This window comes from Tractidigestivibacter sp. (genome assembly GCF_057241865.1).
Window position 1 is genome coordinate 57,330 of sequence record NZ_DBHHPX010000005.1, and the last position, 48,164, is coordinate 105,493.

The 48,164-nt window shown below is 62.0% G+C and carries 46 protein-coding genes (1 of these 46 only partly in view); 28 read left to right on the forward strand and 18 right to left on the reverse strand.

Going from position 1 to position 48,164, the window contains the following annotated elements; all coding sequences use genetic code 11:
• The 15 genes from ACO59D_RS02795 to hflX form a co-directional block, all read left to right on the forward strand.
• A protein-coding gene (locus ACO59D_RS02795; protein WP_485125669.1) for a ribonuclease J crosses the window boundary here: on the forward strand, positions 1-218 show its 3' end. Its footprint begins 1,447 nt before the window's first position; only the last 218 of its 1,665 coding nucleotides appear in the window; the start codon falls outside the window, past its left edge; its stop codon occupies positions 216-218.
• A gap of 5 nt (positions 219-223) precedes the next feature.
• On the forward strand, positions 224-2,719 hold the full coding sequence (locus tag ACO59D_RS02800; RefSeq protein ID WP_485125670.1) for a DNA translocase FtsK: 2,496 nt from the start codon (positions 224-226) through the stop codon (positions 2,717-2,719).
• 6 nt (positions 2,720-2,725) lie between these two features.
• Positions 2,726-4,387 carry a RodZ domain-containing protein gene (locus tag ACO59D_RS02805; RefSeq protein ID WP_485125671.1) on the forward strand — a complete coding sequence of 554 codons (1,662 nt, stop codon included), beginning with the start codon at positions 2,726-2,728 and terminating at the stop codon, positions 4,385-4,387.
• Positions 4,388-4,473: 86 nt separating this feature from the next.
• A complete protein-coding gene (locus ACO59D_RS02810; RefSeq protein WP_130812035.1) occupies positions 4,474-4,971 on the forward strand; it encodes a YajQ family cyclic di-GMP-binding protein in 498 nt (165 codons plus the stop codon).
• Positions 4,972-4,980: 9 nt separating this feature from the next.
• Positions 4,981-6,309 carry a 30S ribosomal protein S12 methylthiotransferase RimO gene (gene rimO, locus ACO59D_RS02815; protein ID WP_485125672.1) on the forward strand — a complete coding sequence of 443 codons (1,329 nt, stop codon included), beginning with the start codon at positions 4,981-4,983 and terminating at the stop codon, positions 6,307-6,309.
• The gene (gene pgsA / locus ACO59D_RS02820) at positions 6,309-6,926 is read left to right on the forward strand and encodes a CDP-diacylglycerol--glycerol-3-phosphate 3-phosphatidyltransferase (RefSeq protein WP_130812037.1); all 618 of its coding nucleotides are present in this window, start codon (positions 6,309-6,311) and stop codon (positions 6,924-6,926) included. Before rimO ends, pgsA begins: the two co-directional genes overlap by 1 nt.
• Positions 6,899-7,453, forward strand: coding sequence for a CinA family protein (locus ACO59D_RS02825; RefSeq protein ID WP_485125673.1), 555 nt, complete (start codon positions 6,899-6,901; stop codon positions 7,451-7,453). Before pgsA ends, ACO59D_RS02825 begins: the two co-directional genes overlap by 28 nt.
• Positions 7,454-7,680: 227 nt before the next feature.
• The gene (gene recA, locus ACO59D_RS02830) at positions 7,681-8,781 is read left to right on the forward strand and encodes a recombinase RecA (protein ID WP_130812039.1); all 1,101 of its coding nucleotides are present in this window, start codon (positions 7,681-7,683) and stop codon (positions 8,779-8,781) included.
• Between the two features lie 233 nt (positions 8,782-9,014).
• Complete coding sequence (locus tag ACO59D_RS02835; RefSeq protein ID WP_485125674.1) at positions 9,015-9,485, forward strand: regulatory protein RecX; 471 nt, start codon at positions 9,015-9,017, stop codon at positions 9,483-9,485.
• A gap of 334 nt (positions 9,486-9,819) precedes the next feature.
• Positions 9,820-11,370, forward strand: a complete 1,551-nt coding sequence (rny, locus tag ACO59D_RS02840) for a ribonuclease Y (RefSeq protein WP_485125675.1) — start codon at positions 9,820-9,822, stop codon at positions 11,368-11,370.
• Positions 11,371-11,382: 12 nt separating this feature from the next.
• Complete coding sequence (locus tag ACO59D_RS02845) at positions 11,383-12,483, forward strand: ATP-binding protein (RefSeq protein WP_485125676.1); 1,101 nt, start codon at positions 11,383-11,385, stop codon at positions 12,481-12,483.
• Positions 12,484-12,627: 144 nt separating this feature from the next.
• Entirely contained in the window at positions 12,628-12,945 is a 318-nt protein-coding gene (locus ACO59D_RS02850) for a stage V sporulation protein S (RefSeq protein WP_130812043.1), read from the forward strand.
• Complete coding sequence (gene miaB, locus ACO59D_RS02855) at positions 12,946-14,319, forward strand: tRNA (N6-isopentenyl adenosine(37)-C2)-methylthiotransferase MiaB (RefSeq protein WP_485125677.1); 1,374 nt, start codon at positions 12,946-12,948, stop codon at positions 14,317-14,319. It begins immediately after the preceding gene.
• 26 nt (positions 14,320-14,345) lie between these two features.
• Complete coding sequence (gene miaA, locus ACO59D_RS02860) at positions 14,346-15,308, forward strand: tRNA (adenosine(37)-N6)-dimethylallyltransferase MiaA (RefSeq protein ID WP_485125678.1); 963 nt, start codon at positions 14,346-14,348, stop codon at positions 15,306-15,308.
• Positions 15,295-16,635: a GTPase HflX gene (hflX, locus tag ACO59D_RS02865; protein ID WP_485125679.1), complete on the forward strand. Its 1,341-nt coding sequence runs from the start codon at positions 15,295-15,297 to the stop codon at positions 16,633-16,635. The genes miaA and hflX overlap by 14 nt, the downstream gene beginning before the upstream one ends.
• On the opposite strand, the gene ACO59D_RS02870 is transcribed toward hflX, so the two are convergent.
• Positions 16,619-17,404 (reverse strand): heparan-alpha-glucosaminide N-acetyltransferase, encoded by a 786-nt coding sequence (locus tag ACO59D_RS02870; RefSeq protein ID WP_485125680.1) that lies wholly within the window; start codon positions 17,402-17,404, stop codon positions 16,619-16,621. The two genes, hflX and ACO59D_RS02870, sit on opposite strands and share 17 nt — an antisense overlap.
• A gap of 2 nt (positions 17,405-17,406) precedes the next feature.
• Complete coding sequence (gene lexA, locus ACO59D_RS02875) at positions 17,407-18,069, reverse strand: transcriptional repressor LexA (RefSeq protein WP_130812048.1); 663 nt, start codon at positions 18,067-18,069, stop codon at positions 17,407-17,409.
• A gap of 335 nt (positions 18,070-18,404) precedes the next feature.
• On the opposite strand from lexA, the gene ACO59D_RS02880 reads away from it, so the two are divergent.
• The 6 genes from ACO59D_RS02880 to ACO59D_RS02905 all read left to right on the forward strand — a co-directional run bounded on the left by ACO59D_RS02880 (position 18,405) and on the right by ACO59D_RS02905 (position 23,790).
• Positions 18,405-18,704: a LysM peptidoglycan-binding domain-containing protein gene (locus ACO59D_RS02880; RefSeq protein ID WP_485125681.1), complete on the forward strand. Its 300-nt coding sequence runs from the start codon at positions 18,405-18,407 to the stop codon at positions 18,702-18,704.
• A gap of 151 nt (positions 18,705-18,855) precedes the next feature.
• Positions 18,856-19,305, forward strand: coding sequence for a transcriptional regulator NrdR (nrdR, locus tag ACO59D_RS02885; protein ID WP_485125682.1), 450 nt, complete (start codon positions 18,856-18,858; stop codon positions 19,303-19,305).
• Positions 19,302-19,748 (forward strand): dUTP diphosphatase, encoded by a 447-nt coding sequence (gene dut, locus ACO59D_RS02890; protein WP_130812051.1) that lies wholly within the window; start codon positions 19,302-19,304, stop codon positions 19,746-19,748. Before nrdR ends, dut begins: the two co-directional genes overlap by 4 nt.
• 99 nt (positions 19,749-19,847) lie before the next feature.
• Positions 19,848-21,161, forward strand: coding sequence for an NCS2 family permease (locus ACO59D_RS02895; protein ID WP_485125708.1), 1,314 nt, complete (start codon positions 19,848-19,850; stop codon positions 21,159-21,161).
• 158 nt (positions 21,162-21,319) lie between these two features.
• The gene (locus ACO59D_RS02900; protein ID WP_485125683.1) at positions 21,320-22,636 is read left to right on the forward strand and encodes a solute carrier family 23 protein; all 1,317 of its coding nucleotides are present in this window, start codon (positions 21,320-21,322) and stop codon (positions 22,634-22,636) included.
• Positions 22,637-22,833: 197 nt separating this feature from the next.
• Positions 22,834-23,790 (forward strand): NAD(P)/FAD-dependent oxidoreductase, encoded by a 957-nt coding sequence (locus tag ACO59D_RS02905; RefSeq protein WP_485125684.1) that lies wholly within the window; start codon positions 22,834-22,836, stop codon positions 23,788-23,790.
• 223 nt (positions 23,791-24,013) lie between these two features.
• On the opposite strand, the gene ACO59D_RS02910 is transcribed toward ACO59D_RS02905, so the two are convergent.
• From ACO59D_RS02910 to ACO59D_RS02955, 10 genes are all read right to left on the reverse strand, one after another.
• On the reverse strand, positions 24,014-25,627 hold the full coding sequence (locus ACO59D_RS02910; protein ID WP_485125685.1) for a ClC family H(+)/Cl(-) exchange transporter: 1,614 nt from the start codon (positions 25,625-25,627) through the stop codon (positions 24,014-24,016).
• 151 nt (positions 25,628-25,778) lie between these two features.
• Complete coding sequence (locus tag ACO59D_RS02915; protein ID WP_485125686.1) at positions 25,779-26,978, reverse strand: C40 family peptidase; 1,200 nt, start codon at positions 26,976-26,978, stop codon at positions 25,779-25,781.
• Between the two features lie 173 nt (positions 26,979-27,151).
• The gene (locus tag ACO59D_RS02920) at positions 27,152-27,688 is read right to left on the reverse strand and encodes an adenine phosphoribosyltransferase (protein ID WP_485125687.1); all 537 of its coding nucleotides are present in this window, start codon (positions 27,686-27,688) and stop codon (positions 27,152-27,154) included.
• Between the two features lie 64 nt (positions 27,689-27,752).
• Positions 27,753-28,487, reverse strand: a complete 735-nt coding sequence (gene ftsR / locus ACO59D_RS02925) for a transcriptional regulator FtsR (protein WP_485125688.1) — start codon at positions 28,485-28,487, stop codon at positions 27,753-27,755.
• A gap of 3 nt (positions 28,488-28,490) precedes the next feature.
• Complete coding sequence (locus ACO59D_RS02930) at positions 28,491-28,925, reverse strand: FHA domain-containing protein (RefSeq protein ID WP_130812059.1); 435 nt, start codon at positions 28,923-28,925, stop codon at positions 28,491-28,493.
• 42 nt (positions 28,926-28,967) lie between these two features.
• Positions 28,968-29,345, reverse strand: a complete 378-nt coding sequence (locus ACO59D_RS02935; RefSeq protein ID WP_485125689.1) for a RidA family protein — start codon at positions 29,343-29,345, stop codon at positions 28,968-28,970.
• Positions 29,342-30,244, reverse strand: a complete 903-nt coding sequence (locus tag ACO59D_RS02940) for a hypothetical protein (RefSeq protein WP_485125690.1) — start codon at positions 30,242-30,244, stop codon at positions 29,342-29,344. Before ACO59D_RS02940 ends, ACO59D_RS02935 begins: the two co-directional genes overlap by 4 nt.
• A 49-nt stretch (positions 30,245-30,293) precedes the next feature.
• Positions 30,294-31,436: a D-alanyl-D-alanine carboxypeptidase family protein gene (locus ACO59D_RS02945; protein ID WP_485125691.1), complete on the reverse strand. Its 1,143-nt coding sequence runs from the start codon at positions 31,434-31,436 to the stop codon at positions 30,294-30,296.
• Positions 31,436-32,167, reverse strand: a complete 732-nt coding sequence (locus ACO59D_RS02950; RefSeq protein WP_485125692.1) for a CDP-alcohol phosphatidyltransferase family protein — start codon at positions 32,165-32,167, stop codon at positions 31,436-31,438. Before ACO59D_RS02950 ends, ACO59D_RS02945 begins: the two co-directional genes overlap by 1 nt.
• A 154-nt stretch (positions 32,168-32,321) precedes the next feature.
• Complete coding sequence (locus ACO59D_RS02955) at positions 32,322-33,716, reverse strand: M20/M25/M40 family metallo-hydrolase (RefSeq protein ID WP_485125693.1); 1,395 nt, start codon at positions 33,714-33,716, stop codon at positions 32,322-32,324.
• A gap of 167 nt (positions 33,717-33,883) precedes the next feature.
• Here ACO59D_RS02955 and ACO59D_RS02960 point away from each other — a divergent pair, with 167 nt between their 5' ends.
• Positions 33,884-34,222, forward strand: a complete 339-nt coding sequence (locus ACO59D_RS02960; protein ID WP_485125694.1) for a DUF1292 domain-containing protein — start codon at positions 33,884-33,886, stop codon at positions 34,220-34,222.
• 124 nt (positions 34,223-34,346) lie between these two features.
• Here ACO59D_RS02960 and ACO59D_RS02965 read toward each other — a convergent pair whose 3' ends face one another.
• Together ACO59D_RS02965 and serC are read right to left on the reverse strand one after the other, a co-directional pair.
• A complete protein-coding gene (locus ACO59D_RS02965; protein WP_485125695.1) occupies positions 34,347-35,516 on the reverse strand; it encodes a phosphoglycerate dehydrogenase in 1,170 nt (389 codons plus the stop codon).
• Positions 35,517-35,564: 48 nt separating this feature from the next.
• Entirely contained in the window at positions 35,565-36,677 is a 1,113-nt protein-coding gene (gene serC / locus ACO59D_RS02970) for a 3-phosphoserine/phosphohydroxythreonine transaminase (protein WP_485125696.1), read from the reverse strand.
• A gap of 201 nt (positions 36,678-36,878) precedes the next feature.
• On the opposite strand from serC, the gene ACO59D_RS02975 reads away from it, so the two are divergent.
• From ACO59D_RS02975 to ACO59D_RS02990, 4 genes are read left to right on the forward strand one after another with little or no spacing between them, the layout of a single operon-like run.
• On the forward strand, positions 36,879-37,655 hold the full coding sequence (locus ACO59D_RS02975) for an HAD family hydrolase (RefSeq protein ID WP_485125697.1): 777 nt from the start codon (positions 36,879-36,881) through the stop codon (positions 37,653-37,655).
• A 49-nt stretch (positions 37,656-37,704) separates the two neighbouring features.
• The gene (locus tag ACO59D_RS02980; protein ID WP_485125698.1) at positions 37,705-39,759 is read left to right on the forward strand and encodes an oxidoreductase; all 2,055 of its coding nucleotides are present in this window, start codon (positions 37,705-37,707) and stop codon (positions 39,757-39,759) included.
• 45 nt (positions 39,760-39,804) lie between these two features.
• Positions 39,805-41,076: an aconitase X gene (locus ACO59D_RS02985; RefSeq protein WP_485125699.1), complete on the forward strand. Its 1,272-nt coding sequence runs from the start codon at positions 39,805-39,807 to the stop codon at positions 41,074-41,076.
• A complete protein-coding gene (locus tag ACO59D_RS02990) occupies positions 41,076-41,525 on the forward strand; it encodes an aconitase X swivel domain-containing protein (protein WP_485125700.1) in 450 nt (149 codons plus the stop codon). Before ACO59D_RS02985 ends, ACO59D_RS02990 begins: the two co-directional genes overlap by 1 nt.
• A 133-nt stretch (positions 41,526-41,658) precedes the next feature.
• Here ACO59D_RS02990 and ACO59D_RS02995 read toward each other — a convergent pair whose 3' ends face one another.
• Entirely contained in the window at positions 41,659-43,278 is a 1,620-nt protein-coding gene (locus tag ACO59D_RS02995) for a RecQ family ATP-dependent DNA helicase (protein WP_485125701.1), read from the reverse strand.
• Between the two features lie 134 nt (positions 43,279-43,412).
• Here ACO59D_RS02995 and ACO59D_RS03000 point away from each other — a divergent pair, with 134 nt between their 5' ends.
• The gene (locus tag ACO59D_RS03000; protein WP_485125702.1) at positions 43,413-44,771 is read left to right on the forward strand and encodes an MATE family efflux transporter; all 1,359 of its coding nucleotides are present in this window, start codon (positions 43,413-43,415) and stop codon (positions 44,769-44,771) included.
• Between the two features lie 46 nt (positions 44,772-44,817).
• On the opposite strand, the gene ACO59D_RS03005 is transcribed toward ACO59D_RS03000, so the two are convergent.
• From ACO59D_RS03005 to ACO59D_RS03015, 3 genes are all read right to left on the reverse strand, one after another.
• Positions 44,818-45,987, reverse strand: coding sequence for a hypothetical protein (locus ACO59D_RS03005; protein ID WP_485125703.1), 1,170 nt, complete (start codon positions 45,985-45,987; stop codon positions 44,818-44,820).
• Positions 45,988-46,039: 52 nt separating this feature from the next.
• Positions 46,040-46,756 (reverse strand): PTS sugar transporter subunit IIC, encoded by a 717-nt coding sequence (locus ACO59D_RS03010; protein WP_485125704.1) that lies wholly within the window; start codon positions 46,754-46,756, stop codon positions 46,040-46,042.
• Between the two features lie 570 nt (positions 46,757-47,326).
• A complete protein-coding gene (locus ACO59D_RS03015) occupies positions 47,327-47,800 on the reverse strand; it encodes an ATP-binding protein (protein ID WP_485125709.1) in 474 nt (157 codons plus the stop codon).
• On the opposite strand from ACO59D_RS03015, the gene ACO59D_RS03020 reads away from it, so the two are divergent.
• On the forward strand, positions 47,759-48,103 hold the full coding sequence (locus tag ACO59D_RS03020) for an ATP-binding protein (RefSeq protein ID WP_485125705.1): 345 nt from the start codon (positions 47,759-47,761) through the stop codon (positions 48,101-48,103). The two genes, ACO59D_RS03015 and ACO59D_RS03020, sit on opposite strands and share 42 nt — an antisense overlap.
• The last annotated feature ends 61 nt before the right edge of the window (positions 48,104-48,164 follow it).

Here is a 48,164-nt window from a genome sequence, read left to right on the forward strand (position 1 = left end):
CCATTGATCTCTCCGGTCGTGGCGTCTCGTTTGCCTCGGATGAAGCCCTCATGGACGATGCCCGCGCTCTTGTCCGCTCCCAGGTGGAGCGCCTCGAGAAGGGCAATGGGGCGAGCATTGACACCGTCCGGAAGGGTGTGAGAAACTCACTCTCCAACTTCCTCTGGAGCAAGACGCACACGCGACCGATGGTGATACCGGTCGTGATGGAGGTCTAAGGTACATGCCCTCGAATCGCAGATCAAACGCAGCAGGCAAGGCAGCAAGGAATGGCTCGAAGGCACGGGGTGCAGCCCCGCGCCAGGCGGGTCGTGGTCGCGGTGCCGCCGATAAGGACCAACAGGGCCTCTCGTCCACGCAAAACGACATAGTCGGCGTGGTCTTGGCCGTTATTGCCGTTGCCATGTTTGTCTCGCTGGTCGTCCCGACGTCGGCCATCGTGACGAGCATGGTAGGGCACGCACTCTCGCAGCTCTTTGGTGCAGGTGCGATTCTCGCCCCCATAGCCCTCTTCATCTTCGCGTGCACGTTCTTCATGGATGAGGATGGGCCAATCTCCGGGCGCGTGGCCGGCGGTCTTGTGCTCATCGTGCTCTCCGTCTTGGCACTGCTCTCGCTCAACCACCCGGGCGTCGCGGATACCCCGTCGATCGCGCTCTCGGCGCTCACGGTTGAATCTGCTGGCGGTTACGTGGGCGGCTTTTTCTCCTACGTCCTCGTTCGCTTTGTTGGGGCGATTGTGGGAAACGTCATCCTGGTGGGCGTCATCGTCGTTGGAGCCGTCATCTGTGGCTTCTCTGTTTCTGGCGCTGTTGCCAAGATTCACCTGCGTGCCCAAGAGGCATCCGAGAACCGCCGGCTTGCGCGGGAGCAGCGCGACGCCGAGCTTGCGGCGGCTCGCGAGCTTGCGCCATCCGCCCCCGCTCCCGCAGCTACCGTGGCACACACCCAGGGCTCGCTCTTCGACGAGACGGGCGAGGGTGAGACGTCCTTCATTGGCGCGCGCAAGACGAGCGTGCTGCGCCGTGGCAGGCCCAAGAAGGCAGACGCCGTTGCCGCTGCTGAGGAAAACGCATCAGAGGCAGGTGCAACAACGCTTTTGGACGATGCGGCAGCCACCACGCTTCTCGACCCATCCGCAAGGGCCAAGAAGTCTCGCGGCTCCAAGGAGAAGGCAGACGCACCCGCCTCTCTCCCTGCCCGGTCCGCCGCGTCAAGGGCTGGCCAGCCCTCTGTCTCGGCAACGACCGATGACGGACGAGAGCTACCACCGCCTGACATGCTCAAGGTAAATCCCAACTCCGGCGTAAGCGCAGAGTCGGACGAGGAGCTCTCTGCGGTCGCGGCCAAGCTCCAGGGAACGCTTGAGGAGTTTGGCCTCACCTCGCGCGTCGTGGGCTGGGTGGCCGGCCCCTCGGTCACCACGTTCAAGATCGAGATGGGCGAGGGCGAGCGCGTTAGCAAGATAACCAACCTCCAGGATGACATCGCGCTGTCGCTCGCCTCGCGCTCGGTGCGCATCTTTGCCCCCATCCCGGGCACCTCTCTCGTGGGCATCGAGATTCCCAACAAGACCACGCAGCCAGTCTATCTGGGAGACGTTCTTCCCTACGTCAAGGGTGGCCCGCTCGAGGCTGCGTTTGGCCGTGACTCCGAGGGCAAGACCGTCGTGGTGGACATCGCGGGGCTTCCGCACCTTCTCGTTGCGGGCACTACGGGTTCGGGCAAGTCTGTCCTGCTCAACAGCATCGTCATGACCATCCTCATGCGGGCCACGCCCGAGGAGGTCCGCCTCATCATGGTGGACCCCAAGCGCGTCGAGTTTACCTACTACGCGGGGCTGCCCCACCTTTACGTACCCGTGGTCACCGAGCCCAACAAGGCGGCAAGCGCGCTTTCATGGGGTGTGACCGAGATGGAGCGCCGCCTCAAGGTCTTCGAGCACTACAAGGTCCGCGACATCAAGTCATACAACCATGCCATCAACAGCGGCAAGTACGCCGACATGGAGAACCCGCCCAAGCACATGCCGTACTTTGTCATCGTGATCGACGAGCTCTCGGACCTCATGATGGTTGCTGGCAAGGACGTCGAGGCGTCCATCGTACGCATCGCACAGCTTGGCCGTGCAGCCGGCATCCACCTCATCGTGGCCACGCAGCGCCCCTCGGCCGACGTCGTGACCGGCCTCATCAAGGCAAACATCGACAACCGCGTGGCGCTCTCCGTCGACAACGGCATGAACTCGCGAATCATCCTCGACCAGACCGGCGCCGAGCGCCTCCTGGGGCATGGTGACATGCTCTATAAGCTCCGTGGCCTGCGCCCCAGGCGCGCACAGGGCTGCTTCGTCTCCGAGGGGGAGGTGGAGCGCGTCGTATCCTTCATCAAGGAGCACCACGATACGGACTACCACGACGACATCCTCACGGCCGTCTCGCCCATGACGCCTGGCGGCCCATCCGAGCCATCCGCCCCCGTGGATGACCCGCTGCTCTGGGAGGCAGCCGACATCGTTGTGAACTCTCAGCTTGGTTCTACGTCCAGCCTCCAGCGAGCGCTCTCGGTGGGGTACGCTAGGGCGGGGAGAATCATGGACATGCTCGAGAACAAAGGTATCGTGGGGCCCGCGAACGGGTCCAAGCCCCGCGATGTGCTTCTCGACAAGGAGGGGCTTGAGGACCTCAAGGCCGCCGAGCAGGATTTCGAGGAGGTGTAGCCCACAATGCCGTCGCGCCCGCGCTTTAGCGAGATGCTCCTTGGCCGCCGCCGCCAGCTCGGCCTTACGGTGGGCCAAGCCTCGCAGGTCTTAAAGCTCAAGGAGCAGGTCCTCATAGCTTTTGAGGAGGGGGATTTCGAGAATATCCCCCAGAGTGGCTATGCCCAAGGCATGCTCTCGTCGTATGCCCGCTACCTGGGGCTCAACCCTCGGGAGGTCGTCGACCTCTTCCAGGAGGAACTCTACGAGCACGTGCACGGGACCTCCTCGCATGAGCTTCGCCGCCGCACGCGTGACACGCAGTCGGGTCGAGGTGTTGTTCAGGGCTACGACGTGGTTAACGAGGCCGAGTCTCGCCCCAAGGCCTACGTGCAGTATCGTGGCCTTCTGCCCACGTCGGGCGGCCCCGCCGGTGACATGGGCGCCTTTGCCACCACGTCGGGACCCCGACCGCGCACGCCGTCATCGGTTCCCCTTGCTGGCTCGAGCTATTCCGCGGGTACGAGAGGCCAGTCGCCCTCGTACTCGCATGCCGAGTACGTCTACGGCAGGCCGTACAACTCAACCTCAGATCGCGTTCGCAACGAGAGCCGCAGCCGTGAGCCAGACCGTTACACCACTCGCCAGCGAAGCAGGTACGTCCAGCAGCAGCGACATCGCGTGGACGACCCCGCAAACCGCCTTCTCCGCGAGGGACAAAATGGCGTTGAGGAGCGCCGCGAGACCGCGCGTGTCTATCGGCGTGACTCGTCACACGCCCAGCGTCTCTACGAGCGCGATGACGTGAGCACGAGAAGCGTGCGGGCAGGCGAGTACACCGACGACCTTCGATACGACGATGGCGCAAGGCCCTACGACCGTGCGTCCACCATCTCGGGCAGGCGCTCGTCGAGAAACATCGCCAGCGTCGACCGGCCTAACGTGCGCCGGCGCTCTGACAGCCAGCGAGGCCGCCTCTCGGGGCGCTCCCGCGGTCGCGTGCCACAGGACAACCGCCGCACGATCCTTCTGGTCATCGTGGCGCTTGCGCTTGTGCTTACCGTCATCTTGGTCCTCTCGGTTCGCTCGTGCGTGAACAGCAGGTCAACGTCGCAGGAGACAAAGACAACCGTTCCCGTGAGCACCACCTCGACGGACTCTTCGGACACCACGTCGACGGGATCCCCTTCCACGCCAACAACCACGACCACGACGACCACCACGACGACGGACGGCACGAATACCCAGGACAGCTCATCCACAACAGCTGCCCCCCAACAGACCGTGGTCAACGTCTCCGTCGCCAGCGGCGAGACCTCATGGCTCGAGATCACGAACGACGGTACGAGTGAGGTTGCGAGCACGGTTACGGGCCCCTGGGAGCAGAGCTACACCGTCACCGAATCGATTACCATCCGTGCCGGCAACCCGGGTGCGGTCACCGTTACCGAGAACGGCACGCAAAAGAGCTTCGAGTCCAAGGCGTCCGGCATAGGCTCGCTTACTATCCAGGGGACACCTGCCGCAACGTCGGAGGATTCCGCCTCGGAGACTTCAACGAGTTCGGATGACTTGACGAGCACCTCTGGAACCTCAGGCACTTCGAGCACCGCCGGCTCGCAGAGTTCCACCACCGCAACGACGTCCAACAAGACCTCTGGGTCAACGAATATGACGAAGGGCAACTAGAAAGGGCTCGTAAGGGCCCCAAGCGTAGACAGATAGTCCCCACCACGGGGAGCAACTGCCGCCGCACAGCCAAAGAAAGGATGAGCATGGCTAAGGATTCGAGCTTCGACGTCGTCTCCGTCGTCGATATGCAGGAGGTCGACAACGCCTATCAGCAGGCGACCCGCGAGATCTCTCAGCGCTACGACCTCAAGGGTACGGGTGCCTCGCTTGCGCTTGCCAAGGGTGAGGGCGCGTTCACGGTGGAGGCCCCGTCGGACTTTGTTGCGGGGCAGGTGCGTGACATTCTCGGCTCCAAGCTCGTGAAGCGCGGCGTGGACCTTACTGCCCTGCGCTGGGATAAGCCGCAGGCGGCTTCCGGCATGAGCGTTCGCCAGCAGGGACACCTCGTCCAGGGCATTGACGCCGAGGTGGCCAAGAGGATCTCCAAGGACATTCGAGACTCGAAGTTCAAGGTCAAGGCCATCATCGAGGGTGACAAGCTCCGTGTGAGCTCGGCTTCGAAGGATGCCCTGCAACAGGTCATAGCCCTTCTCCGCGGCAACGATTACGGCCAGCCCCTCCAGTTCGTCAACTACCGATAAGGCCATTACATGCCAAGCATTCTCTTCATTACCCGTGGATGCGCAAAAAATGAAGTCGACACCGACCGCATGCGCGCCTTGCTTCTGGGTTCCGGCTACGACGAGACGGATGACCCCGACAAGGCGGATCTTGCGCTGATCAACACATGTTCCTTTCTCGTCAGCGCCACACAGGAGTCCCTCGACACCACGCTCGAGCTTGCGCAGCAGGGGGAGGGCTGCGCCCTTCCCATTGTGATGTGCGGATGCGTCCCCTCTCGTTACGGCGCATCTCTCGCAGAGGAGCTTCCGGAGGTCTCGGCCTTTGTGGACGCAGACGACGAAGACGGAATCGTTGGGGTAGTCGATGGCGTCTTGGGCCTTGAGCGCGACGTTACGCGGGGTGTCCCCCAGGGAGTGCTGCGCACCGTTGACGGGGCAAGCGCCTACGTGAAGATCTCCGAGGGCTGCGACAGGTTCTGCGCATTCTGCGCCATTCCCTACATCCGCGGCCGCTACCACTCGCGTGACGCCGCGGAGATATGCGACGAGGTCCGCTCGCTCATGGAGGGTGGCGTGCGCGAGGTCGCCCTCATCGGCCAGGACACAGGTATCTGGGGCTCGGATTTCGAGGAGCCCCGCACGCTTGCCTCGCTTTTGCGCCAGGTTGCTGAGGTCGTTCGTCCCTTTGGTGGTTGGGTCCGCGTGCTGTACCTTCAGCCCGAAGGGATGACCGAGGAGCTCGTCTCGACCATTCGCGACGTCGACGAGGTGCTGCCCTACATCGATATTCCCATCCAGCACTGCTCGGCGCCTGTGCTCAAGCGCATGGGCAGGACTGGCTCTGCCGAGGAGTTCTCGAGGCTCTTCGCGCACCTTCGCCAAGAGATTCCCGGCATGGTGCTGCGCACCACAGCCATGGCGGGCTTTCCTGGTGAGACGGACGAGGAGGCTCAGGAGCTGCTCGACTTCCTGCAGGGCGAGGAGTTCGACTACTGTTCCGTCTTCACCTACTCGCCTGAGGACGGAACGCATGCCGCCGCGATGCCCGACCAGGTGCCTGAGGAGGCTAAGCTCGAGCGCACGCAGCAGCTCATCGACCTCACTGAGCAGCTTGGCTTTGCCGCTGCCGAGAGGCACGTTGGCGAGCGCGTCCGCGTCATCATCGACGGCGTCGAGGAGGGGGGCGATGGTCCGGAGCTCGTCGGCCATGCATGGTTCCAGGCCCCCGATTCCGATGGCGTCGTGCACATCGAGAGCGGCGGGCACGCCGTGGGGGACGTTGTGACCTGCGACCTTGTCGACTCCTTCACCTACGACCTCGTGGGCGAGGTCGTCGACGATGGGGAGGGTGCGTGATGGGCACGCCTGCCCCTGCCGAGAACGGTGGCGGTAAGTCCAGCCTCTGGACGCCCGCCAACGTCGTCACCTGCGTACGCGTTGTGGCCGTCCCCCTGTGGCTGCTCGTTGCGGAGCTGTCTTCTGTGGCTGGCGCGGGTTCCGCATGGTCAATTGGCGTCTTTGTCTTCTTCGTGGCGCTCTCGCTTACCGATAAGCTCGATGGATATCTCGCACGAAGCAGGGACGAGGTTACGACCTTTGGCAAGTTTCTCGATCCCATTGCCGATAAGCTCGTCGTGGTTGTCGCCCTGTGCTTCCTTCTCGAGCGTGGCGAGGTCTCCTCGTGGGTGCTGCTTGTGATTGTCGCGCGCGAGTTTCTTGTGTCTGGTCTGCGTATGGTTGTGGCCTCGGCCGGAACCGTTATTGCGGCCTCTCCTTTGGGCAAGGGCAAGACGGCGGTCACGATGGTGGCAATTTCGGCGCTCCTTCTCGTTATGGCGCTTCCGGCTGGTGGAGCCTCAGATGCGCTATGGCTCCTGGGACAGGGGCTCATGCTTGCCGCGGTGATTCTCACCGCCTGGTCCGGCATCGACTACTTCGTGAAGGCATGGTCGTACGTGGTGGGGAAGCGATAGCCTTGGTACCCTCGGTGACCTTCGATGGCGAGACGCTTGATGCGTGTGAGGCGCTGGTCGCCGCGTGCCGCTCGCTCGGCGTCACGGTGGGCACGGCGGAGTCATGCACGGGCGGCCTCGTTGCCTCTGCAATTACGTCAATTCCCGGCTCCTCCCAGGCCATTCGCGGTGGGATCGTAAGCTACGCCATTCCCGTCAAGCATGAGGTGCTCGGTGTCCCCAACGGCATCCTTGATGCTCCGGGGGTGGGTGCCGTCTCAAGCGAATGTGCTGCCGCCATGGCCGAGGGCGCGCGTCGCTTGCTCGCCTGCGACGTTGCCGTCTCTGTAACTGGCATTGCGGGGCCTGGTGGAGAAGAGCCGGGAAAGCCTGTGGGCACCGTTTGGATGGGGCTTGCCACGCCGGTCACCACGCGCACGTTTCCCAACCTCTTCGAGGGCGACCGTGCTCAGGTGCGCGCATATGCGGTGAGGCGCGCGCTCGATCTTCTCTTATGGGGCGTGAGGACGACTGCCGAGAAGGATTAGTTTTTTCTTCTCGCTACAGGTTTTTGCATGCGAGTCCCTCCTTTGAGCAGTATGGTTTTTGCAGGTAGATAGCCCTGTCTGTCAGATTGGTGACGGCTGCGTGCAAGCGAGCGGTCCGTGCTGCGTCAGAAACCTGATAGCACTCCCCGATAAGCTATCCTTAGCGATGTTGACTACGAACGGATGTTCGTATAGTATCGATGACAGCCAACAGATGAGGAGCAAGCATGGCCAAGAGCAAGGGTACCGCCAAAGAGGTTAACCACCCTGGGACTACGGAGGAGCGCGACAAGGCGCTCGAGGTTACTACCCAGGAGATAGAGAAGAAGTTCGGCAAGGGTGCCATTATGCGTTACGGCGACGATAGTGCCAGCCTCGAGGTCGAGGCTGTCCCAACGGGGTCTCTGGCGCTTGATGCCGCATTGGGTATAGGTGGCGTGCCACGCGGTCGCATCGTCGAGATCTACGGTCCCGAGTCCTCCGGCAAGACCACGCTCTCGCTTGAGATCCTTGCCGAGGCCCAGGCGATGGGTGGGGTCGTTGCGTTCATCGACGCAGAGCACGCGCTCGACCCCGGGTACGCCGCGCGTATCGGCGTGGACATCGACGAGGTTCTCATCTCGCAGCCGGATACGGGCGAGCAGGCGTTGGAGATCTGCGACATGCTGGTTCGCTCTGGTGCCATTGACGTGGTGGTCATTGACTCCGTGGCGGCACTGGTCCCTCGTGCCGAGATCGAGGGCGAGATAGGAGACACCACAGTTGGTCTCCAGGCTCGCCTTATGAGCCAGGCGCTTCGTAAGCTTGCGGGCTCCCTCTCGAAGTCGAATACCACCTGCATCTTCATCAACCAGCTTCGCGAGAAGATTGGCATCATGTTCGGCAACCCCGAGACCACGCCTGGCGGCCGGGCACTCAAGTTCTTCTCGTCCGTACGCATGGACATCAGGCGCGTTGACGGCATCAAAGTCAACGGGGAGGTTGTGGGCAACCGTGTGAGGGTCAAGGTCGTCAAGAACAAGGTCGCCCCGCCCTTCAAGCAGGCGGAGTTCGACATCATGTATGGCACGGGCATCTCCAAGGAAGGCTCGATCCTCGACATGGCTGTCGAGTACAACATCGTGGACAAGTCTGGTTCTTGGTTCACGTACGAGGGCGAGCGTCTTGGACAGGGTCGCGAGGCTGCTAAGGCATTCCTTGCCTCTAACCCAGACCTCATGGACGAGATTGACCACAAGGTACGCGTTGCCTGTGGTCTTGCCTTGGGTGATGAGCGCGTGGGCGAGCCTATCGAAAATGCCGACTCCGTTGAGGATTCCCAACGGTGATGCGAGCTGCAAAGGGCGAATGGCCCAAGACGCCTCTCGATTGGGGGGTCTGTCTGCCCCAGCGTGGATCTCGCGGCTTAGGGCAGGCGGTTTCTCGCGGCGAGGTTGTGGTAAGAACCCCGCAACACGGAGAAGAGCGCATCAGCGTGCCCGTTGCCGTCGCTCGTGCACTCGATTCCAAGGCGAGGTGCCGTGAGCTTCTGCCTTCCTCAAGGACAGAACTCTTGCATGCGATGGGTGAGGTCTCTCGTGCGTGCGCCATGGAGCGGACGGCATCCCTCCTCGACCGAAGGGATTACTCCGAGGGAGAGCTCTCTGCACGGCTGCTCAGAGACGGCTACACAACCCAGACAGTTGAATACACGTGTCGAAGGTCTGTCGAGTGCGGACTTGTCGATAACGCACGCTTCGCCGACGCCTTTATCCGCTCGAAGCTCTCCCAGGGCTGGGGGAGAGTCCGCATCGAGCGTGACCTCTCGCGTCGTGGCATCGACATGGCTGATGTGCCCGGGTGGCCTGAGTTCTACCTTACCCAGGAGTCCGAGGAAGAGTCAGCCTACGCGCTTGCTTCACGTCGACGCCTCACGGGAAAGAACGACTACGAAAAGACGGTGCGTTTCCTCGTGACGCGCGGGTTTCCCCTGGGGCTTGCTACGCGCATGGCCAGACGCGTCCTTGACGAGAGGGGGGAGTCCGACGAGTGATGAGCCCCTTGGCCCGTCGCTTGGAGCGGGCCCAAACGCTTGGATGCAGCCGTTGCGGGGCATCTCGGATATTTCCGTGAAGCGGGCCTTCTTTGGGTGCGGGCGGTACCCTGACAATTTGACAGGTACCAAATGCGAACATAAGATTAAGAGGCCTGAGAGCGTATCTTCCGCTGGTTAACCAGCTGTGCATTGCTTTTTAGTTTCACCGCGTCAGCATCATGGAACGTCATGCCTATGGCATCTGCGGCCGGATACCCCGATGGCGGGTTCCCTGCGCTTTGCGTTGGGGTCTCCTGAACAATCATGTGAATTCGTCATCTGAGGAGCTGCCATGGAATTTGTCATAGGAGTTATCTGTCTGGTAGTCGGTGCGGGCTTGGCGTACTTCTTCCTTGCCGGAAAGAGCAACTCCAAGCTCAGGACGGCCAATGACCAGATCGAGCAGGCGCACGGGGAGGCCGAGCGCATTACATCCGAGGCGCGTCGCCAGGCGGATACCGCCAAGAAGGAGGCCGTGCTCGAGGCTAAGGAGGAGATTCTCCAGCTCAAGCAGAACTCTGAGGCTGAGGAGAAGAAGCGCAAGGGCGAGCTGCAGTCCATGGAGGGTCGCATCATGCAGCGCGAGGAGTCCCTTGACCGCCGCAATGACGCCCTGGACAAGCGCGAGCGCCAGCTCTCTGGCATGCAGAGCCAGCTCGACCGCCGCAAGAACGACCTCGATGCCCTTGAGGGCAAGCAGACCACCGAGCTCGAGCGCATTGCCGGTCTTTCGAGGGAGGGCGCCCACGACGAGCTCATCGCTCGCGTGCGTGCCGAGAGCGTTCGCGACGAGGCGCAGGTTCTCCGCGAAGCCGAGCAAAACGTACGTGCCAAGGCCGACAAGACCGCCCGCGAAATCATCTCCACGGCCATCCAGCGCTGCGCAGCCGATCAGGCTGGCGAGATAACCGTCACCACGGTTCACATCCCCTCCGACGACCTCAAAGGCCGCATCATCGGCCGCGAGGGCCGTAACATACGCACCTTCGAGCAGGTCTCCGGCGTCTCCCTCGTTATCGATGACACCCCCGAGACCGTTGTGCTCTCGAGCTTTGACCCTGTCCGCCGCGAGACTGCCCGCGTGGCACTCGAGAACCTCATCGCCGACGGGCGCATTCACCCCGCTCGCATCGAGGAGCTCTACAAGAAGGCGGAAGACCTCGTCAACGAGCGCGTCCGCGAGGCCGGCGAGCAGGCCGCCTTCGACGCCGGCATCCACGACCTCCACCCGGAGATCGTGAAGACCCTGGGTGCTCTCAAGTATCGCACCTCCTTCGGGCAGAACGTCCTCTCTCACTCCATCCAGGTCTCTGCGCTCTGCGGGATCATGGCCTCCGAACTTGGCATGGACCCTGCGTCCGCCAAGCGTGCCGGCCTTCTCCACGACATCGGCAAGGCAATCGACCACGAGGTCGAAGGCCCTCACGCCGTCATTGGTGCCGACCTCGCCCGTCGCTATGGCGAGCGCCCTGAGATCGTGCACGCCATTGAGGCCCACCACGCAGACGTCGACCCCGACACCGTCCTCGACGTTCTCGTCCAGGCGGGAGATGCCATCTCTGCCGCGCGCCCCGGTGCTCGCCGCGAGTCTGCCGAGACCTACATCAAGCGTCTCGAGAAGCTCGAGGAGATCTCTAACGCGCATGAGGGCGTCGAGCGTACCTATGCCATGCAGGCAGGTCGAGAGCTTCATGTCATGGTCGAGCCCGAGAAGATCTCTGACGCGCAGGCAACCGTCCTCGCCCATGACATTGCCAAGCAGATCGAGGACGAGATGGAGTACCCCGGTCAGGTTCGCGTTGTGGTCATCCGCGAGTCCCGCGCCGTCGGCGTCGCCAAGTAAGCGGGAGATGGCATGGTGGCAGAGGAGCGGGGCTCTGATGCGGCGGGGCTGGCCGATTTCGTCGCGCGCATGGGTGGTGAACGGTCACTTCGTGTCGAGGAGAACCTCGGCGAGGGCTATGTCCGCCTCCGCGTTGCGGAGGCGGAGCGCCGCCAGGCAAAGCATGACATCCGCTGCGTCGAGGACATGGTCATCGAGCTTCTTCGCAACTCGCGCGATGCCGGCGCAAAGCGCATCTACCTTGCCACCTCGCATGAGGGTGACCTTCGCACCACCACCATCCTTGACGATGGGTCGGGCATCCCGCAGGACATGCAGGAGCGCATCTTCGAGGCGCGCGTGACCTCCAAGCTCGAAAGCATCCACGTTGACCGCTGGGGTGTCCATGGGCGAGGCATGGCCCTATACTCCGTGCGCGAGAATGCCGAGTCGGCGCGTGTCGCCTCCTCTGCCCCTGGCAAAGGGACGTCCATCTCGGTGGTGACAAATGCTACAAGGCTTGCCGAGAGAACAGACCAGTCTACCTGGCCTGTCTTGGGGGAGGACGAGGACGGCAGGCGTACGTGTACGCGAGGGCCGCACAACATCGTTCGCACCTGCTGCGAGTTTGCGCTCGAGGAGTATGGGGCCTGCGAGGTCTACGTTGGCTCTCCCGCAGAGATCGCCGCAACCGCACGCGCCCGCATCCCGCCCTCGGTAGACTCGTCAGAGCTCCTCTTTATGGATGACCTCTCTGCGTTACCGGTGCTCGAGCGTCTTCGCGCCGCCGCCGATGCTCGCGAACTCCTTTCGATCTGCAAGGGCCTGGGTCTCGAGATGAGCGAACGGACGGCGCACCGCGTGGTGTCAGGCCAGATCCGCCCCCTGAGAAGCGTCGCCTCCCGCATGCTCCGTAAGTCCGATGCCCCGGCGGGCCCCAAACCCGTCGATCTCTACCGTGACCGACGCGGACTCAAGCTCTCCAAGCCCGACGCCGAGGAGTTCTCGCGCGTGCTCGCCAAGGACTTCTCGTTCATCGAGGATCGCTATTACGTCTCGCTCGTGCATGATCCAAAGGTGAGGGTTGGGAAGGGTCGCATCGTCGTAACCTTCGACCTTGAGGACGCGGACTAGGGATTTGGCATCTGTTGCTCGGTTTGCTGCACCCTGCGATTGCAATGCACATCCGGGACATTACAATCGTTCCTATGCATGGCTACAGCAAGAAAGACAAACGCACCACCCTGACAACCACCGCACTATTGGAGTATTAGCAGCATGGATTTCCTGAAGGTCTCGAGCAAGTCGTCCCCGGCATCGGTTGCCGGGGCCATTGCCGGCATGGTCAAAGACGGCGTTCCCGTCAACATGCAGTGTGTCGGAGCCGGTGCGGTCAACCAGGCCGTGAAGGCCCTTGCCATCGCGCGCGGCTTTCTCATTCCCACGGGTGTCGACATCTCCTGTGCCCCCACCTTCTCCGATATCGACATAGCTGGCGAGAAGCGCACTGCCATCCGATTTGCCGTCTATGTCCATAGGCTCACCCCGCATAGCGTTTCGGCGAACGCAGTGGACGACGGGGGAGTGGTTGCGTAGATGGCATCACCCGATACTCAGGTGCTTGTCGGCAAGACCTACAGCATCAAAACCTTCGGCTGTCAGATGAACATGCACGATTCCGAGAGGGTCTCCGGCCTTCTCGATTCGTGTGGCTGCATTGAGGTCGAAAGCCCCGATGACGCAGACATCGTTGTATACATGACCTGCTGCGTCCGAGAGAACGCTGACCAGCGCCTTTACGGACAGGCCTCTTCGATGGTGTCAGCCCCTACGCCGCCTTCTGGCAGGCGCATTGTCGCCGTTGGCGGCTGCATTGCCCAGCGAGACGGTGAGCGCCTGCGCGCTCACATCCCCAATGTCGACGTGGTCTTTGGCACAAGTGCTCTTGCCAGCCTGCCGAGGCTCCTCTCTGAGGCCTTTGGTGACCAGGCTGGAGCCATTGAGGTCGACACCGGTGAGCCGGGAACGGGCTTCTCAACCGACCTCCCAAGCCATCGAGCCGAGCGTCATCACGCGTGGGTGCCCATCATGAGCGGCTGCAACAACTTCTGCACCTACTGCATCGTTCCCTATGTCCGCGGACGCGAGCGCAGCCGGACCATCGAGAGCGTGGTGGCAGAATGCAAGCTGCTCGTTGCCGATGGCGTACGGGAGATATGCCTGCTCGGGCAGAATGTCAACTCTTATGGCAGGAACGTCTACGATGAGCCTCGCTTTGCAGAGCTTCTGCGTGCGGTGGGCGAGACGGGCGTAGAGCGCATTCGCTTTACGTCGAGCAACCCAAAGGACCTCTCCGATGAGACCATTGCAGCCATGGCAGAGGTCCCCGCAGTGATGCCGCACCTCCATCTTGCGGTCCAGTCTGGTTCCACACGCGTCCTCAAGGCAATGAATCGCAGCTACACGCGCGAGGAGTACCTGGCACTCGTGTCGAGGCTGCGTGCGGCCATCCCCGACATCGCCCTGTCTACCGACATCATCGTCGGTTTCCCTGGCGAGACCGAGGAGGACTTCCACGACACGCTCTCGCTTGTCCGTGAGGCCGGGTTCTCATCCGCCTTCACCTTCATCTATTCACCTCGCCCGGGCACGCCGGCAGCAAAGATGGTCGATGACACTCCGCATGAGGTGATTCAGGGTCGCTTCGACCGTCTTGCCGAACAGGTCGCCCAGCAGGCCCATGATGCCAACCAGGAGGACCTGGGACGGCTCGTCGGCGTATTAGTCGAGGGGCCGTCCAAGCGGGACGACACCGTGATGGTGGGGCACAGCGAGAAGAACCGTACGGTCCACTTCCGGCTGCCCGATGGCACAAGTGCGCAGGACGCAGTGGGAAAGGTTGCCCGTGTGCGCGTCGAGGAGGCCCGGACCTGGTATCTGCGCGGCTCCGTTGAGGGTGAGCTCTTGTGAGCGATTGCCCCACAGGCGGACGGGTCGTGTGCATCGCAGGGCCTACCGCCTCGGGCAAGAGCACGCTCGCGGAGCTTGTCGCAGAGCGATTGGGGTCACCCGTTGTCTCGGTAGATGCCATGCAGATCTATCGTGGGATGGATATCGGTACGGCAAAGACGCCAGTAGCCGAGAGACGCGTCCCGCTCCTCATGGTCGATGTGGCCACCGTGGGTGAGGACTACTCGGTTCAGAGATTTCAGGATGACGCCCGCGTCTGTGTGGATGGGCTGCTGCGGCGCGGCCTGGTTCCCGTCCTTTGCGGCGGCACGGGACTTTACCTCGACGCGGTCATCGACGAGATGGACTTTCCCAAGGGCATCAAGGGTGACCGGCGTCGTCAAGGATATGAGCGTATCGCTGCGGAGCAGGGCGGCCAGGCGCTTCATGACCTTCTGCGCGAACGCGATCCCAAGAGCGCCGCCCTCATTCATCCCAATAACGTTCGACGCTGCGTGCGTGCGCTTGAGATGCTGGACGAGGGTGTGAGCTACTCTCAAGAAAACGCCAGCCTCAGGCATCGTGAGCCTCACTATGATGATGCGCGCATCTGGGCCCTCTCCGTGCCACGAGAACGCCTTTACCAGCGCATAAACGAGCGCGTAGACAGGATGTTCGGAGAGGGCCTCGTCGAAGAGGTGCAGGGTCTTGTTGCATGCGGGCTTGACCGTTCGACTACGGCCGGACAGGCGATTGGCTACAAGGAAGTCTTGGCTGCGCTTGCAGGCGAGTGCACGCTCGACGAGGCCAGAGACGAGGTCAAGCGCCGTACGCGACACTATGCCAAGCGTCAGCTCTCGTGGCTGAGAAGAGATGGCCGTGCACAATGGATCGATGTCGATAAGCTGGGCGTTGGAGAAGCCTGCGAGCTGATCGTGCGGGATGCGCGTGGGAAGACGTTCCCAGTGGCGTCGAGCCTGCGGGAGGGGAGTAGCCGTGTCGCGCTTTGAGCCCAGACCGACTGCGCCAGCGCGCGAGAGGGCCATCCTCGTGGGTGTCGACTTGGGCAGGAATGCCGACTGGACGCTTGACGAATCCATGGCCGAGCTGGCGCGGCTTGCCGAAACCGACGGCGCAGATGTGGTCTTCACGCTCACCCAACGCCTTGATGCCCCCGTGTCGCGCACCTTCATCGGCAAAGGCAAGGCGGAAGAGCTCGTCTCCCATGTGCGCAACCTCGACGCCGACATCGTGATATTTGATGACGAACTCACGCCTTCGCAGCAGTCTAACCTCGAGAAGATTGTGGGCGAGCCGGTCAAGATCATCGACCGCACCGCGCTCATTCTCGACATCTTTGGTGTGCATGCAACCACACGTGAGGGGCGCCTACAGGTACAGCTTGCCCAACTCCAGTATGTGCTCCCACGGCTCCGTGGCATGTGGGGTCACCTTGTGGGGGAGCAGACGCGCGGCGGCATCGGCTCTCGTTTTGGACAGGGCGAAAGCCAGCTCGAGGTAGACCGGCGCCTCGTGCGCAAGCGCATCTCGACGCTTCGCGACGAGCTTGCACGGCTTGAGACAAGGCGTGAGGTGCAGTCGAAGACGCGGTGGGACTCCGGTGTCTATCGCGTGGCCCTGGCCGGCTACACCAATGCCGGCAAGTCCACCTTGCTCAATGTCCTCACGGGCGCTGACGTGTACGTGCGCGACGAGCTCTTTGCCACGCTCGACCCCACGACGCGCTCGGTTGAACTTGAGGAGGGGCGCAAGATCACCGTCACCGATACCGTTGGGTTCATCCAGAAGCTCCCCACCACACTTGTTGAGGCGTTTAAGTCGACGTTGGCAGAAGTCCGGGCTGCCAATCTTGTCCTGCTTGTGGCCGATGCGTCTGACCCAGGCGCAGAGCGGCACCTATGCGCAGTTCGGTCGGTTCTGGACGAGATCGGGGCAAGCCAGATACCTTCTGTCCTCGTCCTCAACAAGTGCGACCTTCTCTCATCCGAGGATCTTGCCGAGCTGCAGTCCCGCTATCCTGACGCCGTTACCATCTCCGCGCGCGAGGGTACGGGTCTTTCTGGCTTGCTCTATCGGATCGCGCGCGAGGCATCGCGCGGTGACGCCACCGTCACCGTCCTCGTGCCCTTCGAGAAAGGCATCCTCATGAAGATGGTGCACGAGCGTTGCCAGGTCATCAGGGAGGTCTACACCGAGAACGGCCTTCTCGCTACGATACGCGCCTCCGAGAGGATGCGCGCCACCCTCGCGCCTTATACCGTCTCCGATGACGCTCTCGAGTTGGAAGAGCTGCCTACTCCTACACAACACCAGTGAGCAGCAGCAACACAGGCTGATGAACTACATAGACGAGGAGAGCATGACGTCCCGCCAAGTTCAATACGGGAACGTGTGCGCGGCATGCCCACCTGGGGTAGCCTCGCTCCTCGAACCATGCGCCCATTGACGCTCCGGCAAGGTACATGAACACAAAGGGCACGAGGGGGTAATAGTCACCCGAGGAGAAGCCCGGACCGGGAATGCCCAGCCACGCAAGCCCAGGCGCCTCATAAAGTGCATGTGGCAGCGCGAGCGAGAGTGGGCCGATCCCAATGGTTCCCGAGGAGAAGCCAAGAAGCAGAACGAAGAGGATAAACAGGACCGCTGCCGCAATCGGACCCTGCGGAAGGCAATGGAGTTTTCCCAGCAGCCACGCCACCAACGTGCAGACGGACATGCAGTAGATGATGCCAAAGGAAATAGGCACATCAACTGCTGCAATTATCGTCACCACATAGACTGCAAGCGCCACCGTACCGTAGGCGAGCCCGCGCCTGAGGTTGCTCCTTGATAGGGGGCACATGCAGCCGGCGACGAACAGAAACGTCCACGAGATGCTGGCGCGCCAGATATCCTGTAGGGGAGGGGCAAACCAAGAGAGGTCTGCCCCGGCAAGAAAGCGCAAGTCATAGCAGAGGTGAAAGAGCACCATCGATATGACCGAGAATCCCCGGATCGCATCGAACACTCCAATCCGCTTGTGACGGTCTGCCTTGCTACTGACGCCGTCACCGACGCCAGGGCTTTTCAAGTCCGGCCCAGCCATCGCTAGGAGACTGAGCGGATAAGAGCCGTCACGCGTCCAAGGATGACAGGATTATCTGCATATATGGGACTCATGTGGTCGTTCTCGGGCTGGAGTCGGATGCGGTCCTTCTCGCGATAGAACGTCTTGACTGTTGCAGAGTCATCGATAAGCGCAACGACTATCTCCCCGTCGTGTGCGTCATGCTGCTCTTTCACAACGATGTAGTCGCCATCAAAAATCCCCGCATTGACCATGGACTCGCCGCGAACTCGAAGGATGAAGGAACTGGAATCTCCCACGATGCTTGTGGGCAGCGTGAGGGTCTCCTCGACATTCTGCTCGGCGAGAATGGGCATGCCTGCAGCGACCCGCCCGACAAGCGGAAGTGAGATAACGTTCTTGCCGACATCTTCCTGTACCGTAGCGAGCTTAGCCTGAGTGCTCCCGTCCTCCGACACCTGCTTGTCAGGAACAACCTCAATAGTACGGGGCTTCTTGGGGTCCCTACTGATGAGCCCCATCTCCTCGAGTACCTTGAGGTGCATGTGGACTGTCGAGGGGGAGGCCAGGCCTACCGCGGCTCCAATCTCCCTCACCGAGGGGGGATAGCCGTGCTCGTCTGTGTAGGTGCAGATGAAGTCATAGATGGCCCTCTGGCGCTTGCTGAGCTTTCCCTTTGACATGGCGTCTCCTCTCGTCTGGGCTAATCATACCTGGGATTGCGATGTATTGCAAACAAATGTTCTAAATTGACTTGACACGAACAAATGTACGTTGATACTAGAGTACAGATGTTCGGCCTTAAACGCAAGGCTCTAATTTGTGTCCCGTGCGTTCGCTATAAACGTTCCCGGCAAGCACTCGAGAGGGGATTACATCATGGCAAGCACCAACCGCGTGTACGGTACCGAGGGCTCCTCCGCCCTTGTTCCTTCGTATCCAACGCTTACGCTTCTTGAGGGTGGGACTGGCAAGCCTTGTGGTGGAGCGCCAACATGAAGACAGGTCACGTCGGGACATGGCCCGCGGGAATGTCCTCACTGCCATAGTTTGCACGTTTCTGGTTTCGGTCGGGCTCGTTGCCGCGCTTCTGGTGAGCAATGCTGCCGTCTCTTCTCGCAAGGAGGCCGCCCTGGCGTCTCTCCCTGGTGAGGAGGTAGTTGTTGAGGCTGGTGACTCCGTGTGGGGTCTCGCCTTCCGGCACCCCGTCGATGGGTACAGTACGGCAGAGCTTGTCCAATGGATTACCGAGAAGAACTCCCTCGAAAGCCCGACCTTGCAGCCGGGGCAATCTGTCGTTGTTCCTGCTTCAAACTAACGTAAGCATCGGACGTTCGGGCATTAGCGGATGTTTGGGTTTGGCTTCTCCAGCGTTTCCTTCCTTTCCAGTTTGGTTTCGAAGCCATCTTTGTGATGGATATTTGGACGCTATGTGTTAAGTTCCTAGTGGAAGTCCATTAGGAGGTTTGATGCGCTGTCCAAAATGCGGCTGTGAGGAGTCCAAGGTTGTCGACTCCAGGCCATCTGAGAGCAATGATGCCATTCGTCGTCGTCGCGAGTGCGTCAAATGCGGCTACCGCTTCACGACCTATGAACGTCGTGAGGACATGCCGCTCCTCGTGATGAAGAAAGACGGCCGAAAGGAGACTTTTGACCGCCAAAAGCTCATGCGCGGTCTCCTGACTGCCACGGTAAAGCGCAGCGTGCCCGTTGGGCTGCTCGACGGCCTCATCGACGACATCGAGTCAGAGTTGCGTGATGAGGGTGTCAACGAGATTTCGTCACACGACCTCGGGAGCATGGTTCTCAAGCGTCTCGTGGATGTGGATAAGGTTGCCTATATCCGATTTGCCTCTGTGTATCGGGACTTCAAGGATGTGGACGAGTTTAGCGAGGAGTTGAGGAGTCTCAACAAATGACGGACAAGAGACTGACGCTTCCCATCAAGCGCCTTGATTCATCGGTCGACCTACCAAGCTACGCCTACGAGGGCGATGCTGGTCTTGACCTTAGGTCGAACGAGGACGTGACCCTAGCCCCCTTTGAGCGGAGGCTCGTGGGGACGGGGCTTGCCATTGCCATTCCAGAGGGCTATGCCGGCTTCGTGCAGCCTCGCAGCGGCCTTGCCCTGCGCGAGGGCCTGTCCATGGCCAACACCCCAGGGCTTATTGACGCTCACTACCGTGGCGAGCTCAAGGTGTGCGCCATCAACCTCGACCCATCAAAGAGCATCCATATCGAGCGCGGCGAGAGGATTGCCCAGCTCGTTATACAGCAGGTCCCCGTGGTCACGCTTGAGGAGGTCGGCGAGCTTGACGAAACCGACCGCGGTGCCGGTGGCTTTGGCTCGAGCGGTACATAGGCTCGTGCATTCCTTTCCACAGCGCGTCCTGCTGTTGTCCCATGGCAGCAGCTGTATGTATAGGCTCGGAACTTACAGGAAACCGAAAGGATGGGAAACATGGAGAAGTTCTTCAAGATGGGGGAGCGGGGAACATCCACCGGTCAGGAGCTTCGCGCTGGCCTCACGACGTTTCTGGCTATGGCGTACATCATCGCCGTCAACCCCTCTCTGCTTGCGGCGGCCGGCGTTCCCATGAACGCTGCCGTCACCTCGACGTGCATCGGTGCTGGCATCATGACCATCTTCATGGGGCTTTTCTCAAATAGGCCCCTTGCCTGTGCATCTGGCATGGGTATCAACGCGGTGGTTGCCTTCACCCTGGCAGCCATCAACGGAGCCGACTGGCAGGCGTCAATGGCGGTCATTTTCGTCGAAGGCTGCGCAATCCTCCTGCTCGTTCTCTGTGGGCTCCGTGAGGCCATCATGGATGCCATCCCAGTTTCGCTCCGCCATGCCATCTCCGTCGGCCTTGGCCTCTTCATTGCGATGATTGGCCTTGCCGATGGCGGCATCATCGTAGCCAACGAGTCCACCATGGTCGCCTTTGGTGACGTTACGAGCCCAATGTTTATCGTCGGCCTCATTTCGATCGCTGCTACGGTCGCCCTCTATTCGATGAACGTGAAGGGTTCAATCCTCATCGGCATCATCATCGCGGTGCTTTGCGGCATTCCCCTGGGTGTGACCCAGATGCCCGCTGGTATCGTCTCCACCCTCGACTTCTCGTCTTTTGGCGCGCCGTTCATGACGGACGCTACCGGTACCGTTGCTGTGGTCAAGGTGCTCACCACGCCCATCCTCCTCGTCTTCGCGTTCTCCCTCATGATGTCTGACTTCTTCGATACCATGGGAACGGCAATGGCCGTTGCCAAGCAGGGCGAGTTCCTCAACGAGGACGGAACCGTTGAGAATATCCGCGAGATTCTGATTGCCGACTCTGCGGCGGCGGCGGTCGGCGGCCTCATTGGCGCCTCCTCGATCACGACGTTCGTCGAATCTGCCTCCGGTGCCGCCGATGGCGGGCGCACGGGCCTTACTTCGGTCTTCACGGGCCTCCTATTTATCGTCGCTGCGTTCTTCGCGCCTGTCATCTCCATCGTAAGCAGTGCTGCCACCTGCGGTGCCCTTGTCATCGTTGGCTTCCTCATGATGACCGATGTGGTTGACATCGATTGGACCGACCTTCTCGAGGGCTTCCCAGCATTCCTGGTCATTGCCGGCATCCCCTTCACGTATTCGATTTCCAACGGCATTGGCATGGGTTTCATTGCCTATGTCATCGTCGCCCTGGTCACCGGACGTGCCAAGAAGGTCAAGCCGCTCATGTGGGTGTCTGCGGCCGCCTTCCTCGTCTTCTTCCTGCTCTCCTAGGGGTTTGCGCGGATGAGGAAATTGAAGTGATGCAACGGGGACTCGGAGGCTTTCCTTCGGGTCCCCGTTTTCAGGGGACCCGTCGTGTTGCAGCACAGAATGGCATCTGTGACTATCGGCAAGTCCCGACCAACTACGCAAGGAGTGTGGTGTATCGCATGCAACAGCACGAGCGAGAGGTAATTGGCGTTGATGACCGCGTGTCGGTCTCTCGTGCAATTCCTCTGGGCATCCAGCACATGATGAGCATGTTTGGCTCGACCGTTCTGGTGCCGGTCCTCACAGGTCTCGATCCAAACGTGGCCATCATGTGCTCGGGCATCGGAACCATCTGCTATCTCTTGGTTACGAGAAACAAGATCCCTAGCTACCTCGGCAGCTCCTTTGCCTTCATCAGCCCCATCGTCATTATTGGCGCCACACGCGGCCTCAATGCAGCCCTCTCCGGCGTTGTGGTTGCCGGACTCGTGTTTCTCGTTGTGGCAGGCATTATCAAGCTTGCTGGGACGGGCTGGCTCGACAGGCTGCTTCCGCCCGTCCTTGTCGCTTCGGTCATGGTCGTTATCGGCGTAGGTCTCTCGGCTACGGCAGCGGGCATGGCCTTTCAGACAACCGCGGCCGATGGCACGACCGCCTTCTATGGGCTTGGGGCCATTATCGCTGCAATCACGCTCTTTGCTGCGGTTATCTTCTCGAGCATGGGCGGGCTGATAGGCACGGTCCCCGTGCTTCTCGCCATCATCCTCGGCTATGTCGTCTCCCTTGCCTGCGGCCTTGTCGACTTTCGGGCCGTCACCGATGCCGCTTGGATAGGCCTTCCAGAATTCCAGCATCCCGTGTGGGACTGGGGTGCCATCGCCCTTGTCGGGCCGGTCGCCCTTGTCGTGGTCATCGAGCACATTGGACACCTCCTGGCTGTGGGCGAGATCGTGGGCAAGGACTATCGACCCATGTTGCCGCGCTCGCTTGCCGGCGATGGCATCTCAACGGTCATATCGGGCCTTCTGGGAGGTCCCCCAACCACCACCTATGCCGAGAACATCGGCGTCATGAGCGTGACGCGCGTCTATTCCACGCAGGTCTTCTGGTATGCGGCGGGATTCGCCCTCCTGGTCGGTGGCTTCTGCCCCAAGCTCTCTGCCCTTATCCGCTCCATTCCGTCACCTGTCATGGGCGGTGTGAGCCTGCTGCTCTTTGGCCTCATTGCGTCGAATGGCCTCAGGATGTTTGTGACCAACAAGGTCGACTTTGGGGTCAACAGGAACCTCATGATTGCGTCGGTGGTTATTATTCTCGGCGTTGGCATGGAGACCTCCGGCATCTCTATCCCCATTGGCCAGTACGCGCTTCCGGGCATGGCCACCTCGACCCTCGTGGGTATCCTCATGAACCTCGTGCTTCCCATGCCCGCCACCGTGAATGCCGCAGGCGCCACCCCTGCCGAATCCTCAAAGTCACGGCTGCGCAACGGGTAGGGCCCTTCAGCCCTGCGGAGCCTCAAGCCCCAGATTTATCCCCAATCCCCACGAAGCCCTCGGGCTTCGTGGGGATTCGTGTCTGCCAGTGGCAACGGTATATGTTACCTAAGCGGTTGGGTATAGCAGAGACAGCAAACGCCACGGGAAAGGCCGGGGGAGTGGAACCCACCCCACCACGGTCGGATTGGATTCGTATGGGCAGCAATAACGAGCAGGTAAAAGACCTTGTCATAGTCGGCGGTGGCCCGGCCGGCCTCGCGGCCGCCATCTACGCCCAGCGCTCGCTTCTTGATGCGGTCACGCTCGAGCAGGAGGCATTCGGCGGACAGACCATCCTCACAAGCGAGATTGACAACTATCCGGGCCTTCCTCATGCGGATGGCTACACACTCTCTGAAGCCATGCGCTCTCAGGCAGCCGACCTTGGCGCCGAGGTTCGCATGGAGCAGGTGACGGGCGTCTCGCATGACGAGAAGAGCGGCCTTTTCACCCTCGACACGCCTGATGGTGAGCTTGTTGCCAGGTCTGTCATCCTTGCGGGTGGCGCCACGCCACGTCGCGCAGGCTTTGATGGCGAGGAGAGGTTCGCGTCGCACGGTGTCTCGTATTGCGCTACCTGCGACGGTATGTTCTACCGTGGCAAGCGCGTCTACGTTGTAGGTGGCGGTAACTCCGCTGCCGAAGAGGCGCTGTTCCTCACGCGCTTTGCAAACGAGGTAATCCTTATCGTTCGCAAAGATCACCTTCGCGCCCAGGCAGCCGTTGCCCAAGAGCTCGAGAATAACGAGAAGATAACCGTAAGGTACCTTACGAGCATTGTCTCGCTTGGGGGAGACGAGCTGCCAAACAGCATTACGTTTAGGAACAACGAGACAGGCGAGACCACGACGGAGACGTACGATGAGGGCTCCTTTGGCGTCTTCGTCTTTGTTGGTCGCGTTCCGGCTAGCGAGCTTGTCAGGGATCTTGTCGAGGTTGACCCTGCTGGCTACGTGATTACCGATGAGCGCATGGCGACAAGGACACCGGGGCTGTTCGCTGCCGGAGACGTGCGCAAGACGCCGCTTCGCCAGATTGTGACGGCTGCAGCAGACGGTGCCATTGCGGCAAACAGTGCTGCCGCATATCTCGGTAGGCCCGTCGAAGGCTAGCGACGCACATCGAGTGCGCGCGCGAAGAGGCCTTCTGCTCGGTGCGCCCCTGAAAAGGCCCGTGTAGGTCCTCCAGGGGCGCGTTTCCTTTCTTTCGAAATAATCCGTGATAATATATCTTATGTAAAGTAGAGAGAAGCTAGAGTAGGAGTGGGCACATGGCTTGCACCCTCGGTGCCCATGCCACCTACACCCCTACTGCGCCACCGTGCCTCTCTGCTGGCTAGCGTTCGTTCGAGGGCGACCAGTTTGTGTTTACTCCCGCACGTGTCATCTGTTGGAGCTTGAGGGCCGCGTCGCTTTCCGTATCGGTGCTCATGATGACGAGCAGCTCGTCCAAGGCCATGATCTGTATGCTACCCGTAGGCACAATCTCCTGGCCGGCACGCTCGACCGTCACGACGCGTACGCCATCGGGCCACGGAATGTCCTTGATGAGCATGCCCTCGATTCTCGCTCCGGTGCCCACCTTGTAGGTGTGGACGATCTTCTCGCCAGCCCCACCGTTCACCATGGGGTCATCGGGCGTTACTCCCAAAAGAGCTGCTAGCAGGTGTTCGTAGAACGGGTCAACGCGCAACAGGTTTGCCGTCACGTACGCGAGTATGGCAACAATCGAGACGGAAAGCAGTGAGTCCAGTGACCCCGTGAGCTCGAAGACCAGCACGACGGCAGTCACGGGGGCCCTTACAACGCCCGAGAAGCATCCGGCCACGCCGAGGGCCACGAAGTTCACCACGTAGGCCTGGGGCAGCCCAAGGGCGTTTATCGCTATGACGCCAAACAATCCCCCGACGAGAGATCCCATGGCGACAAGCGGGAACAATGTGCCGCCAGGAGCTCCCGAGGCAAAGCAGATGGTCGTGAACAGGTACTTTGCCAGCAGCAGCCCCATGATCGCCCACCATGCCAGACCGCCCGTCTTCTGGATGGTCTCGACGATGGCATCGCCCCCGCACATGAGCTGCGGAACTGTAAACGCCACAACGCCAGAGAGCGCAAACGGTATGGCGAGGCGGGCATACGGGAGGTGCCCTTCGATCCTTGCGTAGCACTGTTGGGCAAAGAACATACCCTTGTTATGCAAGGCCCCAAGCACGCCACAGGCAAGACCCATGAGAACGACGAGGAGATAGTCGACGTGTGGCAGGTCGGCGGCAAACGAGAGGCTCAGCACCGGCCGCACGCCAATCACCTGCGAGACGAGAAAGTCTGAGACAACCGATGCCGTCATGACCGAGATGACCAGCGGCGCATTGAACTCCTTGTGGATCTCCTCGACGGCAAAGAGGACCCCCGTGAGCGGCGCGTGGAATGCGGCAGACATGCCCGCGGCGGCGCCACAGGTAACGAGGAGGCGTTCCTCTCCCCTGCCGCGCTTGAGCGCCTTGGCAACCGCCTTGCCGGACATGCCCCCAAGCTGCACCGAAGGCCCCTCTCGTCCAAGCGAGAGGCCTGCGAAGGCGCAGAGCGTGCCCTCGGCAAACTTTGCGGCGACAACGCGGTGCCAAGGCATGTCAATGCGGCCGATGACCTCAGCGTCTGTCTGAGGGATGCCGCTGCCTTGGGTGTAGGGCTCCCACAGCAAGAGCTTTGACACAACCACGAGGATGACAGCGAGGATGGCAAACCAGGCGGCCACAAGGATCGCGTGGCCCGCAAACGCTCCCGTAATGGAGCGTAGGCCCTTCTCGGCAAGGGACAGTGCAAGACGGTAGAGCGTCACGACGCCTCCGCCCAGAAGCCCGGCAAGCGCGCCCTCCCCCACCAGGTTCACCTGGAACCGGCGAGAGAGGCGACGCCCCACCGTAAGCCTACGAGCCGCACGCTCTGTCATGCACCAACCACCGCCATCATCCCGTCCACTCAGATCAGCAACAACCAGCCTACTCCTTTGCATGGCCGGCGGTTAGGGTCTGATACAGACAAGAAAAACGCCCCCGTTGGTTCGGGGGCGCAAGCAAGCCATGCATATGCAGCAGAAGCGACTAGTACGAACCGCCGCCGTAGAAGCCGTAGATGCCGCCAACGATGACGCCGGAAGAGGGGTTGGCTGCGTGGACGATCTGGCCGTTGCCAAGGTAGATGCCCACGTGGCTTCCGCCGTACTCGAAGACAAGGTCGCCATAGGAGAGCTCGTCGATGCTCGTCTTCCATCCGCCGCTCGCTTTGATGGAGCCAATCATGTCATAGGTAGTGCGCCCACGGGCGCTCCCATAGACGTAGCAGACTAGACCCGAGCAGTCGAATGCATCGGGGCCGGAGGCACCATACACATAGGGGTGCCCAACAAGCGCGAGTGCGGCCGAGACGCCGCCACCCGAGGGTACGTTAGGGCTGCTTGAGCCGCTGTTGGAGTTCGAATTGGAATTCGAGTGGCTGTTCGAGTTCGAGTGGCTGTTTGAGTTCGAGTTGCTGTTGCTGTTCGTGTTGGACGAGGTGCCACCACTGTTGGTGTTGCCTGAGGTGTTGTTCTCGGTGGTGCCGCCGCCGCTGTTCGAGTTGATAGTCTCTTGGGTCTGGATGGCCTGGACCACCGTAGTCACCGAGCTTGCCTGCTGCGCCTCTGCAGCCGCGGCTGCCTCTGCAGCAAGCTGAGCCTGGACCTCCTCGTTGAGCGAGTCGTAGTACTGCTGGGCCTCGGCGACCTGATTCTGGTAGTCAGAGGTTTGGGACTGGAGACTGTCCACCTGCGCCTGCTGATCCGACTGCTGCTGCTCGAGGTCGCTCTTCTGCTGCTCGAGCTGATCGGAGAGCGACTGGACCTCTGCGATTGCCTCGGCATCGGACTCGGAAACCTTGTCGAGGTAATAGATGTTGGAGGAAAGCTCCTCAAACGAAGCAGAGGAAAGGATCAGGTCGAGCGCGCTTGAGGAACCCGACTTGTACGAGCTCTTCATGCGGCCACCCAGTTCCTGGCGCTTCTCGTCTAGCTGGGTCTGCGTGTCAGAGATCTGCTGCTCGGTCTCGGCGATGCTGTAGCCGGTCTGCTCGAGCTCGGAGGTGGCAGTGGAGAGCTGGTCCTGGAGAGAGGAAAGCGTGGAGCCAAGGGAGTCAAGCTTGGCCTGTGCAGCGGAGAGGTCATCCTGAGGGCTTGCCATGGCAACGGTGGGTACAACCGAGAGCGTGCATGGCATGGCAAGGGCAAGAACCAGTCCCGCTGTGACGATTCTTCTTGCATGGGTCATTGCATAAGTCCTTTCGACGCTTGGAAAACATTCTACGCCAGACTCCGGCGAACGGCATGTCTTTCCATACGATGGGCAGAAGGCTCTGGGGCGCTTTCAGGTGCCTCGCATAGCAAGCCGACCGCCCCGTTGCGGGGACGGCCGAAAAATCGCTGGTAGAATGTACCAATTCCCTACTTGACGGGGATGAGCGTGTAGACCTCCTCGTTGGGATAGTCCCTGGCGATAACGTCGCGCGGATTCAGGAATGTGAGCTCGAGGATGAAGGAGAAGCCCCCGATGCGAGCGCCGGACTGCTCGACGAGCTTTGCCGCGGCAGCGGCCGTGCCACCCGTAGCCACTAGGTCGTCCACGATGAGCACCACATCATCCGCAGTGAGGGCATCCTTGTGAATCTGCAGCTCGTCGGTACCGTATTCGAGCGAGTAGGACTGGGAGTAGACCTCACGGGGGAGCTTGCCGGGCTTGCGGGCAGGAACGAAGCCCGCACCAAGCTTGTAGGCAACCGGTGCGCCCACGAGGAAGCCACGGGCCTCAGCGCCAACGACCTTCGTGATGCCGCGGCCAAGGAAATGGTCGGCGATATCGTCAACGAGATGCACGAGGCCGTCGGGATCGGCGAAGAGCGGGGTGATGTCCTTGAAGGTGACCCCCTTCTCCGGATAGTCGGGGATGCTCATGATGCGGCTCTCGTAGTCGAAATCAGACACGTGCGGTTCCTTTCCCTATTGCTGGTATGCGTGCTGCGATAAACCCTGCTATTGCAGGGGCGCCTTATGAGCCTTCCATGCCCTTGAACGACTGGTGCACAAGACGGCGGATGAGCTCGTTTCGCACGGCGTCGGTAAGTCCGAGCATACGTGAGAAGGCCTGCTCAAAGCGCTCCCGAGCCTCGTCTGTAACCTCGACCTCGACGCCGCCGCCCCTCTTTGCATAGACAACAAGCGCCTGTTCGAACATGGCAGACTCGCGGTTGGCCGAGTTCACGTACTGGCGCAGGTTTTTGGGTCCGATCCCATAGTGGCGAAGCTCATCACAGGTGCGGATGAGCCCGATGTCATGCCCGTCCACAAGGTCGCGCCCATGGGGAGAGCGCTTAAGCGTGATGACGCCTGCCTCGGAGAGCTGGCGCACAAAGCTTACCGAGACGCCCGCGACCTCAGGCATTCGATCGATGGGGTGGAGCCTCTCAACGGCCTCGCCATTCACCGGACCCATGAGTGACGCTTCGACCGCGGAATCAGCAGCATGAGGCTCCCCTGCGTCCTCCCGCTCAAGCTCGTCCCTTATGACGGAGAGCGGGAGAAACCTGTTCTTCTGCAGGTAGAGGATGGTCTCGAGCCGCTTTATGTCACGCTGCGAATAAAGGCGATACCCACCCGGCGTGCGGGATGGGTTGAGAAGCCCCTCGTCCTCGAGGTAGCGGACCTTCGATATGGTGAGGTCGGGATAGAGGCTCTGGAGCCGCTTTACGACCTTGCCGATTGTGAGGTATCCGGCGTCAGGCATGGCCTAGCCCTCGGCGTCGATCCTGCGCGGACGAGCGTTGGTATGGAATACCATGCGGAACGTGCCAATCTGGATGGTAGAGCCATCCTTGAGCGACGCCTTGCTCACGATGGCACCGTCGACCCACGTCCCGTTGAGAGAACCAAGGTCCTCGACCGTGGCCCTCCCCTGCGGGCATGCCGAAAGATCCATCTTTGCATGATGGCGCGAGACGGTCATGTCGTTAAGAAAGACACTGTTGCGCGGGTCGCGGCCCAAGGTGATGATGGGCGTGTCAAGCTCGAACGTCTCGCCAATCTGGGGGCCCTTGACGATGGTCAGCGTGGGATGCGCAGGCTTCTGCTCGGCCATGAGGTCGGGGACGGTTGCGTCTGCGGAGGGCATGCGAAAGATCTCCGTTGCCCCCATATCGGTGGCGTGGTTGTTGGTGGGCTGCATCAAATCTCCCCTCGAATGAGCTTTACGATTCCATGATACCGCTTACCTGCAGGCCACGCAGTCCATCTCGACAAGTGCTCCCAAAGGAAGCGCGGATACCGCAACGACGGAGCGTGAAGGCGCAGGCTGTGTGAAGCGCTCGGCAAAGACCCTGTCCATGGCGTCGAAGTCTTCCATGCGTGTCAGGTAGACAGTGGTCTGGGCCACATCGGAAAGCGAGCAGCCCACCTCCGCGAGGATGGCCTCGATGATGTCGATGACGCGTGACGTCTGGGTGGCCACGCTTTGCCCCACGACCGTCTGGCCGTCTGGTGCCACGGGAAGCTGTCCCGAGGTATACACAAAGCGCCCCGCAGTCGTACCTTGGGAGCAGGAGCCATAGACATCCGGTGCCTGGGCGGCGTTGATTGCGTATTTCATATTCTCCCCCACTCTTCGCGAATGCCGCGTGCGCCAACAAAGTCGTTCCCCGGGCGAAGGAGTCCCCAGTTGCGCAGGTTCTGCTCGCCGATCTCGACAACGTCGCTCGACTCAAGCGGCCTTGTCCAGGGGTGCCTCGACCATGCTTCCAGCACGGCGTTACGCCCCACGGGCATAACCCACTCGAACGAGAGAAGGCTGCGCCACACAACACGGACGGCGCCCTGGTGAACGAGAAGCACATAGGAGGTGACACCGGCACCATCAAGCGGAAGCCCCATCGCAAGTGCCGGGATGTGCCCATCGAGCGAGACGCTCCCCACCGAACCGCGCGCGGGCAGCGAGCGAGCGGCATTAGGCAGGTAGTCTGAGAGAAGCTCGTTTGCCCGCTCGCCCATGACGAGAAGCGGTACGAGCATGCCGCTTGCCTCTCCGAGCGTCGTGCCCTCATAGGGCGCGTTGCCGTTGCTGCTTATCTGCGAGAGAAACGTAAGCCACCCGGCAACGACCGGACCCCTGTGCGTTGGGTCGAGAAGCACGTATTCGTGCCTGCCGGTACGGGCCACAAGTGGCACCGAGGTTATGGTTCCGTCACCGGTAAGCGCAGGCTCGAAGGCGCATTGCCCTACGCTGAGCTTGCGTGCGCAGAAGGCCGCCTCGCAGAGCTCCTGGGGGTGCATGCCAGAGATGAAGCGGTAGGTTGCGCCGGTGAGGTCTGCAACAGCGGCACCCCCGAGCGCCTTCGGGAGCGGCTGCTCACCAGGGTACGAGACGGGATAGGCAAGGCCCGTGTCCTCCGCGCGCCCAAAGCCTGCACCCAAGAGAAGATGCTCCTGGTAGAGTGTGCCTCTCACCGTCTTGGGAGAAGGCCCTCTCCCCTCTTCCTGCTCGTCTGCCATGAGAACTCCCTTTTTGAAGCTGGCGGGACCAGGCCCCGAGTGATCTCTGCTATGCGGCATACCCATAGAGGGGCAGCGTGAACACGTTAACACGGGGAATGTCGTCTAGCGTGGCGTGAGCCGTGTAATGGACGCTCCCTGCCAGCCTTCCGCCCTGCGTCCATACGGACGAGCCAACCGGCTGGCCATCGTCGACAAGCAGATCTCTCCGGAGCATCGTCGTGCTATAGGAGAGGTCCCCGCCATCGGGCCAGACGACCGCGCCCTCGTCATCTGTGGGAGTAACGACGCAGGACACGGCAAAGTTGTATGCATACGGTCGCACACCCACAACCCATGACCTCTTTGCCACGGAGCGCATCTCATAGTTCTCGTATGCCCAGTCGAGAAGCGACACGGTGTCGGTGAAGCGGCCCAAGCTTGTCTGCGCGCCCAAAACGCAGGTGAAGAGTTCCACGCCATCTCGCTGGCATGCGCCCAGGAAGGCGGCGCTTCCCTCGACATAGCCGGTTTTGATGCCACGAATTCCCTTGTAGGTTCCCAAGAGCTCGTCAGTCGAGTAGAACGTCTTCTGTGTGCCGCCAATGCTTACGGTGACGGAGCGCGTGTGCACCGTGGCGGCGACGAACGGGTACTCGGAGAGTGCCACCCTGCCCATGAGGGCAAGGTCAGAGACGGTGGAGTAGTGTCCGCTCTCATCAAGGCCGTGGGGGTTCTCAAAATGGGTGCTCGTCATCCCCAGCTCTTGGGCCTTCTCGTTCATGAGCTCAACGAAGGCCTCCTCGGAGCCTGCGACGTTCATTGCGACGTTCACTGCGGCGTCGTTGGCAGAGTAGACGAGCATCACGCGGAGAAGCTCGCGCAAGGTGGGTGTGTCGCTCTCAGTGAAGCCAGCCGTCTGCGAGTCTGCTCCCAAATCAGTCGCATAGATCCGACAGGGGGTGTCGAGGTCCATCCCAGCGTCGAGGGCCACCATCGCGGTCATTACCTTGGTTATCGACGCCATGGGCATCTGGGTGTCAGCGTTTTTCGAGTAGAGGACGTTGCCTGCGGAGTCCTCGACAATCGCGCATTGGGCCTCGCTTAGGGTGGGCTCCCCGAGCGAGTCTGCGGCGAGGGCTACATGGGGAAGCAGGAGGAGAAGCACGCAGGCGATAAGCGCTGCACCAAGGTGGTTCTTGCGGACAGGCATCACCGGTCCCCCCTTCGCTCCCCAAGTGCCTCTCGGCGAATTTGCACGCCTTCGCAGGTGTAGATGACGGCGGTGGCCACCGAGCAGACGAGCCCCGCGTAGACGAAGAAGATGCCCAAGGTGGCAGGCTCGGCGTTGAGGCCAGGGAGCCATGAGACATCGCAGAGGCCAAGGCCACGTACGACGGGAGCTCCCAGGAGCAGGTCGCAGAAGCCAAGCATGAGAAATGCCGTTGCGACCTTGCCGATGTAGACCACGTCCACAGGTCGCCGGCGGTATCTCTGAAGAATGAATGCTCCCACGGCAAGGTAGCAGTCACGGCCAATCACGAGCACCGCCACCCAGATGGGGAGCTCGCCGGTGAGAACAATGGCCAGCACGCCTGTGAAGAGCAGGACGCGGTCCATGATGGGGTCCATGACCTTGCCCAGCCAGCTGACGGTTTGGGTGCGTCGGGCAACCTGGCCGTCAAGGAAGTCTGTCACTGCGGCGATGGCATAGAAGCAGAGCGCGAGCACGCGGTTGGTGCCCTGCACAAAGAGCACGAGGAAGGCAATCGTGAGCGCGAGGCGGCATGCCGTAATGAGGTTGGCAACGGTGAGCACCTCGAAAGAGGGGTTGTCCGGAGTTCCTACCGGTGCGGTCGTGGTACCCTTGCGCTGCGCGGCCTCCGCGTCCGAGTCGGTCACGGTCCTGATCTGGGAACCCAGGTTCTCAAGTTTTCTTGACACAGTCCTGTCCTTCTGGCGCTCGTCCGACCCGGCTATCCACCCTATTGCGAATGCCCGAAGCCCCATACTACCCCAACTTTGGCCGGATGCCGCCCCCTCGACACCGACCCCAAAACCTGACCAAGGCCTGATGCGCACTGGGCGGCTCCCCTCCCTAGAGGATGGTCCTCTCGAGAAGGCGTACCAGCACACGGATTCCCTGTGCATATGTTTGGCGAGAAATGCGCTCGTTTACTCCGTGGACGCCGGTCGCCTCCTCCTCCGGAGTTGGCCTAAAGGGGATGACACGCAGTATGGAGTCGCAGATGCGCTCGTAGCGTATGGCGTCGGTGCCGCCGCAGACAAACGAGGGCACCACCTCGACGCCACCATAGAAGTGCTCTAGGGCCTCGGCAACCTCGGCGTAGCCAGCCCCCTCCGTCGAATCCACCCTCCCCGCGGGCGTGGCGTGGGCGACGTGCACGGTGATGCCTGTGCCGAGAAGCGCATGCTCCGCCCAAGCCAGCACGTCGCCTGCCGTGGTTCCTGGCAGCAGGCGAAAGTTGACAGTCGCGCTTACGTCACCCGGCATCACGTTGGGGGTGGCCGAGCCTCCTTCGAGCATGTCGACGGCCATCGTGGTGGCTACAAATGGATAGAGCTCCCGTCGCCCTGCAGCGAGGCAGGCGATCTTCTCGGCGTTGGCGTCTACGTCTTTGACAAGGGTGCGGAGGGGCTCTTCGGCAATGCGTGGCGCAAGGGTGCGGAAGGTGTCGCGCACGATGGGTGTGAGCTCTGGTGCAGGGCACGCCTTCGACAGGCGCGAGATGCCATTGCAGAGGCGTTCGAGCGAGGTCCCCCCAAAGGGGTTTGAGGAGTGGCCACCCCCTCCCTTGGCCTCAAGACGCAGGTCGAGGTAGCCCTTCTGAGAGATGCAGATGTCCGTGAGGACGCGTCCGGGTGCACCCCAGATGGCACCGTCGACCATCGTCGTGGTGCCCTCGTCAAGCAGCCATGCGGCGTGCATGCCGCGCTCTGCAAGGAGGGCCGAGAGCCTCGTGGCCCCGGCGCTTGCGGTCTCCTCGTCTGCGCCGAACGCAAACACGACGCAGCGACGTGGCTTCTCGCCTCGTGCGAGAAGGTACTCGAGCGCCTCGAGCTCCCCCATGAGCATGTCTTTGATGTCAAGCGTGCCCCTGCCCCAGATATGGGCCTCGTCCATGTCGCCAGAGAATGCGCCATGGAGCCACTCTTCCTCGGTACCCGGCACCACGGGCACCACATCCTGGTGGGCAAGGAGCAACACGCAGGGAAGCACGGGATCGCTTCCCGGGCAGGTGATGAGAAGGTTCCTTCCCACCTCCTCGAAAGTCGAGGAGGCCATGATGTGGGGATAGGAAGAGCGGACCAAGGCATGCAAATCATCGAAGGGCGCCTGCTCGGTATTCTCGCCACGATCTATGGTCCTGCATGAGACGGCTTGCGCAAGCCGCTTAGCCGCACCGGCGTAGTCGAGGTCAGGGTAGTCCCCCTCACATTTGTAATGTGCGTATACATTGATACCGCTCATGGTCTCCTCCCTACCGTCTACGGTTGGGCTCGGTTGTCTTTCCTATGGTAGACGGCGTAATTAGGTCTGTTCACCGAGAAGGCTTGCCTTTCACGTTCAGGAAATGATTGTGCAGATAGACTAGTCAATGGGTGCACGGGTACCCGGCCCCGGATGAAGGAGAAGCCATGGCGGAAGACGAGGAGTACTTCGAGGACGCCGAGCTCGACTTTGACGAGCTGGAAGAAGACGACTTTGGCCTCGGGGACCAAGGCGGCTGGGCCGACGATGACCCGGAGTCGATTACGCTTGAGTATGACGACGGAACCTCCGAGAAGTGCGATGTGTTGGGAATCTTCCCATACGACGGCAGAGAGTACATTGCGCTCGCACCTGAGGGCAACCAGGAGTCGCTCTATCTCTACGGGTACGTTGAGCACGATGATGGCACCAACGACATCGTTCCCATTGACGATGACACTGAGTTTGACGCCGTGGCAGCGGAGTACCAGGAACTCATGGAATAGCCTGCTGCTGCGGTGCCCAGAGACCGGTGGTGCCCAATCGCCACCCGCTGCTCACGAAAACCGCCCCGCCCGGACGCGTCCGGGCGGGGCGAGCCTTTCGAGAGGGCACAGATGGTCCTGCCACTCACTGGGCACGGATGACACGGACACGGCGTACGCCTTCGGCCTGCGCAAGGTGGTCGATCACATCCGCGGGAACCTCGCCTGCAATATCGATGAGGGTGTAGGCCATGGAGCCGCGACTCTTGTTGGCCATGTTCTCGATGTTGATGCCCGAGTCAGCAAGGTACTGGGAGAACTTGCCGATCATACCCTGTACGTTCTGGTGGATGAGGGAGAGACGCCCGCCAGACGCGATGGGACCGAGGTCGACAGAGCCAAAGTTCACCGAGTGGGAAACGTTGCCGTTCTCGATGAAGTCGCGCAGCTCCTCGGCTGCCATCACGGCACAGTTCTCCTCTGCCTCGGTGGTGGAGGCACCAAGGTGCGGCAGAACGATGGCGTTCCTCATGTCGGCCGAGACAGGATTGGGGAAGTCCGTCACGTAGTGCGCGATGTGGCCCTCTGCGAGGGCGGCCGCCATGGCACGCTCGTCTACGATGGTGTTGCGGGCAAAGTTGAGCACCACGGCACCTGGCTTCATCTGGGAGATGAGCTCTGCGCTCACCATGTTCTTGGTCGAGTCCATGGCAGGCACATGAATGGTGATGTAGTCGCAGTCGGCGACAAGGCGGGAGAGGTCACTGGCGTGCTCGATGCGACGGTCGAGGTTCCACGCCGCAGAGACCGAGAGGTACGGGTCATAACCTACGGCCTGCATGCCAAAGCGCGTGGCGGTGTTGGCCACGGCGGCACCAATGGCTCCGAGGCCGATGACGCCGAGGCGCTTTCCGGCAAGCTCATGGCCGGCAAACTGCTTCTTTGCCTTCTCGGCGTGCTTTGCGAGATCGGGGTCATCGGTGTTGGCACGCACCCACTCGATGCCGCCGACAATGTCGCGACTGGCCAGCAGCAGGCCAGCAAAGACAAGCTCCTTCACCGCGTTGGCGTTGGCACCAGGCGTATTGAAGACCACAATGCCCTCGTCTGCGCAGCGGTCGCACGGGATGTTGTTCACGCCGGCTCCGGCGCGCGCGATGGCGATCAGGCCCTTCGGGAACTGAGTCTCGTGGAGGCTTGCGCTTCTCACCATGATGGCGTCTGCGGCCTCTAGGGTGTCAGTGAGCTCATAGTTGGCACCAAGGCGGTCGGTGCCCGCCTTGGCGATGTTGTTCATGCAGTGCACCTTGTACATGGAAGCGGCTCCGTTTCGTGACGTGACGAGCATGATGCCGGGGTATGGCTATGCCTTGTGGGAGCGCTCGAAGCTATCCATGAACTCAACCAGCGTCTCGACGCCGGCCTTGGGCATGGCGTTGTAGATGGAGGCGCGCATGCCGCCTACGGTGCGGTGTCCCTTGAGGTTCACAAGGCCTGCGTCGGCCGCCCTTGCCACAAACTCGGTGTCGAGGTCCTTGTCGCCGGTCACGAAGGGGACATTCATGAGCGAACGGCTGGCGGGATCGGTCACCGTGGGGTGGAAGAGCTCGGAGGAGTCGAGGTAGTCGTAGAGAACCTCGGCCTTCTCGGCGTTTCTCTCGTGCATTGCCGCAAGGCCACCGTTGTCGAGCAGCCACTGGAACACGAGGCCGCACATGTAGATGCCCCAGCAGTTGGGCGTGTTGTAGAGAGAGCCCTTGTCGGCCTGGGTCTTGAAGCGAAGCATTGTGGGAACTCCGAGAAGGTCATCGGGAATGAGGTCCTCGCGCACGACGACGATTTGCACGCCAGCGGGACCAACGTTTTTCTGTACGCCGGCATGGATGCAGCCAAACCTGGTCACATCGACCGGCTCGGAGAGGAACATCGAGCTCTGGTCGGAGACGAGCATGTGGCCCTTGGTGTTGGGCAGTGCGTGGTACTGCGTGCCGTAGATGGTGTTGTTCTGGCAGATGTAGAGGTAGTCCGCATCGTCACGAATGGGCAGGTCCGAGCAGTCGGGGATGTAGGTGAAGTTCTTGTCGGCAGAGCTTGCCACCACGTTGGCGTCACCCAAGACCTGGGCCTCCTGGTAGGCCTTCTTGGCCCAGTTGCCGGTGATCACAAAGTCTGCCTTGTGGTGAGGCGCAAGGTTGATGAAGGTGGTCGCGAAGAGCAGGGAGTCACCGCCCTGCAGGAAGAGCACCTTATAGTTCTCGGGGATGCCCATGAGGGTACGGATGTCGGCCTCCGCCTTGTCAAGGATGCCCTGGAAGGCCTTGGACCTGTGGCTCATTTCCATGACGGACATGCCCGTGCCTTGGTAGTCGAGAATCTCTGAGCCCGCGCGAGAGAGCACCTCCTCCGGAAGTACGGCGGGGCCGGCGGAGAAGTTGTACACGCGCGCCATGTAGATCACTCCCATTTTCTGGTGCATCGGGACTTCTCGGCTGCTGGTTGGATTGGTGCCACGGCTGCAGCCGACTCGTGCTTCAACATGATAGCCACGCGATGACGGGAAATCGCAATCGTTACGTTTTGATAACCTAGAGGCGCAGTGGGAATTTGCTCCGCAATCGCGCATAGGCTGTCGGCTGCTAGAATTGGTGTAGCGACTTTGACGAGGAGGGGAAAGCCCATGGAGCAGGCGGCAGAGCGTGCGCACGCGGAAGAAGGCCTTGTCGACATAGTCTTCTTTGACATCGATGACACCCTCTATGATCAGGCCAAGCCCTTTGCCTATGCAGTGCGGCGCACCTGCGGGGACATCCCCGGCGCAACTGACGATGACCTCTACGAGGCCAGTCGCAAGCACAGCGGCCCCATATTCGCGGCCTTCTCGGCCCATCGCGTGCCCACGGTCGAGGAGTACGCCCTCCGCATGCAGCGGACGCTCGCCGACTTTGGCGTCTCGATAGACTTTGCGATGGCATCGGAGGCGCAGCGCGTCTATTCAGAGGAGTCCGGCGTGGCAATGTCGCTCTCCCCTTCCATGGCATCCTGTCTGGACGTATGTCGCGCACGGGCGCGCCTGGGCGTGGGGGTCATCTCGAATGGGCGTGTCGCCCTGCAGGACGAGAAGCTGGACATCCTTGGCATTTGGCGGTGGGTGGACCGCGATGCAGTCTTTGTCTCGCAGGCAGCTGGCTTTGCCAAGCCAGACCCGGAGCTCTTTCGCTTTGCATGCAGTCACATGGGTGTCTCGCCCGAGCGCTGCGTCTATGTGGGAGACGCCTGCGATACCGATGTTGTGGGCGCATGTGCGGCAGGAATGCCGTGCGCGTGGCTCAACCGGCGCGGACAGCCAAGACCGCGGGGCACCAGGGGGGTTGCCCCGACCTGGGAGGTTTCTTCGGAGGAGGGCCTACGGGCTCTTCTCGGCAGCGAGGACTTCTGGAACCTGGGCCGTTCGTGACGTGCGCCGCCACGGTGGGCACGCGCCATAAGGAGAGAGAGGGCATGCTATGGATTCAAGGCTCGAGCCGCTGTTTACCCCATGGAGCATCGGCGAATGCGAGATAAAGAATCGCATCGTCATGACGTCTATGGGTGGAACCAATGTCTTTGGGTGGATGGAGAAGAACCACTTCGATCGCGATGGTGCCCGCTTCCTCATGGAGCGCGCACAGAACAACGTCGGCCTTCTCCTCCCTGGCTGCCAGCCGGTCTACAACCCCATCGGCGGGCAGTGGCTCGACAAGAACCGCACCATGTACGAGGAGCTCAAGCCCTTCATGGAGCGGCTCCACGCCACGGGTGCCAAGATGTTCGTACAGCTCACGGCTGGCTTTGGGCGCAGCTTCACGGTATCGGACTCCATGGAGGGGCTCTACACAAACCCGCTCCTGCGCGCCCTCTCACGCCCGTTCCTGGACCTGGACAGGATTTGCGCCACGGCGTCCCCCTCGCCTAACCGCTGGTCGGACAAGGTGTCCTCCCGCGAGATGACCATCGGCGAGATCGACCGGCTGGTGGAGGCCTTTGCCACCTGCGCCAAGCTGCTCAAAGACGCCGGCGTTGACGGCGTGGAAGTCCATGCCGTACACGAGGGTTACCTTCTCGACCAGTTTACGCTCCCCTATGTGAACCACCGCAACGACATCTATGGTGGTTCTCGCGAGAATCGCTATCGCTTCCCGGTACGCATCGTCCACGCCATCCACGACGCCGCGGGCGAGGACTTCCCCGTGTCGCTTCGCTACTCGGTGGTGAGCCGCACCAAGGGCTTCCGCGAGGGCGCCCTTCCCGGTGAGGACTACGTCGAGGCCGGTCGTACGATGGAGGAGTCCGAGTGGGCCGCGCGCTACCTCACCGACGAGGGCTACGCGATGCTCAACTGCGACAATGGCACCTATGACGCCTGGTACTGGGCTCACCCGCCCATCTACATGCCCGAGAACTGCAACCTCGACGACGTCGAGCACATCAAGGGCTTCGTGGGCGCGCCCGTTGTTTGTGCTGGGCGCATGGACCCCTATGTGGGTGCGCAAGCCGTGGCCGAGGGCAAGATCGATGCCGTGGGCTTTGCCCGCCAGTTCCTGGCCGACGGCGAGTGGGTGACCAAGCTTGTCGAGGGGCGAGAGAAGGACATACGTCCCTGCATCTGCTGCCACAACGGCTGCTTCAACATGTGTCACTACAATGGCCATGCCAACACCCAGACGCTTGGGGATTCGCTGCACCTCTCGCGCTGCGCCGTGAACCCCGAGACCATGCAGCACGGGAAGCACCACATTCGCCCCACGACTACGCCTAGGCGCGTTGCCGTCGTGGGAGGCGGCATCGGTGGCATGGAGGCCGCGCGCGTGCTTGCGCTGCGTGGCCACTGGCCCGTCGTATACGAGCGGTCCGACCGCCTGGGCGGGGTCTTCCGCGAGGCGGCGTCTGCCAGCTTCAAGGGGAAGCTCCGCGACCTTCTCGCCTGGTATGAGCGGCAGATGGAGGTCTTGGGCGTCGAGGTCCACTACAACCACGAGGTCATCGGCGTGCGGGAACTCGACGAGGACTACGCCATTGTGGCAACGGGTGCCACGCCCAAGCGCCTGCCCGTCCAGGGCTTCGAGCATGCGATGGATGCCCTTGACTACCTCGGCGGTGCCGAGGTGGGGCAACGCGTGGTGGTTGTCGGCGGTGGCCTCACCGGCTGTGAGGTGGCGCTTGAGCTCTACCTCTCGGGCAAGACGCCCGTCATTGTCGAGATGAAAGACGACCTGGTGGCACAGGACGGAGTGTGTCTCGCCAACTCGAGCTACCTGCGGGAGTTCTTTGCGTGGAAGAAGGTCCCCGTCTACCTCGAGACCACGGTGCATGCCATGGGTGACGGTTGGGTGCAGATCTCCCGCAAGGATGGAACGCTTGAGCGCATCGAGTGCGACTCCGTGGTGAGCGCCGTCGGCTACACGCCCGACCCCATCGCCAAGCCCGAGGGACGCCACGTGCAGCTTGTTGGCGACTGCGCCGGCGTGGGCAACCTGCGCTCGGTCATCTGGCGCGCCTACGAGGCCGCCTCGCGAGTCTAGCGTCGCGAGCGAGAGGAAGTCCAACCAAGGAAGGGAGGCCAGCTGATGGAGCTGACCCAGGAAGAGTGCGACATCCTTGATGGCAAGCAGGGAGAGACGCTTGCCAAGGTGATGCGGACGCTCGTCGAGTACGGAGAGGCCTTTGGCGCCAAGCGCATGGTGAAGGTGACCGCACCGGGACACCTCGTGACCAGTTTCGGTATCTCGATTCTCGAGGTGAACTTCCGCCTCATGGACGAGCTCATCGACGCGGGGCTCAAGACGAAGGAGCCCTTCACCGTCGACCCGCGCCCCATCGACAACGCCGACGTCCCGGCGAGCCTCGTGCAGAAGATCGTGGGAGCGGTGACCTACAGCAAGCAGGAGTCCTACGAGCGCCAGCTCCGTGCGGTTGGCCTCAAGGACGAGAACGCCTTCACCTGCGCCTGCTACCTGCCCGAGGTCGGCAACACCCCCAAGCGTGGCGACATCCTCAGCTGGGCCGAGTCGTCGGCCGTTGTCTACGCGAACTCCGTGCTGGGCGCTCGCTGCAACAGGAACAGCGGCTTCATCGACCTCTTCGGCAACATCGTGGGAGAGGTGCCCGAGTTCGGCTTCCTCACCGACGAGGGCCGCAAGGCGACCTGGGTCGTGGACGTGGAGTGCACGGAGAAGCCCCAGGCGCAGGTGTTGGGCTCCGCCATCGGCATGAAGGTCATGGACGAGGTCCCCTACATCCGCGGCCTCGACCGCTGGCTTGGCGGAACCTTGGACGACGACGCGAAGGCCTACCTCGAGGACATGGGCGCGGCCACGGCGTCGAACGGCGCGGTCGGCCTCTACCACGTGGCGGGCATCACGCCGGAGGCGGCGGACCTCGGCGAGTCGCTCGTTGCCGAGGGCACCAAGCACTACGTGATCGACGACGCCGAGCTCGAGCGCGTGAAGGTGAACTACCCCAACATCTGGAAGAATCCCGACGCCAGGCCAAAGCTCGCGTTTATCGGCTGCCCGCACTGCTCGCTCGACCAGCTCAAGGACTGGGCGCACCGCATTTCCGAGGCGCTTGCGCGCGAGGGCCGCACGAGGGTTGCCGTGCCGACGGTCGTCTCCAGCGCCCCCGACGTCCTGGCGGCCTTCGACGGCACGCCCGAGAAGCGCAAGCTCCTCGCCACCGGCGCCAAGCTCACCTACATCTGCCCGCTCATGTACATGGACAACCCTGCCACGGACCTGCCGGTGGTAACGTGCTCAAACAAGCTGCGCACCTACACGAGCGCCCGCTACTTTGACGAGGGCGAGCTGCTCCGCATCATCGCGAGGGGAAGGATCGACTAATGGCCGAGAAGACCTTCAAGGGACGCGCGGTCGTCGCGGGCACCACGAGCGCGAAGGCGCTGGTGAGCCACGGCGGCTTCAACACGCTTGCGAACTACCAGCAGCCCCTCATCCTGAAGAACGTGAAGGCGCCCTGCTCCGACCAGAACAACCCCGACCTCTATAAGAAGCCCCTGCAGGGAGCGGCGATCTGCCTTCCGCAGACCATCGGCTCCACCACGGGCGGCATGGTGCTCATGTGCGCGTGCGATATGGGCGCGGGGCCGGCCTGCATGCTCTTCTCGAAGGCGATCGACCCTTTGGCCGCAGCGGGTGCCATTCTTGCCAAGAACTGGACCGAGCATCCGTTTGTCGTTGTGGACCAGCTCGGCGACGAGTTCCTCGACTACGTGCACGACGGCATGGACGTGAGCGTGGCGGAGGACGGTACCGTTACGGTTTGCGGATAGCTTTGGGGGCGCCACCACAGTGGTGCCCCTCTCGGTTGAAGCTGGCGTGATTTCTCGACGTTTAGATGGCTCTAACCGTTCGGAACCTACGGGAGACAGTGGCCGACGGTCGCCAGGCACTATCGCTGCTCCCCTATCGATTGATCTCCTCGAGAAACTGCCTCCCGTAGCGCTCGAGCTTGGTGTGACCCACGCCAGAGACGGCGAGAAGCTCCTCCTTGTCTTGGGGTCTCCTTTGCACCATGGCTCGCAGCGTGGCGTCCGAGAAGACCACATAGGGCGGCACGTGGGACTCGTCTGCCAGGCGCTTGCGCAAGGCGCGCAGCCGCTGAAAAAGACGCTCGTCCTCATCAGTGACCTCAGCCTCGCTGGGAAGCTCGCGCGTGCGGTAGCCACCGGCACCCATGGCACCACGAGCCCGCCGCGAGCAAGGCCTCCTGAGATGCTCGGCCGCCGAACTCCCGAGGCACACGGAGCATCCGCCACAGCCATCCTTTCCCTTCCCCACCGCAACCGACGACGCGTCCTGCCCAAAGTAGCGCAGCACGCGGGCCCGCAGGCACGTGTCGCTCATCGCATAGCCGATCATCGCCGAGAGGAGACGCTCCCGGTTGCGCAGGAGGGTGGCCCTCTCCGCCTGGGGCGTCTCCGGTGGGAACTGGGTGTTGTCGATGAAGAAGTGGCAGGTACGGATGTCCCCACGACTCCAGAGGAGATAGCACTCCGCCGGCTCCCCGTCGCGACCCGCGCGCCCTGCCTCCTGGTAGTACTCCTCGAGCGAGAGGGGCAGCCCGCAGTTGACAACGAATCGCACGTCGGACTTGTCGATACCCATGCCAAATGCGTTGGTGGCCACCATTACGCGGGCCTCGTCGTGTACGAAGGCTTCCTGCGAGGCCGTACGCTCGGCGTTCTCCATTCCCGCGTGATAGCTAACGGTACGGATGCCTGCTGCCCGCAGGGCCTTTGCAAGCTCGTCCACTTTCTTGCGCGTGTTGGTGTAGACGATGCCAGACCACGTGGGGTGTGCCGCGAGGTAGCCCATGAGCCAGCGCGTGCGCTCGCCGGGAGTGAGCTCGAAAGACGAGAGTCGCAGGTTGGGGCGGTCAAAACCATTCACCTGCACCATCGGGTGGCGAAGGTCCAAGAGCCTCGCAACGTCCTCCCGCACGCGAGGCGTGGCCGTAGCCGTAAGGGCACAGACCACGGGGCGCTCTGGCAGCTGTGCGACAAAGGCGGGTATGCCACGGTATGCCGGACGGAAGTCCTGGCCCCACTGGCTCACGCAGTGGGCCTCGTCGACGGCCACAAGCGGTATGCACACCCGCTGTGCGAAGGCAATGAAGCGCTGGTCAGAGAGGCGTTCGGGCGCGATGTACATGAGGTCATACCAGCCGGCAAGCCCCCGTGCCATCACCACCTCCTGCTGGCGTGGGGTGAGCGTGGAGTTGAGATAGGAACCCCTGATGCCCACCTCCTTAAGAGAGCGCACCTGGTCGCCCATGAGCGAGATGAGCGGAGACACCACGAGGGTGAGTCCACCGAGAAGAACTGCGGGAACCTGATAGCAGATGGACTTCCCGGCACCCGTGGGCATGACGGCAAGCGCGTCTTGGCCTGAGAGTACCGACGCTATGACCTCGCCCTGACCAGGACGGAAGGAGTCGTAGCCAAAGTAGGTGCGGAGCGCCTCCCGCGCGTGCGCAAGAGTCCCCCCTCGCCTGTCCTGGCCCCTCTCGCCCGCCGCTGCCATTGGCCCTCCCGCGTCCCCTGGACTATGTCTTCTGAAAGTTAGTGCCGTTCGTAGTCGCAATGGCACCGCCCGGCGGTACTACCATACAACGGATGAACGAAGGCAAAGACACAGCAGCGGCCAAGTATCGGCAGATGACAGAGGAGCCCATTCGACCCCTGATCCTCTCGCTTGCCGCGCCCTCCATCATCTCGAACCTCGTGACCAGCATCTACAACCTGTGTGACACCTTCTTCGTGGGGTCGCTTGGCACATCCGCCGAGGGGGCAATCGGCATCTCGTTCGTGGTCATGACGGCGATACAGGCCGTGGGGTTCGGCATGGGGCAGGGCACCGGCAACGCCATCTCGCGCTTCCTCGGCGCCCGCGACCGTGAGCGCGCCTGCATCATGGCCACAAACGGCCTTGCCATCACGCTCCTTCTCGGCACGCTCATCGCCATTCTCGGCAACGTCTTCATCGAGCCGATCTGCATTGTCGCCGGCTCGACCGACACTATCCTCCCCTACGCCAAGACCTTCATCGGCATCATCCTTCTCGGTGCCCCCTTCATGTGCAGCTCGCTCATGCTCAACATGCAACTGCGCTTCGAGGGTGAGGCGCTCCACTCGATGATTGCCATCATGACCGGCGCTATCATCAACATTGCGCTGGAGCCGCTCCTCATCTACGTGGTTGGGCTGGGAATCGCCGGCAGCGCCATTGCCACGGTGATCTGCCAGTTCATCAGCTTTTGCATTCTCGTCTGGCAGATCCAGCGCGTGGGCATCACTCCCCTCTCGACTAGGTGGCTGAGAAGGCCCACCCGCGCCATGGTCGCCAGAATCGTGAACGGCGGGCTTCCCTCCTTCGTGCGACAGTGCATGCTCGGTGTCGCCACCACGCTCCTGAACGAGGCGGCGCGACCCTTCGGCGACGCGGCCATCGCGGCGCTCGCCGTCGTGCAGAGAATCGCAAGCATAGGCAACTACGTGCAGATTGGTATCGGCCAGGGGTTCCAGCCCGTGATTGGCTACAACTACGGGGCCAAGCTCTACGAGCGCATCCGCGCCGGGTACCGCTTCTCGGTGCGCACGGCGTTCGTCGCCGTGGCTCTTCTCGGCGTCGTGACGTGTGTCTCTGCACCGCAGCTCATTGGCCTCTTCTCGAGCGACCCCAAGGTGCTGGACATAGGCACGCTCGCGCTGCGTGTGGAGAGCTTCACGCTTCCGCTCACGGGGACGGCGATGATTACGAACTTCCTGCTCCAGACCACGGGGCGCATGTGGAGGGCGACAATCCTCGGCGCGTGCAGGCTCGGCCTCGTCCTTGGGCCCGTGGTGCTGGTGCTGCCACCCCTCCTGGGGCTTCTCGGCGTGCAGCTCGCCCAGCCCGTGACAGACGTCATCACCTTCCTGGTCACGATACCCATGGCCTGGTCGATCCTGCGCGAGCTTGCCGCCGAAGAGCACGAGAGCAAGCGAGCGAGTAGCGCTACTGTCCCGGCAAGGTAGCGCGTTGCTTCAGCTCATAAGCGCTGTCGCCATGCGAGAGAACCACTCATCCGCAGCGGCCTTGGGAAAAACCGTAAAAAACCGTAATGTAGCTCTCGAAGAACCTGCCATACTCGGTTTGATCCACCACATACCCCAGATAGCCGTCGACATAGCCACACACCAGCACGGGGACGGGCGAGGCATCTCTCAGCTGCTCTCCAAAAGAGAAGACAACCTCGGAGGGAACAAGGGCAAGTCTCACGCACCCAAGGTCAGCCAGAGTAACTGAGACGTCAAGGCGTATTCGGGGTATTGCCAGTTTTGCCTCAACCATACCAAGCATCTGGCGAAGGTCATCCGCGCGGGCGGCAATGCCGGAAGTCTTGGCAGCAGCGGGTTCTTTGAGGAGATTAGTGAGCGTGCGTTGGGCGGAGAGGAGCGCCTCGTCCTCTGCCGGCACGTAGTCGAGGTGGACCGGAACATCCTGAATTCCGTTGAGCGCTATCGGGGCGGGCTGCAGCGTTGCCGCGGCAAAGCGCCGGGCAATCTCTCCGCCAATGCGTTCAACCCCGTCAAAGCCCTCCCCGCGTCGCGTGAACCTCGTGCTTGAATCACCGGCGTCGCCAACGAGGACAACCGCTTGAGAGCCCCTGAGCGCCTCACACTTCTCGCGAGGAGCTCCCACATAATCCGTGGAAAGTAGGTGGTTCTCGCCATGGAGCACAGTGGGATGACAGGCAACGTGAAGGATGTCGATACGCTGGGAGCCGTCATCCGGGGCAAAGCTGAGAACGGTTCCGATTGTATCGCAACCTGCGCCAGCGCCGTTGCGGTTGGTGAAGAGGCCAGAGAGGTCGCACGTGCCAAAACGTGCCGTTACGTTTCCCCGGCTTGCCTGCTGAGACATACACTTCTCAGCACAAGCGACCATCGCGTCAAGAAGAGCCTCGATGAACGAAGGGTCTGGCGGACATCCTGGGTCTGCGAGCTTGCTCACCTTTGGGCCCGAGTGGGTGTGGACTGCGGCAACATGCACGCTATCTTTGGGAAGACCGGTGTACGAGGCAATTGCCTGGCGCGCCTTCTCCGCGAGCGACAGTTCGAGAAAGAAAACGTCCGCAACGCAAAGGCAGAGGTAGCGCTGCTGCTGTCCCTCCCCATCAAAGAAGAGCACACAGCGCACACCGATTTGGTCATGTACTCCCGTGGCCTCACGCCGGCCGTAGCCGTCCATGGGGCAAGGAAGGTCAGGCGTAATGTCTTGCTGAGCGTAAGTAACGCGCATCTTAGGCTGCCTTTGTCGCCGTTTGCTCAACGCTCTGCTTGGTTGCATCGCCCTTGCTTTCAAATCCAAAGACGAGCACGAGCACAAGCGCGACGACAAAGCTTACGGCCGCCTCGGCAAGGAACCATGCAATAGGTGCAAACGAGGCAAGCGTGAACACGTTGACCAGGAAGTTGAAGACAATGAGCTGAACGTTGCCAATACCGCCAACGGCTCCGCCAATCGCGCCGGCCACAACGACCATGGGGATGAGTTTGCGGTCCCTCATGATGACACCGTAGATGAGGGGCTCGTTGACGCCCGAGAGAATGCCGGAGATGAGATACGAGCCAACGAGGATCTTGTAGCTCTTGTCCTTGGTGCGCAGGAAGACGCCAAAGCTCACGCCAAGACACGCAAAGACGCTGGCTGCGGCAAGAGCAAAGATTGGGTCTCCCCCGTTTGCGTTGAGGTTTGCAAGGATGATGGGAATGATTGCCCAGTGCACGCCAAAGATAACGAGAAGGCCCCAGAACCCGCCCATCACGATGCCGGCGACAACCATGTTGGCGCTGACGAGGTAGTTGATAGCGGCACCTGCGCCATTCGCGACGGCGTTGCCGATGGGGCCGAGGACCAGCACGGTGAGGGGTACCATCACGGCCAGGTCAATTGCGGGGACGAGGAAGCTCCGCAGGTTCTTGGCTAGATGGGGACCCCGGACGAACGGTCGGACCACGAGGTCCGGGATTGGAGTCCGGGATGTACAACAAGGAGGAGAGGGAGGGGATCCTCTGGGAGTTCCACTGCAGCGGGCTGTCCGCGAGGAAGGCCTGCAGGACGCTCCCGCCGTTCCTCAACCCAGGCAACCTCTACAGGTGGCTGCGGATGGAGGACGCCGGCGGGCTCGTCGCCCGCGAGATGCCCGACCGCCTGTCGAGGATGCACTGCTCCCACGGCGAGGGCAGCCCGAGGTACGCCGAGCGCTGGGAGCACACCTCGCCCGCCCGTGGCAGCCTTGGCCGCGAGGGCGACGGCGGAGGGGGCCCACGCTGGCGGACACCGAGGGGCACGCGGAGCAGACGGACTGGTGCGACTGGGGCCGCGACCTGCCGGAGGACCCGGAGGGGCGCGCCCGCATGGCGGAGGTCAAGCTCGCCGAGGCGCTGGCGGTGTTGGACGTCTCAAAAGCACCCGGCCCTGGCTTTTTGGCCAACGCGGAGAGGTTCCTCGTTAACGTCAATAATCTTTTCACCAGCTCCGCAAACCGGGAGGTGTCGATTGCGCTAACGTATCTTCGCCGATCGCGTCAGTCGCCCCCGCCGCTTCCGGCGCCCCCTCTCCCCTCCGGCAGGAGGTCCTTGGTCCTGTGCGGCCTTCCCGTCATCCTCAGCACGTGGCAGTGGTGGCAGAGCCTGTCCGCCATCGCCGACGCCACCGCCGCGTCCCCGAGGACGTCGGCCCACGCCCCGATGCCGACGCTGGTCGTGACCATCATCGACCTCTTGCCGTACCTCCTGGAAACGAGCCGGGAGATCAGGTCGGCGCCCATCTTGCCGGCCTCGAGGCACCCGAGCCCGTCGATCGCGAGCAGCGACAGGTGCGAGCAGAGGCGCAGCCTCCGCTCGGGCGCGCCCTTCTCGGCTGCGCGCTCGAGGCCGGCGACAGCCCCTGGCAGCCGACGAAGCGGGCGGGCCTGCGCGCCCCCGCCGCCTCGACGCCGAGGGAGACCCGGCGGGGGATGCCGGTGCGCTTCTTCCAGACGGCGACGCTGGTGCTCCAGCTCGGCAAGGCCAAGCGCGAGGGGACGCTCGACCGGCTGCTGGCGGACGTCGGCAGGGCCGACCTGATCGTCCTGGACGAGTTCGGCCACGTGCTCTTCGACGTGGACGGCGCCCGCCTGCTCTACCAGGTGATATCCGACTCGTACGAAAGGAGGAGCATAGTGTTCACCACGAACGTCGAGTTCGGCGGCCCCAGCCACCGGCTCGAGGAGTCGCTCATGCTCGGAAAGTCAGGAAGCCAGCGGCGTGCCCGTGACCGAACCCGAAGAAGTTGCGTGCCCAAACCCGAAAGTTTTCCGTGACCATTTGGGGGTGGTATCGGAAATCCGTACCAGACGACGATGTCTGGAGGATGGTGCGTGC

Bases quoted from the DNA above. Each gene is read 5' to 3' on its own strand.
- ACO59D_RS03000 (WP_485125702.1), top strand. From the start codon at position 43,413: ATGACAGAGGAGCCCATTCGACCCCTGATCCTCTCGCTTGCCGCGCCC.
- ACO59D_RS02960 (WP_485125694.1), top strand. From the start codon at position 33,884: ATGGCGGAAGACGAGGAGTACTTCGAGGACGCCGAGCTCGACTTTGAC.
- ACO59D_RS02965 (WP_485125695.1), bottom strand. From the start codon at position 35,516: ATGTACAAGGTGCACTGCATGAACAACATCGCCAAGGCGGGCACCGAC.
- ACO59D_RS02930 (WP_130812059.1), bottom strand. From the start codon at position 28,925: ATGCAGCCCACCAACAACCACGCCACCGATATGGGGGCAACGGAGATC.
- ACO59D_RS02835 (WP_485125674.1), top strand. From the start codon at position 9,015: ATGGGTGAGGTCTCTCGTGCGTGCGCCATGGAGCGGACGGCATCCCTC.
- ACO59D_RS02870 (WP_485125680.1), bottom strand. From the start codon at position 17,404: ATGGCTGGGCCGGACTTGAAAAGCCCTGGCGTCGGTGACGGCGTCAGT.
- lexA (WP_130812048.1), bottom strand. From the start codon at position 18,069: ATGTCAAAGGGAAAGCTCAGCAAGCGCCAGAGGGCCATCTATGACTTC.
- ftsR (WP_485125688.1), bottom strand. From the start codon at position 28,487: ATGCCTGACGCCGGATACCTCACAATCGGCAAGGTCGTAAAGCGGCTC.
- ACO59D_RS02900 (WP_485125683.1), top strand. From the start codon at position 21,320: ATGCAACAGCACGAGCGAGAGGTAATTGGCGTTGATGACCGCGTGTCG.
- ACO59D_RS02990 (WP_485125700.1), top strand. From the start codon at position 41,076: ATGGCCGAGAAGACCTTCAAGGGACGCGCGGTCGTCGCGGGCACCACG.
- rimO (WP_485125672.1), top strand. From the start codon at position 4,981: ATGCCAAGCATTCTCTTCATTACCCGTGGATGCGCAAAAAATGAAGTC.
- ACO59D_RS02910 (WP_485125685.1), bottom strand. From the start codon at position 25,627: ATGACAGAGCGTGCGGCTCGTAGGCTTACGGTGGGGCGTCGCCTCTCT.
- ACO59D_RS02895 (WP_485125708.1), top strand. From the start codon at position 19,848: ATGGAGAAGTTCTTCAAGATGGGGGAGCGGGGAACATCCACCGGTCAG.
- ACO59D_RS02845 (WP_485125676.1), top strand. From the start codon at position 11,383: ATGGTGGCAGAGGAGCGGGGCTCTGATGCGGCGGGGCTGGCCGATTTC.
- ACO59D_RS02985 (WP_485125699.1), top strand. From the start codon at position 39,805: ATGGAGCTGACCCAGGAAGAGTGCGACATCCTTGATGGCAAGCAGGGA.
- ACO59D_RS02975 (WP_485125697.1), top strand. From the start codon at position 36,879: ATGGAGCAGGCGGCAGAGCGTGCGCACGCGGAAGAAGGCCTTGTCGAC.
- ACO59D_RS03020 (WP_485125705.1), top strand. From the start codon at position 47,759: ATGCCGGTGCGCTTCTTCCAGACGGCGACGCTGGTGCTCCAGCTCGGC.
- ACO59D_RS02905 (WP_485125684.1), top strand. From the start codon at position 22,834: ATGGGCAGCAATAACGAGCAGGTAAAAGACCTTGTCATAGTCGGCGGT.
- ACO59D_RS03005 (WP_485125703.1), bottom strand. From the start codon at position 45,987: ATGGACGGCTACGGCCGGCGTGAGGCCACGGGAGTACATGACCAAATC.
- ACO59D_RS02980 (WP_485125698.1), top strand. From the start codon at position 37,705: ATGGATTCAAGGCTCGAGCCGCTGTTTACCCCATGGAGCATCGGCGAA.
- ACO59D_RS02915 (WP_485125686.1), bottom strand. From the start codon at position 26,978: ATGACCCATGCAAGAAGAATCGTCACAGCGGGACTGGTTCTTGCCCTT.
- ACO59D_RS02935 (WP_485125689.1), bottom strand. From the start codon at position 29,345: ATGAAATACGCAATCAACGCCGCCCAGGCACCGGATGTCTATGGCTCC.
- ACO59D_RS02825 (WP_485125673.1), top strand. From the start codon at position 6,899: ATGGTCGTACGTGGTGGGGAAGCGATAGCCTTGGTACCCTCGGTGACC.
- ACO59D_RS02850 (WP_130812043.1), top strand. From the start codon at position 12,628: ATGGATTTCCTGAAGGTCTCGAGCAAGTCGTCCCCGGCATCGGTTGCC.
- pgsA (WP_130812037.1), top strand. From the start codon at position 6,309: ATGGGCACGCCTGCCCCTGCCGAGAACGGTGGCGGTAAGTCCAGCCTC.
- ACO59D_RS02940 (WP_485125690.1), bottom strand. From the start codon at position 30,244: ATGGCAGACGAGCAGGAAGAGGGGAGAGGGCCTTCTCCCAAGACGGTG.
- ACO59D_RS02955 (WP_485125693.1), bottom strand. From the start codon at position 33,716: ATGAGCGGTATCAATGTATACGCACATTACAAATGTGAGGGGGACTAC.
- nrdR (WP_485125682.1), top strand. From the start codon at position 18,856: ATGCGCTGTCCAAAATGCGGCTGTGAGGAGTCCAAGGTTGTCGACTCC.
- ACO59D_RS02810 (WP_130812035.1), top strand. From the start codon at position 4,474: ATGGCTAAGGATTCGAGCTTCGACGTCGTCTCCGTCGTCGATATGCAG.
- serC (WP_485125696.1), bottom strand. From the start codon at position 36,677: ATGCACCAGAAAATGGGAGTGATCTACATGGCGCGCGTGTACAACTTC.
- recA (WP_130812039.1), top strand. From the start codon at position 7,681: ATGGCCAAGAGCAAGGGTACCGCCAAAGAGGTTAACCACCCTGGGACT.
- miaB (WP_485125677.1), top strand. From the start codon at position 12,946: ATGGCATCACCCGATACTCAGGTGCTTGTCGGCAAGACCTACAGCATC.
- ACO59D_RS02945 (WP_485125691.1), bottom strand. From the start codon at position 31,436: ATGCCTGTCCGCAAGAACCACCTTGGTGCAGCGCTTATCGCCTGCGTG.
- ACO59D_RS02800 (WP_485125670.1), top strand. From the start codon at position 224: ATGCCCTCGAATCGCAGATCAAACGCAGCAGGCAAGGCAGCAAGGAAT.
- rny (WP_485125675.1), top strand. From the start codon at position 9,820: ATGGAATTTGTCATAGGAGTTATCTGTCTGGTAGTCGGTGCGGGCTTG.
- ACO59D_RS02995 (WP_485125701.1), bottom strand. From the start codon at position 43,278: ATGGCAGCGGCGGGCGAGAGGGGCCAGGACAGGCGAGGGGGGACTCTT.
- dut (WP_130812051.1), top strand. From the start codon at position 19,302: ATGACGGACAAGAGACTGACGCTTCCCATCAAGCGCCTTGATTCATCG.
- ACO59D_RS02880 (WP_485125681.1), top strand. From the start codon at position 18,405: ATGGCCCGCGGGAATGTCCTCACTGCCATAGTTTGCACGTTTCTGGTT.
- ACO59D_RS02805 (WP_485125671.1), top strand. From the start codon at position 2,726: ATGCCGTCGCGCCCGCGCTTTAGCGAGATGCTCCTTGGCCGCCGCCGC.